This window comes from Nocardiopsis sp. ATB16-24 (assembly GCF_030271535.1).
GTDB lineage: Bacteria > Actinomycetota > Actinomycetes > Streptosporangiales > Streptosporangiaceae > Nocardiopsis.
On the sequence record NZ_JASCXJ010000002.1, the window covers coordinates 112756 to 169971 of the forward strand.

Sequence of the window (57216 nt, forward strand, 5' to 3'; positions counted from 1 at the left end):
CCCGAATTCGCGACGGCGCTGAGGCGCATCCGCAGAGCGGCCGAACCCGAGTTCTGCGTGTGCCCCATCCTCTTCCATGGCACCGCGGGGCAGATGGCCTTCCTCGCCCATCTGCGCGATCCGAACACGCCCGATCCCTCCCTCGACCGTGCTGTGGAGGCCCAGCGGGACCATCTGAGGCGCCACATGGTCGGGCTACGGGGGAACATCGCCTTCCCCGGAGACCAGCTGATGAGACTTTCCATGGACTTGGGCACCGGCGGCGCGGGGATTCTTCTCGCCCTCTCGGCCGTGAAGGACGACAGCCGGCCGATGCTGCCCTTCCTGACCCGGCATCGACGCTCCGTCTGACCTCTCTTCCGAGGGAGTGACGGAAAGAAGCGACGAGTCCGGTCACGGACGGCCTCGACGAGGCCGTACACACCACGACACGAAGAAAGGAGAAGAACAGTGTCCTTCGTTCTCGATCTGCAGAGCGTACGCGTCGACGCTCAAGGCGACGTGCAACCCATGGGGCCCAGCACGGTCAGTCCCGTGTTCTGCATCAGCGGCGCGTCGGTCGTCTTCTGCTGACACGAGCGATGCCCTGGAGCGCGACGACGTCCACGACTCACAGGGTTCGTTCGGGCCTGGACGAGTCCACCTCCTCCAGGAGAACGGCTCTGTAACCCCCGAAACCTGACACCTCTGAGGGAGACACCCATGTCCTTCGTCCTCGACCTGCAGGCGATGCCCGATCGCGGTGGCCACGAGCTCCAGCTCAAGCCCAGCACGTGGAGCTGGTTCGGCTGCTTCAGCAACGCCAGCGTCGCCGCCTGCTGAGCGGGACCACGACCTGAGGAGAGAACACATGTCTTTCGTGCTGGATCTGCAGAACCTCGACCATGCCGCACCCGGTGAGGAGGCCCTCGGCCCACTGAGCACCGAGAGCGTCTTCGCCTGCGCCAGTGGCACCAGCTTCTTCTGGTGCTGACCCGTCCCGGGGCGGTATCCGGATCTTCAGAGCCCGCCCCGGACGATCGACGGCTTGAACCGCCTCTGAAAGGACACACATGTCTTACGTCCTCGACCTACAGGCCATGGACTCGATGGCCGCTGACAACTCCCCTGCGACGTGGAGCCCCGGAAGCACCATCAGCAGCTTCGGGTGTCTGTCGACCCTCAGCGTCGCCGTTTGTTGAGACGACCACCGAAGCCTCCACGCTCTGACACATCTTTTGCTCTCCTGGAAAGGAAGAACCATGGGATTCGTCCTTGACCTGCAAGGACAGGTCGGAATCAACGATCAGGCCCAGGCGGGTGCGGACAGCACCGTCATCAGCACGGCGAGCCTCAGCGTGTGCATCACGAGTACCGCGAGCGTCGCCGGCTGCGCCACGGGCAGCACGGTCAGCGCCGTCATCTGCATGTGATTCGCGGTGGCCCGCGCTCCTCGAGCGCGGGCCACCGTTCTTCCCTCGTTTTCCTCAGACCCCCAGGGAGACGTTCCTTGACCGACCGACCAGCCGACCGTCTGCTCGTGAGAACGGTGCGGACCCATCTGGGACGTAACATCCTGCTCACAGCGCTCTGCCTCGTCGGAGCGGGGGCGGCTCTCCTCGTTCCCGCCGCGGTCGCGGCCGCGGTCGACGACCGTCTCGGCGAGCAAGGAAGCGGCGCCGTATGGTGGCTCGGCGGTGTGGTCGTCTTCGTCGCACTCGCCAACGTGGGCACCCAGATGATGACGGCCCTCTGCGTGGCGGATGCCACGGTAGAACTGCGGCGTCGGTTTCTCGACCGCCTCCTTCGCCTCGGCACCGTCGAGAGGGAACGGTTCACCACAGGGGACCTGACCATGAGGATCACGTCCGCCACCGGTGTAGCTGCCTCGGTGGTGACATTGCCTGGACGCTTTTTGGCGTCGGTCACGGTATCCGGAGGCGCGCTCGTCGCACTGTGGTGGGTCGATCCGAGGATCGCCTGTACCTTCCTGGCGGGTGTGCCCGCGGCCTTCCTGCTCATGAAGGCCTTCGTGGGCAGGGCCACTCCCGTCCTCGATCGTCAGCTCGCCGTACAGGGAAAGATCTCCGGTCTCCTGCTCGAAGTCCTGGCCGGTCGCAGGTCGGTGCGCTCGGCGGGAAGCGAGCATCGGGAGGCCGCACGTGTCCTGAGCCTCCTGCCCGAACTCCGCTCCGTGGGTAGGGCCATGTGGGACATGCAGGCCAAGGTGAGCTGGCAAGCGGGGCTTCTCGCTCCAGCCATGCAGGTGCTCGTTCTCGCGACGGCGGGGTACGCCCTCACCACAGGCGGTATCAGCCCGGGGAGTCTGCTCGCGGCCTCCGGCTACACCCTGCTCGCCCTCGGCCTCTTCGAGCAGGTCGCGGTCTTCATGGGGCTGGCTCAGGCACGGGCGGGCGCACACCGGCTCACGGAGATCGAGGACACGCCCGTGATGAGGTACGGGAACCGAGACCTTCCTCCCGGGCCGGGGTCTGTGAGGTTTCGTGGAGTCGGGGTCCACGGTCCGAACGGGTCCTTGCTGTCAAGGGTGGACCTGTGCGTTCCCGGCGGCACCGTGGTGGCGGTGGTGGGGCGGTCGGGGGCGGGTAAGACCCTCCTGGCGGCGCTGGCCGGCCGGTTGCGAGATCCGGACGAGGGTGTCGTGGAGATCGACGGCGTCCCTGTACACGAGCTCTCCGCCGAGGCTCTGGGGGAGGCGGTGGGATGGGCCTTCGAGCGTCCTGCCCATCTGGGTTCCTCTCTCGCCGACACCATCCGTTTCGGCAATGGGGAACTCGACCTTCCGACAGTGGTCGAAGCGGCACGCCGGGCCCGCGCCGACGCCTTCGTACGCCGATTGCCCCAGGGCTATGACACCCCTCCGTCAGAGGCGCCCATGTCCGGCGGTGAACTGCAAAGACTCGGTCTCGCGCGAGCGATGGCACACCGGGGACGCCTGCTGATCCTGGACGAGGCGATGTCCAGTCTGGACAGCGTCACGGAGCATGAGATCTCCGAGGTGCTGGACACGGCCCTGTCCGACCGGACGCAGATCGTTCTGGCCCACCGCATGTCCAGGGCGGCCCGCGCCGATCTGGTGCTGTGGCTGGACGGCGGCCGGGTACGCGGATTCGCTCCCCACAGTGAGCTTCTCGGCCGACCGGGTTACCGAGAGCTCTTCGGGAGTGAGGAACAGAATGCCCGACACGCTCCTCGGGCCACCGAGGCGCCCGACACGGAAGGGTACTCCCATGCCGTCCAGGCGGAATGACGACTCCTGTTCCGAGTACCCACGACCAGGCTGGCCGCTCGTGGCACGGTCGTTGACGCGGCGATGGAGAGCGCTGGTACGGCTGGGAACATGGTCCTTGGTGGAGGCCCTGCCCGCCACCCTGTCAGGCCTGCTCATCGCCCAGGCGATCGACGGAGGTTTCCTCGCCGGGAGTTTCCGTACAGGCCTGATGTGGTTGGGGCTGTTGTTCACCGTTCACGTCATCGGCGCTCTGGCCGCACGTTTCACCCTCTCCGCCACGGGAGCCGTGGTCGAACCCCTCCGTGACGACCTGCTCGGCGCGGTGGTGACTTCCGCTGTGCACGGCGAAGACCGCCTCCACGGAGTCCCTGACAGTGCGAAGGTGGCACGCATCACCGAACAGGTGGAGGAGGTCAGGCGTACGGCTGGAACCCTGCTCAGCGGCGCGCGCCGCTTCGTTTTCACCCTCGTCGCCACCACAGTGGGACTTTTGGCGTTGGCCCCGGCCGTACTGGCCCTGGCCCTGCCTCCGGTGCTGTTGGCCACCGTGCTCTTCGCGGTCCTACTGGGCACCCTGGTGCGTCGCCGGTACGCGGCGGTCGTGGCCAACGAGACCGTCGCGCGCTCGGTCGGGGAGACGCTGGCGGGAAGCCGCGACATCACCGCGGCCCGTTCCTGGGGCCCTGTCCATGCCGAGGTGCTCCACGACGTCCGCGCAGAGAGGGACGCCGATCTGGCGCTCGCCAGAGCGGTCGCGCTGCGCGGTGTTCTCACATCCTTCGGATCCTACGCCCCCGTCCTGTGCGTGCTGGTGGCGGCACCGCTGCTCATCGGTGGCTCGGACGGCCTGACGGTGGGAATGGTGGTGGGAGCGATCAGTTACCTGGCCGCCAACATCGAACCGGTGATGCGCCTCCTCACCGAGGTGCTCGGAGGAGCGGGACTGGCCCTGTTCGTCTCACTTCGCCGACTGCGTGACACCTCTCCCGCTGTTTCGGGACGTCTTGTCGAAGGCGCTCGGAGGATGACGCACACTGACGCCTCCGTGGCCGTCAAAGACGTCTCCTTCGCCTACGAGGGGGGCGCCCACCCCGTTCTCGACGGGGTGGACCTGGATCTGCCCCATGGCGGCCACCTCGCCGTGGTCGGTCCCAGCGGCATCGGCAAGTCGACCCTGTCCCTCCTGCTGGCGGGGCTGGTCCGACCGGGTGAGGGGACGGTCCGAGTGGGGGGTGTGGACCCCGCGGGACGAGGTGTCCGCCGTACGGATCTGGTGTGTCTCCTTCCCCAAGAGGCCTACGTGTTCACGGGAACCCTGCGTGACAACGTCGGGTACCTGTGCGAGAAGGCTCCGGACGAGCACCTGTGGAGAGCACTGGCGGCTGTGAGAGCCGAAGGACTAGCCGCACGGCTGGGAGGGTTGGACGCCGCGGTCGACCCGGAGGCGCTTTCCAACGGTGAAAAGCAACTCCTCGCGCTTGCCCGTGCCTACGCCTCGCCGGCCCCGCTGGTCATTCTGGACGAGGCGACCTGCCACCTCGCCCTCTCCGACGAAAGGCACGTGGAAGAGGCATTCCGTGCCCGGAGGGGGACCCTCGTCGTCATAGCCCACCGCATCGACTCGGCGCGTCGCGCGGACATCGTCCTTCTTCTGGACGGCTCACGGCCTCTGGTGGGTACCCACGAGGAGTTGCTGCTCGCCTCAGACCTGTACGCGGACCTGGTGGGTCATTGGAAGAGCGGAGTCAGGCGTCCCGTTCTCTGACCCACAGCGCGAGCTGGATACGGTCGCGCATGTTCAGCTTGCGCAGGATGTTCGTGACGTGGTTCCTGGCCGTACCCTCCGAGATGAACAGCTTGCGGGCGATCTCGCGGTTGCTCGCCCCGACACCCACCAGTCGGGCCACCTCCTCCTCCCTCTGGGACAGCACGCTTTCCCCCGAGGCGGCGGGGGCCGACGGGACTCCGTTCTCCGCTTGGGCCGGGTCTGTACCCGGGTGCTTCAACAGGACGTTGAGCAGGAGCTCCGTGGCCGAGCTCCCCAGTACGGTCTCTCCGCTCGCCGCCCTGTGCACCGCGTCCACGAGGCGTTCGGGCATGGTGTCCTTGAGCAGGTAGCCTTTCGCCCCCGCCCGCAGTGCGCTGAGGACCAACTCGTCCTCGTCGAAGGTGGTCAGGACCACCACCGGGATCTCCGGACGCGTCTGGCGTAGGCGTCTGATCAGCGTCACCCCGTCCATGACGGGCATCCGCGCGTCGGCCAGCACAAGGTCCACGGTCAAGGGCTCGGGGCCCGTGAGGAGTCCGAGCGCCTCCTCACCGTCGGCGGCGGTACCTGAGACCTTGATCCCCGGTTCGATCTCCAGCAGTTTGCGCAGGCCCTCCCTCATGAGGACCTGGTCGTCGACGATCAGAACCCTGGTCGGAGACGCTTCACCCACCAACACGGACCTCGTTCACGGTGAGTACGGACATTGCAGGACGAGGGAAAGACGCTCCGAAAGAAGGCATCCCTTTTTCGAGCATCCTATAGGCTCCCTCCCACCCCCGTCTCCCAGGTGTTCTCATGGGTATGAGTGCGTGCCTCCCCTCATGATTTCGGTTCCTCTGTGCTGAATGCACATGACATGAACGTGCCTGCCCGCAGATGGTGCGTGTTCATCTGTGGGGATAATCTGAAATCCAACTGGCTTGTTTCTGAATTATTTATGTGATCGGAGTTCTCTCCATGGAAAAGGAGAGTGGTCGATGACAAAGGCGGAAGAGGAGATGTCGGGCGCTGCCGTCGTCGCGAAGGGACTCACCCGTGACTATGGGAATGGCGCGGGGGTGTTCGATGTGGGGCTTCGTGTGGACGCGGGCACGGTGTTCGGTCTGGTCGGTCCCAACGGGGCCGGCAAGACCACACTCATCTCCCTGCTCTGTGGTCTGCGCAGAGCTGACAGGGGGAGCGTCTCCGTGCGTGCGGAGCGTCTCGCGCTGTGCCCGGACGTGCCCGACTTCGAGCCTTGGCTGACCGCCGCGGAGGTGGTCTCCTTCGGAGCGAGGCTGCGCGGTGAGGACGTCACGAGGGCGAAGGTGGAGCAGGCCTTGGCACGGGTGGGGCTCGCCGGTAGTGCCCACAGGCGTCATCGTTCCTTCTCACGAGGGATGCGTCAACGCCTTGGTCTGGCGGCCGCATTGGTGTGCGAACCGGACCTGATCGTCATGGACGAACCCGTATCCGGGCTGGATCCGCAGGGCAGGGCCGAACTGCTGGACCTGATCTCCGGCATGAGAGGTCGGCACACGGTCCTGTTCTCCAGCCACCTCCTCGACGACGTCCAACGTGTGTGCGACGACGTTGCGGTGCTCAAATCCGGAAATGTCGTGTACCAGGGATCGGTGGGAGAATTGATAAACCGGTATCTGCGTCCTGCCTGGCACCTGTGGATCCGTGGTCAGGTCGACCAGGTGGTCGCTGTTTTCGCACGACAGGAGTGGGCGACACGGGTCGAGCCCGTGGATCACCATTGCCTCTATGTGGAGGCCTCCTCGATCGAGGTGGGGGAGGCGGGCATCCCTCGGGTACTGGCCGAAGCCGGGATCGGCCTGGTCGGTATGTCCGCCCACGAGGCCGGACTCGAATCGGCCTTCGTCTCACTGACGAGGGAGGGGAGGTGAACTCCGCACTGTGGCACCTGGAGCTTCTGCGCACGCTCAGGACTCCCGGTCTGCTGATCGCGACGGCACTCATGGTCCTTTTCGGCGTGACCTCTCCGATCATGGCCCTGTACGCGAACGAGATCATCGCAGCGCTCGACCCCACCGGGACGGCTCCGGCCATGCCCGCCCCGACACCTCAGAGCAGTATCGCCACGTTTCTGAGCAACGCCTCGGGTCCGTTGCTGCTGGCGAACGTGCTCATCGCGGCCATGGCGCTGGCTTTTGACAGTCGTTCGTCGAGGGCCTTGTTCTACCGCACCCGGGTGCATCGCACGGCGGCTCTCATCCTGCCCCGCTGGGCGGTCGCCTCATCAGTCGTCGTCCTTGCCCACATCCTCGGGTCCCTGTGCGCATGGGCGAGTACGAGCCTGCTCTTGGGGGCGGTGCCTTTCTGGCGCTACCTCCTGGGAACGCTGCTGAGCTGCGTCTACTTCACATTCGTGACGGCGGTGGTCGCACTCGCGGCCGGACTGGTGCGCAACGTTCTCGCCGTTCTGGGTGTCACGGCCGGCATCCTGGCCGCGATGGCCATCCTCGCTCAGGTGCCCGTGATCTCCGAATGGACCCCGTCCGCGCTCACGGGTGCACAGGCTGTCCTGGTGGACTCGGGAGGGGCCGCTTTCTTCGTTCGGGCCCTCGTGGTCACCGCAGCGCTCAACACGACATGTCTCTCCCTGAGCGTGTGGCTGTGCTCTCGAAGGGAGTTCTAGCGATGTCCTCGAACCGGTGAGGTCCGGGGCCGGATTCCACCAACACGGTTCCGACCGAGGTTCCGGGCCGCGGGTCGTCCGTGAACCGCGACACCTCTCCGACGGGCTCCGGGGCCTCAGTGCGGGGAAGGGACGAGGGGCCCGTCGCGTGTGTGCGAGGGCCCCTCGTGACCGGCGGAGGATCGGGGATTTGAACCCCGGATGGGTTTGCACCCAAACCGCATTAGCAGTGCGGCGCCATAGACCAGACTAGGCGAATCCTCCTCGGTGAGGACAGCCTACAGACACTCAGGACGGTTGTGCAAAACGAAGTCCCGTTACCGGATGTGACTCCGGAGACCGCGCCTGCGGGCGGCCTCGCGGCCGGGGCCGGAAACGGTGTCATCGCTGGTACGGGGCCCGCCGCCACCCCAGGTGCGCGCCCTGACGCTCCCCCGCCTCCTGCTCCTCGGGGGTGAGCGGCGGGTCCGTTTCTCCGGCCTCGTCCGGCTCGGGGCGGAGGCGGGGGGAGCGACGCCACCACGGGACCGGCCCGCGCCTCAGCCCAGGGTGCGCTCGATGATCAGGTCCGCGTCCAGCCTCAGCTTGTCCACGGCCCGGGACAGCGTGCTCTTGACGGTGCCGATCGTGACCCCCATGCGCTTGGCGATCTGGGCCTCGGTGAGGTCCTCGTAGTAGCGCAGCACCACCGTGGCCCTCTGGCGTTCGGGCAGCCGCGAGACGGCCCGTTCCACCACGTCGGCGAGGTCGGTGCGCCAGGTGGGGTCCTCCACGCGTTGTTCGGGGATCTCGTCGGTGGGGAAGACCTCCAACCGCCTGCGCCGCCACTCGGAGATCTGGGTGTTCACCATGGCCCGGCGTACGTATCCGTCACGTGTCTTGGGGTTGGCGATCCGGTCCCAGGCCAGGAACGTCTTCACCAGCGCCGCCTGCAACAGGTCCTCGGCGTCGGCGTGGCTGTTGGTCAGGGAGCGGGCCATCCGCATCAGGGCGGGCCCGCGCTCGGCCACGTAGCTGCTGAACTCGTCGTACCTGGGGGTCTGGGCAGTTCCCGTCACGCCGACCACCGACCTTCACGGGCGCTACGTTGGCTTTCGTCTCGCTTCCTCCCTCTCAACTCTCACACAGGGGAAGCAAATATCCAGGCATCCATGCGTCATGTGCTGATAAACGGCACAACCTTCTGCTTTGGCGTCTCGTCTCGGGCGGGAGGTGGTGGAGGCGGCGGAAGGAGGGATATCAGGCGTTTTCCATGTGTCCTTGTGTGGATTTATGAATCTTTCGCGCTTTCTGGGTTCTATGCGTAGCTTTGTGACGACAGGCTGTGGTGGGGCGACTCCGAGCGCCCCAAGCCGTGTGAGCAGTGAGCAGGATGCTTCCCTGATGGCATGAGGTCTCCCCAGGAGACGGGTGACGCGGGGAAGAGCACGGAAGAGGGTCGTGTGGCAGGGGGTCCGTTCGACATGTCGGAGACAGCCGAAAGACGGGACCGCAGAAGGCTCACCTCTGTGGTGCTCGGTCCCGGAAGCGTCCCGGATCCCACGCCTCTGGGAGCCCGGGTCACACGCGGTGTGGTCGTCAGCGCGAACACCCGCATGCTCTGCATGGCCGTCCCCGAGGGGGAGGAGCGCTTCCTGTACGACCACGACACCACGTTCTGGCGCGGCGGCGAGGTCGGGCCGGGCGACCTTCGCCCGGGGGACGACGCCGTGGTGCTGCGCATGGCCGGCGGCCATCCCGTGGCCGAACGCGTGTGGGCACAGGCGGCCCGAGCCACCGGCGTCATCGTCGCCCGTGACGGTGACACCTTGGAGGTCGACCCCGGTCACGGGCGTCCCCGTCTGACCGTCGTCATCCCCTACCGCAACTCGGGCCGGATCACCGTCCGCCACCCGCGACTGGAACCGGGCTACGTCTTCGACGCGGTCGGCGTCTGGCGGGAGGGCGCCGTGTGGGCGACGCGTCCCGCCACCACCCAGCCGCCCTATCCCCTCCGAGCCACACCGCACAGACCTCCCACGCACCGGTACGGCGGCACGCTGAACGGCATCGCCACCTGGTACGACCCCGCCTGGGGCCGCTCCACCCACCTGGACCCCCGCGCCCACCTCGACGCCGTCGCCTACCCCGCGCTCGACATCGTCGGCCACGACCCCGCGTGCGACCGGCGCACTCCCTGCGCCCCCCTGCCCCTGCTGTCCGTCGGAGCCACGCTGAGCCTGCGCAACGACTGTACGAAGGACAGCGCCGTGTTCCCCGTCGTCGCCTGCGCGGCCGCCGACAGTTGGCTGTGCGATCTGTGCCCCGCCTGCGGTGGCCAGGGCGCGGGGAGGATCGCCTCACTCACCATGACCGGGTTCGTCGCCCTTGGAGGGCGTCTGGAGGACGGTTGCTTCAACGCGACGGTGACCGTCCACGACGGGGAGGGATGAGAACATGTCGTCGGAGATCTTCGCAGTGGTCCGTGAGGTGCAACTACCGCTCCTGGCGGTGCTGCTCCTGCTCGGTGCCGTGACCAAGATGAGCGGGAGGGCGGCCGACACGGGCGGTCTCGCCGTCCTGGTGTCCGAACGCCTGCGCCGCCCGTCCGCGGTCGCCACAGGCCTGCTGGAGGCCGCACTGGGGGTCGGCCTCCTGGTGTCGAACGGCCTTCCGGGCGAGGCGGCGCGGGCACTGACGGCGATCGTGTTCGCCGTCTCCGTGGTGGTCCTGTTCCTGGTCCGCAGACGAGACCCCGAGGCGGGCTGCGGATGCTTCGGTGGGTTGAGCCGCGCCCCGGTCGGCCGGCGCACGCTGACCCGGGCCGGTCTGTTGTCGGCCGCGGCCCTGACCACGCTCGGACTGGAACCCGCCGGGTGGCAGGTGCTCGCCTCGCCCACACCGTCGCATGCCTGGGTGCTGGGCGCCGAACTGCTGATCCTGGCGCTGCTCAGTCCCGAACTCCGGGACATGGTGACGCGCTCCACGCACAAGGAGCCGTGCGAGCTGCGGGAGGTTCCGCTGAACCACACCATGCGGGTGCTTCAGCGCAGTGAGGTGTGGCGTACCAACGAACCGGTCATGATCAAGCCCGAGCCCACGGACGTGTGGCGCAAGGGCTGCTGGCGACTCCTGCGCTACGACGGGATCCGGCACGGGCGCCGCGTGGACGTGGTGTACGCGGTCAGGATCGGGGGCAGGCGCGACACGGCCGTGCGTGCGGTCGTGGTCGACCGCGCCAGTGGGGCGGTGCTCGCCTCCTACGGGGCCGTCTCCCAGGCCGAGCTGATCGGCCCTCCGCGCAAACTGCCCCGTCCGAGCGTCGCGGCCAGGCTGCACGAGCGGCGTCAGGACCCCGACAGGGCGGCACAGAGCCTGCGGGCCGCCAGAGGACTCTCCATCCTGGGCGAGCCCGCGGAGCGGGCGCCGCGGGGACACGACCACGGCGACCCGGACGAGCGCAGACCGGCGCCGACCGGTTAGGGCACCCACGTCCTTGCGGAACGGTCCTGTTCCCGTGGTCGGCGCTCAGCGACTCCGGGCCCGGGAACAGGACCGGCGGCCGGTGAGGGTAGGTCCGTCCCGGCACGCGGCGCACACTCAACCCAGCATCTGTCGCTGCCTTTCGACGGCGGCCTCGCTGAACTCCACGAGCATCTCCTCGTAGTCCGCCGGTTCGCCGGTGCCGAGGATGGACGTGGTGCCGACGAGGTCGCCGTTGCGGTACATGAGGCTGACCATGCGGCTCCGCTCTCCCGCGGACTCCACCTCGATGGCGAGGGCACGGGACCGGTCTCCGATCTGTGGCACGCCGTCCAGGGTGCTCACCCCATAGGCGGAGGAGGAACCGTCCTCATGGATGGCGGTGTACTCGGTGCAGTTCTCCGGCGGCTCGGTGGACAGCACCTCCTCCGCCGTCGCCTCGTCCACCCGCACCAGCATGTGCGTCACCGCACCCTGACTCCATTCGTAGGCGGCCACGGACGCGGGGGCCTCCCGCACCCCCTCCAGGTCGCCCCACTGGTTCGCCGCGTCCAGGCACTCGGGTTTGTCGAGTTCGGTGGAGGCCCGCACCTCGTCGCTGTACCGCACCGTGACAAGCTCGGAGTAGGTGCCGCTCTCGCTTCCATCGGAGATGAGCGTGACGTCGCGCACGTGCAGGGGTTGTGCCTCGTGCAGTGCGGTGGCCGCCTCGGCGGTGGACAGGACGGGTCGTTCGTCGGTCTGCCCGGCCTCGTCGCCACCGCACGCGCCCAGCAGTACCGTCAAAGGCAGGGTCATCGGTAGGGCCAATGATCGGACGAAGTTCCGACCTGTCCTCCGTTGTGGGCCCTGGCCTGCGGAGTTTCGTGTGGAAGTGGTGGAGCGGAGGCGCAAGCGCATGGTGGTATCTCCTCTTTTGTGCGATATTTCCGCTGGGAGCGGTGGCCGACCCGGACGCGATATCGCTGAGCGTGTCGCGGGGTTAGCACAAAGTATTGAGGAAGGACAATGGTGTCGGAGTCGAAATCGTCATATCTGAGGTCGGTACTGGAAAGTATTCCGGCCTACAAGCCCGGCCAGAAGGTCGTGGGGCCCCACGGGCGCTCGATCAAGCTGTCCTCCAACGAGAGTCCTCTGGGACCGCTCCCCTCGGTGCGTGAGGCCATCACCCGGGCCGCGGCCGACCTGAACCGCTATCCGGACCCGGGGGCCTCCGAACTCACCTCCGCGCTCGCCCGACGCCTGGACGTCCCCGAGGAGCACATCGGTCTGGGCGCCGGTTCGGTGGGGCTGCTACAGCAGTTGCTCGAAGCGGTCGGCGAACCCGGAGCCGAGATCGTCTACGCGTGGCGTTCCTTCGAGGCCTATCCCCTGCTCGTGGGACTGTCGGGGGCCACCTCCGTCCAGGTGCCCCTCAAGGACGAGACGCACGACCTCGACGCGATCGCGGAGGCGATCACCGAAAGCACCCGCATGGTGCTCGTGTGCAACCCCAACAACCCGACCGGCACCTCGCTGCGCGAGGAGGAACTGGTCGCGTTCCTGGACCGCGTGCCGGAGGACGTCCTGGTGATCCTGGACGAGGCCTACCGCGAGTACGTGCGCGACCCCGAGGTGCCCGACGGGATCTCCCTGTACAGGGACCGGCCCAACGTCGCGGTGCTGCGCACCTTCTCCAAGGCCTACGGGCTCGCCGCCGTACGCCTGGGCTTCCTCGTGGGGCATCCGCACGTGACCGGGGCCGTGCGCAAGACCCTCGTGCCGTTCGCGGTGAACCACCTCGCCCAGGCGGCGGGGATCGCCTCCCTCCAGGCGGAGGAGGAGCTCCTGGAGCGTGTGGAGGACACCGTCAAGGAGCGCGGGCGCGTCCGCGAGGCGCTCATCGCCTCGGGTTGGACGGTGCCGCCGACCGAGGCCAACTTCGTGTGGCTGCGTGCGGGCGAGGACACTCTCGACTTCGCCGACGCGTGCGCCAAGGAGGGGGTCTCGGTGCGTCCGTTCCCCGGTGAGGGCGCCCGGGTGAGCCTGGGCACCCCGGAGGAGAACGACGTCTTCCTCTCCGTCGCCACCTCCTACGACAAGCGACGCTGACGGCGACGCCGGGCCCCGGTCCTTCGTCCACAGCCTGTGGGAGAAGGACCGGGGCTCACCATCCGGTCGCGGCCACGACCCTCGTGGCGACCTCCTCGACGGTGGTCTCGTGATCAATGGCCCAGCCGGCGGAGTCCGTTCTCCACGTCGTGGACGAACGCCTGCCAGGACGGAAGCTTCGCGACCGGCCCGCCGGCGTCCAGGCGTTGCAGAAGTTGTCGTCGGTTCTCTGAGAACCGACGGTTGAACCTTTCGAGTCTTCTCCCCGAGAGTTCCGAGGCCGTGGCCAGGAGCCGCTTCAGTTCGCTTTTGGGGTCGGCGACCGACTCCACCCGCTTCAGCGGTGGGAGGGTGAGCCTGCACCGGCCATTGGGGTTGCCCGCCACTCTTCGGATCGCTTCCTCGTCCACCAGAAGCCATGCTTCGGTCATCCGTACGGGGATCACCGGTACATGAACGACCTGGGGCATGTGTTCGCGGATGGCCGCCTCGATCTCCTTTAGACGTAGGTCACGGCCCACCGCGTCGGCGTCCCGGTGGACGGCGACCAGTTCGTACTGTCCGCCCAGCTCCCTGATCTTGGCGAGCTTGTCCGAGAGCGCGTGGCCGACGTCTTTGATCCGGTCCAGCTCAGGGCTGGTGACGGCGGCTTCCACACCCCGGTCAGCGGCGATGGCGGAGATGTGATCGGCTATGCCACTGTCACTGGTGCCCTCTCCGAGGAAGAGGACGCGCACCGTCACATTCCCTCCAGCGAGAGTTGGGCACCCGAAGGGGCGGTGAGGTAGGGAAGGATGTCCGGAAGCGTCACGGAGACGCTCCCGGGGATCTCCGCTCTCCACGTTCCCTGGATGGGACGTAGTCTGAGGGCGTTGGTGAGTTCTCCGTCCGCGCTTTTGCGCTGCACGGTGTCGGCGAACAGCAGGTCGGCGGGTGCCACGGTCTGGACCACCCCTGGCGAATGGGTGTTCACGAGCACCTGTCTGAAAGGGTTGTCCTCACCAGGGGTTCGTCCGGGGTCCACAGCGAGGTCGCGGACGAGGTCCACCATCGCCGGCAGGTTTCCCGGATGGATACCGTTCTCGGGTTCCTCCATGCAGAGCACGCCCTGAACAGACGCGTCCTCCAGGAGGACGCACAGAGCCAGGAACCTCAAGGTCCCCTCCGAGAGACTGCGAGCCGGGAGTCGCAGACCGCTCGCCTCCTTCAGTTGGACGGTGAGCAGTTCCCGCACCTCGTCCTCGACGACGTATAGTTCGTCGACCGAAACTCCGGCCAGGTCTGTGAGCCTGCCCGCCACGCGTGCGTACACCCGGTCGGGATCACCGTGGGGCTCCTGCTGCGCGATACGGAAGAGCGTGCCGGGCAGATGGGTTCCGTTGGCGCCCATGGTCTGCGGGTCGGTGTAACGGTCCGCTGTGCGGAGCGCGGTCGGTTCCAGCGCCAAACGCTGCCAGGACTGCATCTCCCTGCGTGCGGCGAGGATCGTGGGGTCGTCGCTGCTCGTCACGGTGCCCACCACGGTCGCCGGAGCACGCGAGGCCGCGGCGGGTTTGGGCTGACCGCGGCTTCCACCGTCCTGGTGGATGCTGACGATGGGTTGTCCGTCTTGGGTGGTGGTGGAGATGAAGGCCTGACCGCTACGCCTGTTCTTCAGAACGGTGTCCCGGAACTCCTTCTTACTGTGGGGGAAGCGCAACCGTCGCGGTGCCTCGCTGAGGTTGATATGGCGCAGGTTCTCCTCAAGGAGGACCACACGGCCGACCTTGTCCGAGCCTCGGGGAGGCTGGAAGCCCAGAGCGAGCTCGTAACGCAGATAGGTGCTGGTCGCCTCGGCTTCGCGCCCGAAATCGTCCTCCACTCTCCGGGGGACGATCATCTCCGCGGCGAAGCGCATACGCCGGGTCTGCGAACCATAGCCGTTCCAGAACAGTTCACGGGGATCCCCCGACCGCTCGCCGCCCGATCCCCGTACCTCGTGCGCGGCTTCGATGAGCGAGTGACTGGACAACAGGCTCAGGAACTGGATCGCGTCGAACACGTTCGACTTGCCCGCGCCGTTCTCTCCGGCGATACAGGTGAAGGGGCCGAAGTCCACCGCGAGGCCCAACAGGTTCTTGAACCCATCGACCTCCAGTCGAGTGAGCACTCCATCCCCCATCCAACGGTTGTGAAGCCGACCTTCCGGTAAAAGGAAACACCTCCGACCGGGAACGAGGCAAGCTCTGTCGAGTCCGCGAAGCAACGGCGCACCGGCGGCTCACCATCCGGTCGCGGCCACGACCCTCGTGGCGACCTCCTCGACCGTGAGACCGTCCGTGGCCACGCGCACGGTCCCCGCCGGGGCCTCGGCCTCCAGCAGTGCGGCCGCGCGCAGACTGCGTTCGATGTGGGAGAACAGCTGTGAGCCGGTCTCCCGTACGGCCAGGCGCTCGCGCACGGTGGGCTCGTTCGCGGTGAGCAGTACCCGGGTGACCGCGATGTCCCCGCCTCCCATGGCTCGGCGGAGCATGTGCTCCTCCAGGACACCGACGGTGTTGGTGTGGACGAGACGACGATGGCCGAGCGCCGCATAGTTGCTCCAGACCGCCGCGACGTTGCGCTCGGTGATCCCGGACCGGTCGGGATCACCGGGCGGGGCGGGATGGACCTGGTCCATGAAGTCGCCTTCCAGCACGCAGTGCGCGAGCGTACGCCGCTTGAGGACCTCGGAGACCTCCCAACCGACCGTGGTCTTCCCCGTCCCCGAACCTCCTCCGATGAGGAGCAACTTGAGCCGTGGGCCGGAGGCTTCGCCGTCGTTGGTGTCCCCACCGTCGTCGTGCATGAGCGCGAGTCCGGCAGGGCAGGGGTGTGGGCGGCCACCGCATTGTCCACAGGCTGTGGACGGTGATCGTTCCCTCCCCCTCCCGTCCGCCGCCCTTCCGGCCCGCCGCCTTGCGGCGCAACGGTCCCGCACGGCGCCCCAGCGCCCGCACGCGAGAGGGGGCGCTCCCGCACGGGAGCACCCCCTCTCGCGACGTCCGCGTGGTCCTGGCGGCCGTTCAGGCGCGCTCGGGGACCACGGTGGTCACTTGCCCGCGGAGTCCTTGTCCAACTTCTCCACGATCAGTCGGTACAGCTGGCGGGGACGGCCCGGCTGAAGGGTGCGGTTGGGCGGCAACGGCCACGCCAACCCCTCCTCCACCAAGGTGCGCAGCAGCCGGCGGGCGGTCCGGGAGGTGACACCGAGCATCCGTCCGGCGTTCTCCGCGTCCACCACCAGCGGCCCGTCCTCCTCGGCGATCTTCTCCGAGAGCCGGACCAGCGTCTCGCGACCCTTGGTCCGCAGCGGCTCCGAGGCCTGGCGGGCCGGCGCGCGCTGCGCGGGCACCAGGGAACGCCCCTCACGGTCCACCGCGAAACTCTGGCGCGAGGCCTGGGCACGGTTCAGCGCGGCCCGAGCGTGCGCCTCGGCGTCCTGGGTGGTCCGCCCCATGCCGATCCCGACCTCGATCGCGATCCCGAGCTCGGCCTTGATCCGCTCCACGAACGGTGGCTGACGGAAACCCTCGGTCGCGGTCACGAGCGACCCGCGGGTCGCCGTCACCATGAAGGAGTGGTCGTCCAGTCGGTGGGCCGTGGCGTTGATCCGGTGCGCCTCCTGGAGCAGCAACCTGTGCAGCGACAACCGCAGCTCCTCCCGCCAATAGCGGGGGGTGGACCGCCGGGTGGAGTCGCGCAGGGTGGGGACGTCCACCACCACCACGCCCAGTTGCGCCTCCTCCAGTCGGTGGTGCGCACCCAGCAGGACCGCGGTCTGCAAGGAGCTGCGCACGCCCGCGTTGGTGGGCCGTAGCCGCACCACCGGTACACCGATGGCCTCCAGGCGTTCGGCGACCCCGCGCACGCACGTGATCGCCATCTTGGTGGCCTTGCGGCGCCACAGTCCTTCGTGGAACGACGTCAGCTGTGCGGTGTTGGTGAGCTCTTCGTGCACGTGGATACCGTCCACGGGCAGGTCGACCTCGGAGTAGGCCTCCACAACGTCGGAGCGGCTGAGCACGTCCAGACTGGCTCTGGTCGGGTCATAGCGCTCGTCCAGGGTCGCTCGGAGAAGGGCCTCGTGCAGGCTCGCCCCGCCCAGAGGCACGAAGGTGGCGGGCATGGTGAGTACCCCCGCCTTGCGTGCGAACTCGTAGGGGACAGGGCTGGCGAACAGGTAGGCATCGATCGCCGAACCCAGCCTGACGACCTTGTCCGTCGCCTCTTGCTCATCTCGGTACGCGGCGGCGATGAGTCTGGCGTTGAGGGGTCCGGTGGACCCAGGGCCCATGAGCATGACACGTTCGACCACCTCATGCGGCCCTATGACGCCGATCGTCAAATCGCCAGTACGCTGGGCACTCACCTCGGGCTGCTCCCCGCTACCATTCCACGCTCTTCACTATGTGCGCCCACTGGTTCCCCGACCCGATCTCTGTCACGGCATTGCCGAGATCGTACCCATTGTGCGGGGCCAAGAAGATCGTTTTCCATATCAACGCCGAAAGCCCGGGTGGGAGAGGTAGCCCCCACCCCGGCTTGACCTGTGTATTCGGCTCCCTACGAGGAGATGACGCGTTCCACGTCACCACCGAGCGCGGCGAGCCGAGTCGCGAACTGAGAGTGACCACGGTCCACCAGATAGCCAGGCGCCACGATTGTCTCACCTTCGGCGACCAGTCCGGCGAGGACCAGGGCGGCGCCGGTGCGCAGGTCGTGGGCGATGACCTCGGCGCCGCGCAGGTCGGCGGGTCCGTGCACGATGGCGCGGGTGCCCTCCACCTCGATCTTGGCGCCCATCTTGGTGAGCTCGTCGGCCAGGGCGAACCGGCCGTCGTAGATGGCCTCGTGGATGTAGCTCTCACCCTCGGCGAGGGTGGACAGGGCCATCAACGGGGATTGCAGGTCGGTGGCGAAGCCCGGGAAGGGCGAGGTCACGGCGTTGATGGGCCGCAGGGGCACCGAGGGGTCGCGGTGCACGTGCAGGACCGCTCCCTCCTGGGAGAAGCCCACGCCCATCTGCTCCAGTTTCCAGCGGGCCACGCCCAGGTGGTCCAGCTGGGCGCCCACGAGGCTCACCTCGCCGCCGGTGGCGGCGACGGTCATGGCGAACACACCGGCGTCGATGCGGTCGGTCATGATGGTGTGCTCGACGGCCGTGAGCTCCTCGACACCCTCCACGGTGATGAGGCCGGTGCCGCCGCCGCTGATCTTGGCGCCCATGGCGGACAGGAACGCGATGACGTCGAGGACCTCCGGCTCCAGGGCCGCGTGCTCGATCACGGTGGTGCCGGGAGCCAGCACGGCGGCCATGATGAGGTTCTCGGTTCCCGTGTGGGAGGGCGTGTCCAGGTAGAGGCGGCCACCGCGCAGGTTGCTGGCCTCGACGTTGATGTGGTTGCGCTCGGGGTCCTCGGTGACCTCGGCCCCCAGACGCGCGAAACCGCGGTAGTGGAAGTCCAGGTTGCGACTGCCCAGGTTGCATCCGCCGACGCCCTCGATGCGGGCACGGCCGGTGCGGTGCATCAGCGCGGGAACGAAGAGCACGGAACCGCGGAAGCGGGACGCGATCTCAGCGGGTAGGACGGCGCGTTCGGGGTCGTTGAGGCAGGAGGCGTCGATGACGACGGTCCGCTCGGCCTCGTGGAACTCGACCTTGGCACCTACGTGTTCGGCGAGCTCAAGAGCTCGGTACACGTCCTCGATGACCGGAACGTTTCGCAGCACAGTACGGCCCCTGGCTGCGAGAAGGGCGGCGCCGATCATCGGCAGGACGGCGTTCTTCGCGCCTTGGATGAACGCCGTTCCACTGAGGGGGCGTCCGCCGCGGACGCGGTAACGAACCTCCTGGCCCATGCTCATGTGCTCCTTTGTGAGGCAGATGTGAAAAAAGGTCACCCTCGTCAGGGTTCGCCGGTACGGTGTTGGACGCGGGTTTCCCCTGGAACGTTGCGACCATCGTGCGCGTGACCTGCGCGGCCAGTGAACCGGTGTTCGCGAAGACTCTATAGCACCTGCTCACGTATACCGGTCCGAAACGTGGTATACCCGCGGATCGCGGATGGAGTCCCGTCCAACGGCCAAAGAGGTGTTCGCCTGACGGGAAAGGACGGGGAGGCCGTACACGTGGCCGCCCGCCTGTGCCGATGCCGCGCACAACGTCACCACCATACGCGCTTTTCGACGCCCCTCGGGGCTCACGTGCGTCGGATCACCCTTGCGTGGCGCCTCATGGAACGGTCCTGTCCCCGGTCAAGCGCTCGTAGATCTCGGCGTGGCGGGCGCGAGTGCGTTGCGCCACGTGCCCGGCCGGACCCGGCGGAGGGGCCGGCGAGCGCCGACCCCGACCCGACTCCGGTGAGTACGGCGGGTCACGCGGCCCCGCTCGTCGAAGGAGGGCCGAGGACGTCCCGGAGGCCCCTCCGCCGGGTCCGGGGTCGACGACGAAGCCGCTCGTGTCCTGGCTTCTTCCTAGGCGAGCTCGGCCACGGCCCGCTCGGCGATGTCGGTGCGGTGGAACGAGCCGCGCAACTCGATCAGGGAGGCCGCCTGGTAGGCCCGCTCCCGGGCCTGGCGCAGGTCGGCACCGGTGCCCACCACGTTGAGCACCCGACCGCCGTTGGACCTGACGGCGGACGTGCCCTCCCAGGCGGTGCCGGCGTGCAGCACGTACGCGCCCTCCATCGCGTTGGCCGCGTCCAGTCCCCCGATGAGGTCGCCCTTGACCGGGTCGCCGGGGTAGTTCTCGGCGGCGACCACCACGGTGACCGCGGCGCCCTTCTTCCACTGGAGGGAACCGATGCCCTTCAGGCCGCTGGTGTCGGTGGCCTGGAGGACCGCGCCGATCGGAGTCGCCAGTCGGTCCAGGATCACCTGGGTCTCGGGGTCGCCGAAGCGGGCGTTGAACTCCACCACACGCGGTCCTTGGGAGGTGAGCGCCAGCCCCACGTAGAGCAGCCCCTGGTAGCGCTTGCCGCGCCGGTTCATCTCCCTCAGGGTCGGTCGCACGACCGTCTCCATGACCTCGTCCACCATGCCGGTCGGAGCCCATGGAAGCGGCGCGTAGGCGCCCATACCGCCGGTGTTGGGGCCCTGGTCGCCGTCATAGGCGCGCTTGAAGTCCTGCGCGGGGATCAGCGGAAGCGCGTGCACGCCGTCGCTGAGGACGAACAGGGACACCTCGGGACCGTCGAGGAACTCCTCGATGACCACGCGGCCGCACTCGCGCGCGTGCCGTTCGGCGAGCGCGCGATCGTCGCACACCACCACTCCCTTGCCCGATGCCAGGCCGTCGTTCTTGACGACGTAGGGGGAGCCGAACTCCTTCAGGGCGTCGGACACCTGACCGGCGGTCCTGCACACCCGCGCCCGGGCGGTGGGCACCCCGGCGGCCTCCATGACCTCCTTGGCGAAGGCCTTGGAACCCTCCAGATGGGCGGCCGCCTTGTCCGGACCGAACACCGGGATGCCGCGCTCGCGCAGCGCGTCCGCGACACCGGCGACCAGGGGCGCCTCCGGGCCGATCACGACCAGCTCGGCGCGGATGCGCGCGGCCAGTTCGGTCACCGCCAGACCGTCGGTCACGTTGATGACGTGGTTCTCGGCCAGCTCCGAGATGCCGGGATTGCCGGGTGCGCAGTGGATGCTGGTGACACCCGGGTCCAGGGACAGCGCGCGGACGAGGGCGTGCTCGCGGCCTCCGCCGCCGAGAACGAGGGCTTTCACTACTGGGGGCCTCTTCGTGTGGAAGACGGAACAGAAAGACGGGGGTCAGACCAGGGAACGCAGTTCGAGTGTCTCCTCGCGGCCGGGTCCGACGCCGATGGCGGAGATCGGAGCTCCCGCCATCTCCTCCAGGGTACGCACGTAGGCCTGCGCGTTCTTGGGGAGTTCGTCGAAATCGCGGACGCCGGTGATGTCCTCGGACCAGCCGTCGAGGTACTCGTAGACGGGCTTGGCGTGGTGGAACTCGGTCTGGGTCAGCGGGATCTCGTCGTGGCGGGCCCCGTCGATCTCGTAGGCCACGCACACGGGGATGCGCTCCAGACCGGTGAGCACGTCCAGCTTGGTCAGGAAGAAGTCGGTGATGCCGTTGATCCGGGTGGCGTAGCGCGCGATGGGCGCGTCGAACCAGCCGCAGCGGCGGTTGCGCCCGGTGGTGACGCCGAACTCGCCGCCCTGGGTGCGCAGCCACTCGCCCTGCTCGTCGAGCAGTTCGGTGGGGAAGGGGCCCGAGCCCACGCGGGTGGTGTAGGCCTTGAGGATGCCCACGACCTTGGTGATGCGGGTGGGGCCGATGCCGGACCCGGCCGCCGCGCCGCCCGCGGTGGGGGAGGAGGAGGTCACGAAGGGGTAGGTGCCGTGGTCGATGTCCAGCAGGGTGCCCTGGGAGCCTTCCAGGTACACGGTCTTGCCCTCGTCGAGGGCCTTGTTGAGGATCAGCGAGGTGTCGGCGACGAAGGGGCGCAGCTGTTCTGCGTAGCCCAGGTACTCCTCGATGATCGGGTCGGCGTCCAGGCCCCGTCGGTTGTAGACCTTGGTGAGCAGCTGGTTCTTGTCGTTCAGGGCCAGCTCGATCTTCTTGCGCAGGATCTTGGGGTCGAACATGTCCTGTACGCGCACGCCCTGACGGGAGACCTTGTCCGCGTAGGTCGGTCCGATGCCGCGTCCGGTCGTGCCGATCCTGCCCTTGCCGAGGAAGCGTTCGCTGACCTTGTCCAGGGCCCGGTGGTAGGGCATGATCAGGTGCGCGTTGGCCGAGATGAGAAGGCGCGAGGTGTCCACGCCTCGTTCCTGGAGGCCGCTCAGCTCCTCCAGCAGCACACCGGGGTCGATGACGACGCCGTTGGCGATGACCGGTACCACGTTCGGGGACAGGATGCCCGAGGGGAGCAGGTGGAGGGCGTACTTCTGGTCGCCGATGACCACCGTGTGCCCGGCGTTGTTGCCGCCCTGGTAGCGCACCACGTAGTCCACGCGGTCGCCGACAAGGTCCGTCGCCTTGCCCTTGCCCTCGTCGCCCCATTGGGCACCCACGAGCGTGATCGCCGGCATTGGTCTCTACCTCTTCGCTCGACACCTGACCGGGGCCTTGGCCGCCCCGAACACGGAAAACCCCTGACGCAAGGCTGCGACAGGGGCCGTTGCGTGTAGAGCGTACACGACCTGCGCATCCGGTTTAAGTGGGGCGTTGGGGCATGTGCGCCCCACTGTTCACGCGCCGATGCCCGGGCGCACACCGTCTTCGCCGCGTCTCGCCAGAGCACGGTCCGCCCGTACGGGCGAGGGGCCGTCCCGGACATCGGACGGCCCCTCTGACACCGGAGGGGATCAGCCGTTGAGGGCCTTGTCCGCCTCGGCGCTGGAGTCGCGCAGGAAGGTCGCGCAACGCTCGGCCTCCTCGGTGTCGCCGATCGCGGCGGAGGCCTTGCCCAGCAGGTGCAGCGACCGCAGGAAACCCCGGTTGGGCTCGTGCTCCCAGGGGATGGGGCCGTGGCCCTTCCACCCCGAACGGCGCAGCTGGTCCAGGCCGCGGTGGTAACCGGTGCGGGCATAGGCGTAGGCGGTGACCGGCCGGTCCTCGGCCAGGGCCAGTTCGGCCAGGCGCGCCCAGGCGGCCGAGTACTCGGGGAAACGCCCCGCGACCGGGGTGGGGTCGTCGGCCGCTGCGAGCGCCTCGCGTGCCTCGGGATGGTCGGCCAGGCGCGTCTCGGGCGGCTCGTTCAGCAGGTTCTGGTGCAGGTTCATGCCTCCATCCTGCCACCGGGCCCCGGCTCAACCCGTCTCCTCCCCGCTCAGCCGGGTCCATGGCGTGGCACCGTGCGTCAGCGCGTGCGCTCCCAGCGCCGCCGCCGCCACGATCGCGGCCAGGGCGGTCACCACGCCGGGTCCCAGCAGGTCCGGGGCGATCCACCCGTCGGTTCCGGCGTAGGAGTAGGGCACCACGCGGTTCAGGCCGGTGGCCATGTTGCAGACGGCCGCCCCCAGGAAGATCCCCGCCAGGACGGCGATCCCGCCCGGGATCGCGCCCATGAAGGGCGCCAACAGGTACACGGCCGAGCACGCCAGCACGAGGTTGGTCACCAGCAGCCAGGTGTTCTCCGCCGGCGGTGAGGCGGCCAGCACGACACCTCCCCCCGCCACCGGCAGGGCCACGCCGATCGCGGCGGTCACCGCGGCCCGTATCCGGGTGCGGGTGCCGCCCAAGCGCTCCCACACCCATAGCCGAGGTCGGGTGGACCACGCTCCGACCATGGCCGCGCACACGCACACCAACTCCACGACGGGTACGCGCTGCTCCTCGTGGGGCCAGTCGAACACCGCCACCGGGACCACGGCCCCCCGTGCGGCCAGGCCGAAGGCCGTCGCGGCGACGGCGGCGGCGCAGGCCCCCGCCGTCGGCAGCAGCCAGGGCCGACAGATCACGTTCGCCACGGCAGCTCCTCGGGCTCCACCGCGCAGGCGGCGAGGCGTTCGTGGTCCTCGCGGATCCACGCGCGGACCTCGTCCGGCTCGGCTCCGGAGAACAGGCCGTCACCGTGCTCCTCGCCCCCGTACGCCTGGGAGACCAGCCACGACTCCAGCCCGAGTACGACGGCGGCCCGCCGTTCCCGGGGGTCGGCGTCCCGGCCCAGCCGGGCCGCGCCCTCGGAGCCGCACCGGTGGAAGTCGGGCGCCAACCATGCCGCGGCGGCGGTGGGAACCTCCTGGTGCGGGTCCCAACCGGGATAGACCGAGAACCAGAGCACACCGCGTTCGGGGCCGTCGAGCACCTCCTCGTCGTCGCGGGCCAGGCTCTGGTCCCGAACCTCGACGGGCGCGGCCTCCGCCAGACCGTAGGCGGCGAACACCGGTGCGGACAGACCGGTGATCGTGTCGAGGTCCCGGGCGTGCCCCTCGTGCACGCAGTAGCGCACACCCCCGTGCTCCTCGCAGACCTCGGCCCCGTCCGGGGCGCGGACGACCAGGGGGAACGGGTGCAGGTGGGGCAGGAGCACGGTCACGGCCACGGCGGCGACGGCCGACCCGTGCACGGCCGAGAACCTTCGGGGGGCGCGCAACGACCGGACGGCCGTCAGCCAGAGCGCGACCACCAGTAGGAGGAAGAAGCCCAGGCGGTACGCGCCCAGGGCGGCGGACTCGCGCACGCCCAGGGAGGGGGAGAAGGGCAGCTGGAGGGACAGGGCGGCCCAGGCGTCCATGACCAGGGGCAGGCTGGTGAGAAGGAAGACCGTGCCCACGGCGACGGGAACACCGAGCAGGCCGCGCGTCAGGACACCGCACAGGTAACCCCACAGGGTCAGGGCGACGAATCCGGCCAGGGCGCCCGTCACCGCCACGGGGTCGGGGGAGCCCGCGCCCGCCGCGGCCACGGCGAAGGTCAGGGGCAGCATGCCCGCCAGATAGGCGCCAAGGCACCAGGCCACGACCACCGTGATGTGGCGCAGTGGGAGGTCGCGCTCCACACGGGGTTGCCAGGGCTGGGCGAACACCAGACCGGCACGGGCGAACCGGGCCGCCACCAGGGCGGCCGCCCCCGCCGACACCACGACCGGCATCCGGGCCTGCGCGCCCACCTGCGAGGACAGGTACACCCAGTCCAGGGCGTGCCAGCCGAGCCGGTCCCACGTGGCCGCGAGGGTCGTCACGAGGATGAGCGCGGCCGGGACCAGCACGAGGGTCGGCGGTACCGGCCAGAAGAGGGCCGAGGACCGCGCCCGGGAGGCCAGGGTGTTCACGTGCGATCCCCGATCCGTGCGATCAGTCGGTCATAGGCCCGTTCGAACCCGGAGCCGTGGACGCTCCCGCCGGTGTCGTCCTCGATCAGCGTCTCCAGCTCGGGGAAGGTGCCGTCGAACTCGATCCGCCCGCCGGCGAGGACGCCGATCCTGGAGCACAGGTGCGCCACGTCCTCGATCAGGTGGGTGGAGACGAGGACGGTCCGGTCCCGCCCCAGCCTGGCGATGACCTCCCGCACACGTAGCCGCTGTCCGGGGTCCAGGCCCGCGGTGGGCTCGTCCAGGACCAGCACCCGCGGGCCGTGCGCGAGCGCGGCGGCGATGCCCACCCGCTGGCGTTGGCCTCCCGACAGGGTGCGTGTGCGCCGGTCGGCCAGGTCCTGAAGGTCGACCAGTTCCAGCGCGCGTCGGGCGGCGCCTCCGCATGCGCGGCGGTCCTCGCCGTGTACCCACGCGGCGTAGGCCACCGTGTCCGCGACGGTCAGCTCACCGGCCAGGGTGAAGCGCTGGGGGACGAACCCCAGCGCCCGTCGTGCTCCGGCACGGCCTGCCGTGGTGGACAGGTCGTGGTCCCCCAGGAGCAGGCGCCCCCTCCGGACGGCGAGCAGCGTCACGACCAGTGACAGGAACGTCGTCTTCCCCGCGCCGTTGGGGCCGAGGAGCCCGGTGACCCCGGGCTCCACCGTCCAGGACAACCCGTGCAGCACCTTCCGGCGCCCTCGGTAGGCGAATTCCAGGTGCTCAGCGGTGATGTGCATGCGTCCGTCCGTTTCCACTCTCCGTACGAGGGTGGCCGCCGTCGGGGCGTGCGCGCGTGCGCACACCCCGATAGCGCCTGGTCAGCATCGGTCGACGCGGCCGGAGGAGATCTTGTTACCGCTGGAACTACGCGTCTCGGTGAAATACGTGCCGTTGCCGTCGCACTTTCCCGTGGCTCGGAGGACGCCGTTGGCGAAGTGGGTGCGACCTGCCTCCGCCACGACCTTGTCGGGCCAGGCCACGCGGTGTTTGCGCACCTGGACGGTGAGGGTCACGGTGCCGCCGCAACCGGTGCGCGATCCGGTTCCGGAGATGGAGTTTCCCGATGTGGTGGGGGTGCCGGCGCCCAGACCGCACGCGGCGACCCGGGGGGTCGTGGTCTCGCCCTGGGCCCAGGCCGTGCCGGCGGCCGAGGCCCCGACGAGCACGACGCCTGCGGCGAGCGTCCCGGCCGTGAGAAGGCGGGCGAGACGATTCCTGTCCTTCAATTCTCCTCATTCCACTTCGAGGGAGTGGGGCTTCAGGATAATTCCCGGGGCCCCTTTCATGAAACGGGGCTGTGGAAGAACGAAGGGATATTGATTTGGGGTATTTCGAGATATTTTATTAGAGAAAGTGCATGGGCGGCGCCCGGAGCGGGTCCGTGAAAGAGCGCGGTGCCCGACGGCCGAAGCCGCCGGGCACCGCTCACCGGTCGTGGTGGACCGACGTCACTTCATCTTCTTGCCGGCGGCCTTCAGGTGCTGGGCGGCCTCCACGACGCGGGCGGCCATGCCGGCCTCGGCGGCCTTGCCGTAGGAACGCGGGTCGTAGGCCTTCTTGCTGCCGATCTCGCCGTCGATCTTCAACACACCGTCGTAGTTCTTCATCATGTGGTCGACCACGGGGCGCGTGTAGGCGTACTGCGTGTCGGTGTCGATGTTCATCTTCACCACGCCGTACTCGATGGCCTCGTGGATCTCCTCGATGGAGGATCCCGAACCGCCGTGGAACACGAAGTCGAACGCCTTGGCCTTGCCGTACTTCTCGGCGACGGCGTCCTGGGCGTTCTTGAGCACCGTCGGGCGCAGCTTCACGAAGCCCGGCTTGTAGGAGCCGTGCACGTTGCCGAAGGTCAGGGCCGTCATGTAGTAGCCCTTCTCTCCCAGACCGAGCACCTCGGCGGTGCGCAGCGCGTCCTCCGGCGTGGAGTACAGCTTCTCGTTGATCTCCCCGACGATGCCGTCCTCCTCACCGCCGACGACGCCGACCTCGATCTCCAGGATCGTGCGGGCGGCCTTGGAGTCGGCGAGAAGCTCCTCCGCGATCTGGAGGTTCTCCTCCAGCTCGACGGCCGAGCCGTCCCACATGTGGGACTGGAACAGGGGCTCCTGACCCTTGGCCACGCGCTCCTTGGAGATCTCCAGCAGCGGGCGGACGAAGCCGTCGAGCTTGTTCTTCGGGCAGTGGTCGGTGTGGAGGGCGATGTTCACCGGGTACTTGTCGGCCACGACACGGGCGAACTCGGCGAAGGCGACCGAGCCGGTGACCATGTCCTTGACCGTGGCGCCGGACAGGAACTCCGCGCCGCCGGTGGAAATCTGGATGATGCCGTCGCTTTCGGCCTCGGCGAAGCCGCGCAGGGCAGCGTGCAGCGTCTGGCTGGAGGTCACGTTGATCGCCGGGTAGGCGAAGCCCTCGGACTTCGCGCGGCTCAGCATCTCGGTGTAGACCTCGGGACTGGCGATAGGCATGCTTGTCTCTCCCTGAATCGGCCTGGAGCGAGCGGCCGCCGGTCTGGACCGGCGGCACACCACGTGCGTTGCCCGGTGGCGGTCCGGAGGCCGGGGGGTGACCCCCGAGATCGGGGCCGTGCGTCCGGGCGCGTCCACCGGGTGTCCTACAAGTATCCCGAATACCCCGAGCCCTTGGAAAGGTCTAGACCAGACTGTCCGCGGAGGCCCGGTGCGGACGGGGGATCGGAGTGTCCGCCACGACACCGCGAACCCTTGTGGGGACGGAGATACCGAGCTTCCTTTGTGACCGAATTTGTGGTGTCCAAGGAGCTTCCAGGCGACTGCTGTCGCTTTTTCCCGTGATACGCGCTACATTCAACGCCGTGGGAAGGCATAGGAATGATCCTCGCGGCGTTGGCCAGGTACTGGCCATCGTCGGGGCTGTCCTGCTCTTGATCACGCTTTTGGCCCTCGGCGGGTTCTTCTTGTACCGCTCGCTTCCGGGGACCAACGTGAGCGCCAACGCCTCCGGGGCGGGCACCGAGAGCGAGGACCCGACGAACATGGGTGTGCTGTACATCCGTGTCATCGGCGAGTCCAGCGATGTCTTCGTCCGCATCCCCGGTGGCGACGTCCTGCTCGACCAGGAGATGAGCCAGGGCCAGTCGGTGAACTACGCCAACGCCGACGAGGGCCTGGAGGTCACCATCGGCGAACCCGAGTCCGTCGAGGTCTTCGTCCATGGCGAGCGCCACGACATCTCCGGTGAGGAATCCGGGCACAGTTTCACGGTCGAGTGACCGAGGCGGCCGCCCCGTCCTTGGACGCGGGAACGCCCACCTGGCCACGGGCGCCGGTCACGGAGGCCGACGCCCCCGGTACGTCAGATGTCCAGGTCGGAGACCTCGTACACCGCCCGGTACTCCAACCCCTCCTTGACGATCCTCTCCCGCGCGCCCCGGTCGAGGATCAGCGCGACGGCCACGACCTCGGCGCCCTCCTCCCGCAGCGCCTCGACGGCCGTCATCACCGAGCCTCCCGTGGTCGAGGTGTCCTCCAGGGCCAGCACACGACGCCCCCGCACGTCGGCGCCCTCGATGCGCTTTTGCAGACCGTGGGCCTTGCCCGCCTTGCGGACCACGAAGGCGTCCAGCTTCCGTCCGCGCGCGTGCGCCGCGTGCAGCATGGCGGTGGCCACCGGGTCCGCACCGAGTGTCAGACCGCCCACCGCGTCGAACTCCAGGTCCGCGACATTGTCCAGCATGACCGCGCCGACCAGCGGTGCGGCCTCCCCGTCCAGGGTGACCCGACGCAGGTCGACGTAGTAGTCGGCCTCGACACCGGAGGACAGGGTCACCTTCCCGCGTACGACCGCCTTATCGTTGATGTGACGCAGGAGTTCATCACGTTCGCTCATGAGCACCGAGCCTAGAACACCGGGTGGAACGCACGACACCGCGGAGCCCGGTCGGATGGAGGACCATGACGCAGTCCGAGACCGCCGTTCGGGTCGAGACCACCGTGGACGGCAGGGAGGGCGCCGAACGGGTGGCGAGGTCGGTGGTCGAACACCGCCTGGCCGCGTGCGCCCAGGTGAGCGGTCCGATCACCAGCTTCTACCGATGGCAGGGACGGGTCCAGGCCGACGAGGAGTGGATGGTCGTGATCAAGACCTCCGCCGACCGGTTGGAGGATCTCACGTCGCACATCCGGGAGGTGCACCCCTACGACGTTCCCGAGGTCGTCGCCGTGCCCGTCACCGGAGGGAACCCCGCCTACCTGGAGTGGGTGCGCGACGAGACCAGGGAAGCCACCGCGTGATCGCCGTCCTGTTGCCCCCGACCCTGGGCGCCTCCACACGGCTGCCGGGACTGGCCGACGGTCTGCCCGACCACGGTTTCACCCCCGTGCGGCCCGAGGTGGACGGCGACGACCGGCCCCCGTACGGGACCCGTTACGTCGCACGCGCCAGCCTGGAGATCAACCGTCTGGTCGCCCCCCAGGCTCCGACCGCGCTGGTGGCCGAGGGGGGATCGGGCCCACTGGTGGGCGCGGTCGGGCAGGCCCAAAGGGCCGCCCATCGGCCGGTGTTCGGCTACGTGCTGGTGGACGCGTTCCTGCCCCAACCGGGCACCCCGACCCGGGCGGACATCGTCAGGTCCCAGAGCCCGGAGGGGGTGGAGGCGGGGACGGACGTCGAGGAGGAACCCGACGGGTACCGGACCGAACCGCTGCCGATGCTCTCGGACTGGCCGGACGCACCGTGTGGTTACGTCCTCACCGACCCCGACCTGGCCCACGTGGCGCGTCTGGCGGAGCTGCGTGGCTGGACCGTGCGCAGGACGGCCCCGGAGAAGGCCTCCGAGACCCTGGCCGGGCTGCTGACGGATCTGCGCGGCATGGCCTGAACGGGGTGGAACCCGACCCCGGTGGTCATCTCCACGGTGGAGAACCGGGTGACACGGCGGGAGCGTCGTTCAGCCGCGGACCTGGACGACCACCGTGCCCGCCGCCTTGTCGTGGAGGCACTGCCGGAACGTCTTGTCGCGCAGGGACCACAGGACGTTGGTCAGCGACCAGGGCAGGAGCCAGTTGATCAGGTTGGTGTGGCCGGGCGCGTAGAGCAGTGCCCGCACGAGCGCGCGGCCGGCGGTGACCCTTCCGCCTCCGTCGGCCCGCACCACCCACAGGTTGAGGATCAACTTGCCCAGCGACCGCCCCCAGAGGGTGACCTGCGACCACTCCAGCAGGAGGGGGAGCAGGAAGAAGTTGAAGACGTAGAAGACCGTGAAGACGTTCGAGGCGGTCCCCTCGATCTCGCCCCCGCCCACGGCCGCGCTGATGCCGGTTCCGGCCAGCATCATGAGGAACCAGAGCATGAAGAACAAGAGCGTGTCGATGAGCCGTGCCGCGAAGCGCAGGCTCGGTTCGGCCATCCCGATTCCGGGAGCGGCGGGGTTCCACTGCTCCGGGGCCGTGAGCATCGGGGCGGCCGGAGCCTGGTAGGGGGGAGCGTACCCCTGAGGGGCGGGCGCGGCGTGACCGGGATACGGGTACTGATGGTGGCCGGGGTGAGGGTGAGGGTGAGGGTGAGGGGGTGGCGGCCCCGCCCCCTGTCGCCACCCGGGTGGGGCGGCCGGAGGTGCGAGGTCCGGTCGGTCGCCCTGCTCGAAGGGCTGACGCTGGGGCTGCATGACACTCCCGCTTCTGTTCGGAGGATCGGCGCACCGACGGCCCGGGGGACGGACGGAGTCGGTGCCGCTCGTCGTGGGGTTGGCGCAGGGCGGTCCGGGCGGCCGTACGGCGCCGCCGCGGGCCGTTCACGCGCCGCGTCCGGCGTGCCGCTCGGCCGCGTACACCCCGAGCGGGGTCCGCCCTTCGTCACGACCACCGGACACCATCGGCGCGCTCGTGCCGATCTCACGCATGGCCTGGACCGATGGTTCGTGCCCACCGCGTCCTTCGGTGCCGGCGACCCGGCGCACCACCAGGCCCACGCCGATGGTCAGGACATCGGGCACGAGGGGAACGAAGGAGGCCGGCGGTCTCCGGCCCGCCGTGGTGAGCACATCGTAGTCGTCGGCCATCACCGCGACGCGCGGGCCCTTGCCCGATCCCCGCCCCTCGGATCCACGCCTCCGCCCTCGGGCGGACGCCCCTCCACCCTCCCGGCCACCGACCCGGCGCGCACACGGGCCGCCCGCGCACCCGCCCATGCGCCCCAGGGCACCACGTCGTGCGGGGTCCGACGCGGGTCCATGACCGCGAACACGGCTTCGTCGGAAGGAGCGGCGTTCCGCGAGATCCCTGATGACCGGCCGCAACAGGTCGGTCCCGCCGCACTCTCCGTCCTTTCCGGACCGGCGGACCCCGGTCCCGGACGGCCGGGTACGGAGAGCGCCACGCCGCCTGGGGCGAAAGTGGTCCCAGAGGCACCTGTGGGAACAGGGCCTCGGCGCACAACGATGTGTCCACGAATGGCGTCGGAGTGGTCCGACCCGCTCGACGTGTCGCCATGGACACGGGCGCCCGCGCCCGTCGCCCTCCGGTGAGCCGTGGCCATGGGGCCGCGCCCTCCACCACCCCTGACACGGCTCGGCTCCGCGGTCGGACCCCTCCTTTCCCGAACGGCCCACCGACGAGGGCGAGACGGAACCTCGCCCCCTGTCACGCTGTAGCGAGAAGGTGGCTCTCCGTGTGCGGAAGGGGAGCGCGAAACCACACGGACATTGGCTAGGCTGTGCCGGGTCATGGAAATGGCCCAGAGGACGACAGGGAAGGGGGGCGGTGTCAGTGGACCGTTGCGCGTTGTTCGTTGACGCGGGATATCTTCTCGCGGACGGCGCGATGGCCGTGCACGGAACCCGCAACCGGGACTCTGTCTCCTGGGACTACACCGGACTCGTCCAGTTCCTCAACGAGGTCGCGCGTGACCGTACAGGTCTGCCGCTCCTGCGTTGTTACTGGTACGAGGCCGTCGCCGATGATCGGCGAACCCAGGAGCAGGACGGCATCGCCGATATCCCCGGCATCAAGTTCCGCGCCGCGCGCATCAGGCCCGGCCGCCGGGAGGGCGTGGAGAGCTACGTCCAACGGGACCTCACCACGCTGGCCCGCACCGGTGTCCTGTGCGACGCCGTCCTGGTCAGTGGTGACGAGGACATGGCCCCCGTCGTCGCCGACGTGCAGGACATGGGCGTACGCGTCACCGTCGTGCACATCTCGGTCGAGGGGAACTGGACCATCTCCCGCTCCCTGCGCAGGGAGTGCGACGACCTCATCGAGATCGGCGCGGGACATCTGCGTCCGCACGTCACCCTGCTCTCCAGCGGCGGCTCCGCCCAGGAGACCGCGGCCAAGACCACCACGCCGTTCTCCAACGGCCGGGCCCGCTCGAGCCCTGAGACCCCCAGACAGCCCGTCACGGCCCAGCCCGGGGGCGGCCGTGTCGAGCCGGCCGCGTCCTCCTCCGCGGATCTGGAGGCGATGTTCGCCGGCACCGGTGGGCAGCCCGTCCCGCAGGGCAGCGCGATGGAGCAGTTGCGCGCCATGCGTCGGAGCCTCGCCCAGCAGCGCGGAGGCGGCGACCACCTGGCCGGATCGGCCGCGGAGGCCCAACAGTCCGGTGGTGTCGACGCCAACGGCTTCCCCTCCGGGGGGCAAAGACCACCGAACGTGGGGGGCAACGGCTCCTACCCCGGTGCCTCCATGGCCGGAGGACACCCGGGCCAGGGCGGGCAGGGGGGTGGCTACCCCGTCACCGGAGGCCATCAGTCGCTTCGCGGCGCCGACCAGTCGGGCTACGGGTTGCCCTCTCGGCAGGCGTCCGGTCCGGCGCAGTCCATGACCGGGCCCCAGCAGTCCTTCGCCGGCGGGACGGGCCCCCAACAGTCCTTCGCGGGCGGCAGCGGACCACAGCCCTCGTTCGCTCCGGACGCACAGCACGGCCAGCAGGGGCACGCGCCACCACAAAGAGGCGTCCCACCTCAGGACCCACGGTTCGGTGCGGGGGACAATCCCGGATTCGGTGGTGCAAACGACGCAAACCCTACCTATGGGACCAGTACGGAAACTGACACCGCCCACCGCGGTGGGGCAGCCTCCTCCTACGGGGGGCCGCCGCCTACTGGTCCCGAACACGCCGGCCGGTCCAGCACCGGCCACTACCAGGAACCGCGTCCCAGTCCTGGATATCCCCAGCGGACACGCTCCGCCGCGCATACCGTTGACGAAGCGGTGCATGTCGCGCACAAGGAAGGGAACGACTTCGCGGAGACGATCGCTCGCGAGGCGCCCGCCCTGTGGGTCGAGGCGGTCCTCGCCCGCAGACCGCGGATGCCCTCCGACCTGGAGGCCCGTCTGCTTCAGGGCTCCTCCCTGCCGATCGACTACCTGCTGCGCGACGAGGTCCGGGACGGGTTGCGCCAAGGGTTCTGGCAGGCGTTGGAGCGCGCCAGACCCTGACCTGAGCATGGGAGTGCGAGTGGGGGATGGGGGCGATGCGGTTGACCCACGTGACGACGGCGGAACTCGACCGCCTGGAATTTCACGCGGTCCGATCCGGTGAACACGAAGGCGTCGCCGCGGAGCTTTTGGACCTGGCCAACCGGGTCGACGCCGGAAGCGAGATCTCCCGCGCGGAACTGTTCGTGCGCGCGGGCGAACAGTGGGAGATGGCCCAGGAGTTCGAGAGGGCCTGCGCGGCCTACCAGCGGGCGATCGACGACGGCGGTCCCACGGTGATCGACGCCCACGCCCTCAGCGCCGGAGCGCTACTGCAACTGAACGAGGTCGAACGCGCCTACACCCACCTCAGGCGCCTTGAGTCGGAGGACCCCCCGGGATTGCAGACCTACATCCACGTCGCCGAGGCACTGTACGCCCATGACGACCTGGAGGGCGCCGAACGCTGGGCCACGCGCGGCGCGCGGCGCTTTTTGCGAATGGATCCCTCTCCCTACGTCCACGACCTGTTGTCGGAGTTACTGCGGATCCGCTTTCGCATCCGCGTCGACCTCGGTCTGGACGAGGACGCCCTGGACCGGCGGCTCGACGCGCAGTGACACCCCGTCGAGGCGGAACGGGGACGTGAGGTTTCCAACGTCCGTCCAGGGTGTGCGACACGCCCGGCCCCTTGCCTTCGCGAACCCGTGCGCGGGGCTTCTCCAAGGGGCCTCAGACGTGCGGACACCGGTCGTTCGGCAGACGTGTGCGGGCCTTCCCATACCACGCCCCGGGTGTGCTCCGACACCCGACTCACCCCTGACGATGCCCGCGACACGCCATTATCTTGCGGTGTACCGGGGTGCCATCCCCTAGATGTAGTATCTCTCCCGCTGGTGGTTCACCCCTCGGGGTGAGGCGAGAGGGAACCCGGTGCGAAACCGGGACTGCCCCGCAGCGGTGAGTGGAAGACCGCCACAGGTTCCGGACCGACCCCCAAGGAGACCTCCGGAACGGTGACCGTCCACAAGTCCGAATACCTGCCACCGGTGCGCACCGGAGCGTGCGCTGACGACGGGGGCTTCGAGGGTGAGCCGCCGCGCCCCGCCGGTTCCACGACCGTACGCACCCGGTGCGTCGGTCCACCGGCGTGCGACGCGCGCCTTGCTTTCTCGTGTCCCCTCCCCGCCGGGACTCTTCTATCGAGGTTGGAGCCGCTGTATGACCCTTGACGTCGAGGCCGTGCCCGCATCCGTCCGGACCGCCGGCGACGGTAATCCCCCCTCCGCCGTCGACAGGATCGAGCACGTCGTGACCGAGGCCTGTGAAAGGCTCACCGGTGTTTCGGCGGAGAAGGTCCTCACCGAGGCCCGTCGTGGCTTCTATCCGGGTATCTCCGACTCCGAGGTGGAGTTGGCCCTGATCATGGCCGCCCGCAGCTTCGTGGAGGTGGACCCCGACTACTCCTACGTGGCCGCCCGCCTGCTGCTGGACAAGCTGCGCCGCGAGGCCCTCACCTTCATCAGCGGTGCCCCCGACACCGCCGGACAGGCCGAGATGGGCGAGCGCTACGCCGCCTACCTGACCGCCTACGTCGGCCGTGGTGTCGAACTCGGCCAGCTCGACCCCGCGCTGGCCGGGTTCGACCTGGCCCGCCTGGGCGCCGCCCTGCGCCCCGAGCGCGACGAGCGGTTCACCTTCCTGGGTCTCCAGACCCTCTACGACCGCTACTTCCTGCACAACGACGAGGTGCGCTACGAGCTGCCGCAGGCGTTCTTCATGCGTGTGGCCATGGGCCTGGCCCTCAACGAGGACGACCGCGAGGCTCGCGCCATCGAGTTCTACGAGCTGCTGTCCTCGTTCGACTTCATGGCCTCCACACCCACCCTGTTCAACGCGGGCACCGTGCGGGCGCAGCTGTCCTCCTGCTTCCTCACCACCATCGGCGACGACCTCCAGGCGATCTTCCACGGCATCAGCAACAACGCGATGCTGTCCAAGTACTCCGGTGGTCTCGGTAACGACTGGACCCCGGTGCGCGGGCTGGGCGCGCACATCAAGGGCACCAACGGCAAGAGCCAGGGCGTCGTCCCGTTCCTGAAGATCGCCAACGACACCGCCGTGGCGGTCAACCAGGGCGGCCGTCGCAAGGGCGCGGTCTGCGCCTACCTGGAGACCTGGCACATCGACATCGAGGAGTTCCTCGACCTTCGCAAGAACACCGGTGACGAGCGCCGCCGCACCCACGACATGAACACCGCGAACTGGGTTCCGGACCTGTTCATGCAGCGTGTGGAGCAGGGCGGCACCTGGACCCTGTTCTCGCCGGACGAGGTCCCCGACCTGCACGACAAGTACGGTGCCGAGTTCGCCGAGGCCTACACCCGCTACGAGGCGGAGGCCGAGGCCGGCCGGATCAAGGTCTTCAAGCGGCTTCCGGCCGTCGACCTGTGGCGGCGCATGCTCACCATGCTGTTCGAGACCGGGCACCCGTGGATCACCTTCAAGGACCCGTCCAACCTGCGCTCGCCGCAGCAGCACGTGGGCGTGGTGCACTCCTCCAACCTGTGCACCGAGATCACGCTGAACACCAGCGCCGACGAGGTCGCCGTATGCAACCTGGGCTCGGTCAACCTGGCCCAGCACGTGGGGCCGGAGGGCCTGGACGCCGAGCGCCTGCGTCGCACCGTCCGCACCGCCGTGCGCATGCTCGACAACGTCATCGACGTGAACTTCTACACCATCCCCGAGGCGCGCCGCGCGAACATGCGCCACCGTCCCGTGGGGCTGGGCCTGATGGGTTTCCAGGACGCCCTGTTCAAGCTGCGCAGGCCCTTCGCCTCCCAGGGCGCGGTGGAGTTCGCCGACCAGAGCATGGAGCTGATCAGCTACCACGCCATCGAGGCCTCCATGGAGCTGGCCGCCGAGCGCGGCTCCTACGAGACCTTCGAGGGCTCCCTGTGGAGCCAGGGCGTCCTGCCGATCGACTCGGTGCGGCTGCTGGCCGAAGCACGCGGTGGCGATCTGGAGATGGACCGGGGACGGACCCTGGACTGGGACTCGCTGCGCGAGCGCGTCAAGACCACCGGCATGCGCAACTCCAACGTGATGGCCATCGCCCCGACCGCGACCATCGCCAACATCACCGGTGTGAGCCAGTCGATCGAACCGGTCTACCGCAACCTGTTCGTCAAGTCGAACATGTCCGGTGACTTCACCGTGGTCAACCCCTACCTGGTGCGGGACCTGAAGGCGCGCGGCCTGTGGGACGAGGACATGGTCTCGCAGCTGAAGATGCACGACGGCAGTCTCGGCGCCATCGACCGTGTGCCCGCCGACCTGAAGGCCCTGTACGCCACGGCGTTCGAGGTCGACCCCGAGTGGTTGGTGGACGCCGGCTCACGTCGTCAGAAGTGGATCGACCAGGCCCAGTCGTTGAACCTGTACATGGCGGCTCCCAGCGGGCGCAAGCTCGACGCCCTGTACCGCCGTGCCTGGCGCTCCGGCCTCAAGACCACCTACTACCTGCGTTCGCAGAGCGCCACGCACGTGGAGAAGAGCACTCTCAAGGGCACCGACGGCCGTCTCAACGCGGTCGCCGCCACCCCCGCGGCCTCTCCCTCGCCGAGCCCCGCCCCGTCCCCGGCTCCGAGCCCCGCCCCCGTGCCCGCCCCCGTGCCCGCCTCCGGTGGCCGGAACGCGGCGGAGGAGGACGAGTTCGAGATCGTCGAGGGTCAGGCCTGCTCGATCGAGGACCCCGAGTGCGAGGCCTGCCAGTAAAGGACCTCCCCGGCGGCCGCACGCGCGGCCGCCGGCGCACGGTTCCAGTCCCTGTCACACCAACGATGTGTCCGGCATGACCGGAGAACGGAAAAACCCCAGTATGACCGCAGTTTCGGAGAACAGCGCGAGCATCACCAGCGGCCTCGGCGAGATCGAGCGCGACGCCGCCCGGGTCAGCGTCGACGACAAGGCGATGATCAACGCCCGCGCCGACGTCAACCAGCTGCTTCCGCTCAAGTACACGTGGGCGTGGGAGAAGTACCTCGCGGGCTGCAACAACCACTGGATGCCCACCGAGGTCGCCATGCAGGCCGACATCGCGCTGTGGAAGTCCCGGGACGGGTTGACCGACGACGAGCGCCTGATGCTCAAGCGCAACCTCGGCTTCTTCGCCACGGCCGAGTCGCTGGTGGCCAACAACATCGTGTTGGCCGTGTACCGGCAGCTGACCAACCCCGAGTGCCGTCAGTACCTGCTGCGCCAGGCGTTCGAGGAGGCGGTGCACACCCACACCTTCCAGTACATCTGTGAGAGCCTCGGCCTGGACGAGGGCGAACTCTTCAACATGTACCGGGAGGTGCCCTCGATCACGGCCAAGGACGCCTGGGCGCTCAAGTACACCCAGAACCTGGAGAACCCGGACTTCCGTACGGGCACCCCGGAGGCGGACCAGGCCTTCCTGCGCGACCTCGTGGCCTTCTACGTGATCTTCGAGGGCATGTGGTTCTACACCGGATTCGCGCAGATCCTCTCGCTGGGCCGGCGCAACAAGATGGTCGGCATCGCCGAGCAGTACCAGTACATCCTGCGGGACGAGTCGATCCACCTGAACTTCGGTATCGACGTGATCAACCAGATCAAGATCGAGAACCCGCACCTGTGGACCGAGGAGTTCCAGGCCGAGATCCGGCAGATGCTCATCGAGGCCTGTGAGCTGGAGGTGGCCTACGGTCGCGAGACCATGCCGCGCGGTGTGCTCGGACTCAACGCCGAGCTGTGCGAGAAGTACATGCACTTCATCACCGACCGCCGTGCCGAACAGATCGGTCTGGCGCCCATCTTCGGCGAGACGGAGAACCCGTTCCCGTGGATGAGCGAGATGATGGACCTCCAGAAGGAGAAGAACTTCTTCGAGACCCGGGTGATCGAGTACCAGACCGGCGGCGGCCTGGACTGGGACTGACCGGCGGAGCAGGATCGGGGTCCCGCTTCGGCGGAGCGGTGGCCCCTGCGGGGAACCGCGGGAGGAGGCTGCTTCTCCCGCGGTGGCGGCCCCGGGACGTGGCGCGTGTCCCGGGGCCGCGCCCTTTCCTCACGGAGACTCCCCTTCGAGTCTTCGTCGGCCCGTCCGCCTTGATACGGAGGTCGTTCTCTCCACTTTCTCGGAAAAAGGACCACGTGGTCTCCTTGTGGTCGCTCATCGCGGCCTCTTTTCCTTGAGAGCCGGGGAATGCCGGAGCGGGCGGGGGTCGCGAGGGGAACGTCCTCCTCGGGTCCCCTGGGTGTTCACCGGGGAGGGCGAGGGGCGACCTCGAACGAGGCAGAAGGGATGACGTGCCGGCCGGAGCCCCGGCCTCCGGTCCGTCGTGCCGCTTCCTTTTACCGGTGTCGCGTGTCCCTCGAACGTGAGAGAGCCTGCACGACTTCTCGGGAACCGGAACGCGAAAGGGACCTCGAAAAAAGAGATCCGCCGCGATTCCCCTCTGGAACGAGCGTGACGGAAGCGCCCTCCGAAGGGCCAGGGCACACCGTCATGGCGCGACAGACGGGTCCGGCCGTCGTCCCCAAAGGACTCGGCGAGGTATCGAAACGGTGTTCGTTCCACGCGTCGAGTTTGTGATCCAGGTAACAGGGGGCAGGGATCCTCCGCCGTATTCGTGAGCCGGCGCGTCGGGACCGACCCGCGCGCGGGGAAAGGAGGAGCCGGTCGTGGACGATTCCGTGGTCTGGTCCATGGTGACCTTCGGCCTGTATCTCGCCGCCATGGTGGCCATCGGGCTCTGGGCCTACAAGAACACCGCCTCGCAGTCGGACTTCGTGCTCGGAGGGCGGCGGCTCAACAGCTGGGTGGCGGCCCTGAGCGCCAACGCCAGCGACTTCAGCGGGTGGCTGCTGCTCGGCCTGCCCGGCGCCATCTACGTCTCCGGACTGGGGGAGGCCTGGATCGCCGTGGGCCTGGCCTGCGGCTTCGCCGGAAGCTGGATCATCCTCGCGCCCCGGCTGCGCGTGTACACCGAACGCGTCACCGACTCCCGGGCCGGAGGCGACTCCGACTCCCTGACCCTCTCCTCCTTCCTGGAGAACCGCTTCAACGACCCCACCCGCCTGCTGCGTGGGGTCTCCGCGGCCCTCATCCTCGTCTTCTACTTCTTCTACGTCGCCTCCGGCCTGGTGGCCGTGGCCGCCCTGTTCGACCAGGTCTTCGGCCTGGACCCCGGGCCCGCCATCGCCATCGGTGTGGGCATCATCGTGCTCTACACCGTGCTGGGCGGTTTTCTCGCCGTGTCGATGACGGACGTGGTGCAGGCGGCCATGATGTGGCTGGCCCTGCTGATCGTCCCGGTCATCGCGCTCACCGCGCTCGGCGGTTTCGGCGGTCTGTCCGAGGGGGTCTCGGAGAGGAGCACAGGACTGTTGTCGGCGGTCGGCGGCACCGCCCTCGACGCGGACCTGGGTCGGTGGGTGAGCACCGAGACCCTCGGCTGGGTCGTCATCGTCTCCGGTCTGGCATGGGGCCTGGGCTACTTCGGCCAACCGCACATCCTCGCCCGTTACATGGGCATCCGCTCGGTTCGGGACATCCCCAAGGCCGCCGTGGTCAGTGTGACCTGGGCGGTCACCGCCATGTTCCTGGCCGTGACGGTCGGCTTCGTCGGCATCGCCCACTTCGACACCCCCCTCGCCGACCCCGAGCAGGTCTTCCCCCGTCTGATCGAGTCCCTGACGCACCCGCTGGTCGCCGGGCTGCTGCTCGCCGCGATCCTCGCCGCGGTCATGAGCACCGCGGACTCACAACTGCTGGTCGCCGCCTCGGCGCTCACCGAGGACGGCTACAAGGCCTTCGTGGACCGGGACGCCCACCCGAGGACGCTGCTGTGGATCAGTCGTCTCACCGTGGTGGCCGTGGCCCTGGCCGCCGCCGCCATCGCCCTGTGGGGAGACCGGTCGGTGATGGACCTGGTCGGTTACGCCTGGGCCGGGTTCGGGGCGGGCTTCGGTCCGGTGCTGGTGCTCTCGGTGTTCTGGAGGCGTATGACCTGGTCCGGCGCGCTCGCGGGCATGGTCGCGGGCGGTACGACCGCGATCCTCTGGGACCTCATCGACGAGCGGTTCCTCGGCCTTGGTCTGTACGCCATGGTCCCCGCGGTCGTCCTGAGCGTCGCCGCCATCCTCGTCTTCAACGGTCTGGCCAGGGTCAGCCCCCGGATGGAGAGCGACTTCGACCGTGTCGAGGCCGAAGTCCGCGGGGTCGGCTCCGGTTCCTCCTCCGGTGAGGGGGCCAGGCTCTGACCCTCCCCACCGAGGCCACGGCCCCGGCAGGACCGTCTGCCGGGGCACGCACGCCCTGGTTCCCGGTTTCGGGTGTCCGTTCGGGTGCCCGATTCCTGGCGCTCTGGCGCGCTCGCCCCTGAAACGGTAGAACGGTGACATGTCGTCACTGACGGAACATCCAGCCGTGTGGACCCGGACCGACGTCCCCGAAGGGCTCGGTCTGGGAACGCTCATCCCCGAGCCCGACGGTTACCGACTGGAGGCCGGGGAGACCGTCGTCATGGGGGAGGAGCGGTTCCTCACCCGCTTCACCGTCCGTACCGACCTGGCGTGGACCACACGCGGGGTGCGCGCCGAGGTCCTGTCCTCCCAAGGGCTGGAGAGCATCGCCCTCCACGTCCAGGGCGGCCACTGGACCGACGCCGAAGGCACGCCCCTGCCCGACCTGGTGGGCTGTCTGGACGTGGACGTGGCGGCCACCCCGCTCACCAACACCCTCCCGATCCGGCGTCTGGGCCTGCGACCGGGCGAGCACCGCGACATCCAGGTGGCCTGGATCGACATCCCCTCCCTCCGGGTGCGCAGAGTCCGCCAGCGTTACATTCGCCACCCCGCGGAGGAGGGCCTGGAACGCTACACCTACCGTGACCCCCTCTACCGCGAGTACCGGCTGTCGGTGGACGGCGACGGCGTGGTCGTCGACTACGAGCGTTTCGCCCGTCGTCTGCGCAGTGGCGTGTGAGGGGCACGGCGCGTCCCTCGCCGTGCCGTCCGTCCCTCGCCGCCGCCCTCCCTCCGGCATGCCCGACCTCCACCCTGATCCCGCTCCGAACCGCCGAAGAGGCGATAATCAGCAGGCACACCACCACATCCACGGGGGACCGCAGTGACCGACAACGAGTTGAGCCATGCCCGTCGCGACATCATCCGAGACCTCGCGGTCTCCGAGCACTTCGACGTGGACGTCGAGATCGAACGGCGCGTGGCCTTCCTCGCCGAGAGGCTGATCTCCACCGGTTCCACCGCACTGGTCCTGGGCGTCAGCGGCGGGGTCGACTCGCTCACCGTGGGTCGACTGTGCCGCATCGCGGTGGACCGTGCCCGGGAGAACGGTCACGAGTGCGAGTACGTCGCCATGCGTCTTCCGTACGGTGAACAGAAGGACGAGGACGACGCGGCCCGCGCGGTGGCCTTCACCGCTCCGGACCGTTGTCTCACCGTCGACGTCAAGCCCGCCACCGACACCATGGCCGAGACCCTGGCCGCCGCCGGTCTGACCTACGACAGCGACTCCTCCGAGGACTTCGTCCTGGGCAACGTCAAGGCCAGGCAGCGCATGATCGCCCAGTACGCGGTCTCCGGCGCCGTACGCGGGCTGGTGGTCGGCACTGACCACGCGGCCGAGGCGGTCACCGGTTTCTTCACCAAGTACGGCGACGGCGGTGTGGACCTCGTCCCGCTGGCAGGCCTGACCAAGCGTCGGGTGCGCGCGATCGTCGCCGCGCTGGGCGCCCCCGAGGACCTCGTGAACAAGGTGCCCACCGCCGATCTGGAGACGCTCACACCCCAGCGGTCGGACGAGGAGGCGCTCGGTCTGACCTACGAACAGATCGACGACTTCCTGGAGGGGCTTCCGGTACCGGAGCACGTGGAGGAGACCCTGGTGGGCCAGTACCGCAGGACCGCGCACAAGCGGGCCATGCCCACCACTCCCTGAGCCGCTTCGACACACGGACGTGCCCGTACGCGGTACCGTGTGCGAGACCTTCTCGGGAGGGAGGAGGCCGTCCCTGGGACGACCTCCTCCCTCCGTGTTCCACCCCATGGTGGTGCAGACACCACCCTTCGTGGGCGGGTCGGCCGCCGGCCCAAGAGTGGCGCCAGAACCATGGCGACCGCGGTCGGTCCAGGCCTAGGGTCGTCACGACGCGTCATCGGCCCTGGAGTTGGCGCGAACACGCCACCGGACACGTGCGAGAGCGTGCCCCCATCCCCTGACCCGGTGCGGTGGAATCCCTGTGCGCACGCGTGCCCAGGACGTTCCCGCACGGGAAGACCAAGGAGCGGACGATGACCGTGAGCGCAGAACAGGAACCCGGAGGCGCGCCGCCGGCGTACCCCACCGCCACCGTGGCGGCGGCCCCCTCCCGGCCGCCGTCGGACACGGGCAGGGACAGGTTCCTCGACGTCGTCCGGCTCTTCGTCATGGCCCTGGTGGTCCTCCAACACTGGTGGCTGCCCGTCCTGGTGCGGGAGCAGGGCGGCCTCGACGCGGGCAGCGTCCTGACCTCCGAGGGCGGTTTCCTCCTGACCTGGGTCTCCCAGGTCATGCCGCTGATCTTCTTCGTCGGCGGCGCGGCCAACATGATCAGCTGGCGCTCGGCCCGTGGGCGGGGCGTGCCCGCGTCCACCTGGTTCGCCCGGCGGCTGCGCAGGCTCGCCTGGCCGGTGGTGCCGTTGGCGGTGGTGTGGATCGCGGCCTCGCACCTGCTGGTCCTGGGGGGCTCTCCCGTCCAACCGGTGCTCGTGGGCGCCGGGGCGGCGGGCATGGTGCTGTGGTTCCTGGCCGTGTACGTGCTGGTGGTCGTCGCGACCCCCGTGCTGGTCCGGGCGCAGGAGCGGTTCGGTGGATGGGTGCCGGTCGCGTTGTTGGGCGCCGCCGCGGTCGTGGACCTGACCCGGTTCGGAACGGACACGCAGTGGGTCGGCTATCTGAACGTGGCGTTCGTGTGGCTGGGTGTGCACCAGTTCGGTTTCGCCTACGCCCGCGGCACGATCCGCCGCCGTCACGCCGCGATGATGGCGGCGGGAGGCGGCCTGGCCGCGCTCGCCCTGGTGTTCGTCGGCCCGTACTCGCTGAACATGACGGGTGTCTTCGCCGCCGAGGACTCGAACGTGGCCCCGCCCACCCTGGTGCTGGCGGCGGTCGGCGTGCTCCAGGTCGGCGTCGCGGTGCTGTCGCGGGAACGGATCAGCGCGTGGACGCGGCAGCCGGGGCCGGCACGCCTGTTGGACCGTGTGTGCCCGCAACTGATGACGGTCTACCTGTGGCACATGCTGCCGATCAGTGTGGTGGCGGGCGTGGTGGTGTTCGGCCTGGGGATCGACACTCCGGAGCCGATGACGGGCCTGTGGCTGCTGTGGGGGCTGCTGGGCGCGGCGGTGCTGTTGCCGCTGATCGTGCCGCTGGCGCACTGGGCGGTGCGGTTCGAGACCCCGCCCGTGGCGCTGGAGGGCTCCCCCGGCATGGTCCGTGTCCTGATCGCGGCGGCCCTGATCGGCGGCGGGATGTTGACACTGACGGTGTGCGGACTGGGCCTGGGCCTGTCGCCGTTGCTCGGACTGCTGGCCGTGGTGGCGGGTGTGACGCTGACGAGGGACCCCGGCGGCGGTTGACGGACACGGTGCCGCCCGTGGCGGTGAGGGTGTGGTGGTGCGCTTCGTATCGGGTAGGCGAGATCGCATGGACCCGACACGTATCGCCTTCGAGGAACAGGGGAGCGGCAGCCCTCTGGTCCTCCTCCACGGCCTCGGCGACCGACGTCAGAGCTGGACCTCGGTGACGGACCTGCTCGCCGAGCACCACCGCGTCGTCTCCGTGGACCTGCCCGGGTTCGGCGCCACGCCCGCGCCCGCCCAGGACGAGCCCTACGACGTCCTCACCATGGCCGACGACGTCCAGAGGTTCTGTGAACTGCACGGATGGGACCGCCCACACCTGGCGGGCAACTCGCTCGGCGGGTCGATCGCCCTGGAACTGGGTGTGCGGGGCGTGGCCGCCTCGGTGACGGTGTTCTCCCCGGCCGGGTTCTCCGGCGACCTCGCCCGGTTCGGACTGCGTACGGTCGGAGCCCTGTCCCGGCTCGCGACCCATGTCCCGATGCCGGTCAAGGAGCGCCTCGCCGACACCGCCCCGGCCAGGGCCGTCGCGCGGATCGCCCTACGCGGCGACCCTTCCTCCCCCTCGGCCAAGGCCACCCGGTTCAGTGTCAGGGGGTTGCGGAAGGGATCTCCCTACATCCGGCTGGTGCCGCTGATCGCCGAGTACGAGTTCACGGCCCGACCCATCGAGTGTCCCGTCACCATCGCCTGGGGAGACCGGGACCGGACGCTCCTGCCGTCCAGTGCCCTCCAAGCCCACCGACGGGTGCCCAACGCGCGGATGGTCTCGTTGATCGGCAGCGGACACATCCCCATGGCGGATGATCCGGTCACGGTCGTCGAGCACATCCGGTGGACCTGTCGCGCCGCCGAACGCGGCGGAGCCAGGGTCGCCGAGCGCAACGCCGCGGGTAGGGGTGGGGAGGCTAACAGCTGAAACCGCCGTCGGCGCTGATCACCTGTCCGGTGATCCACGCGGCCTCGTCGGTGGCCAACCACGCCATCAGCCTCGCCGGGTCGTCCGGCGTCCCCACCCTTCCCATGGGGAAGCGGGGAAGGAGGCGCCCCATGAGTTCGTCGTCGATGTAACCGGTCTGCACCGGCCCGGGGTCGACGGTGTTCACGGTGATGCCCCGGGGCCCCAGTTCGACGGCCAGGGTGGGCGTGATCTGGGCCAGGACGGCCTTGGCCGACGCGTACGCCACCTCACCCGGCATACCGCCGTGGATCTGCCCGGAGGTCATGAACAGGACCCGGCCCCCGCGACGGCCGTCGTGCCGTGCGGCGAAGGCCTGGGCGAGCAGGAGGGGAGACCGGGCGTCCACCGCCCAGTGTCCGTCGAGCATCTCCGGAGTGACCCCGTCGAGCGGCGCGTCCCCACCGCTGCGGGCGTGATTGGCCACGAGGACGTCGAGGTGACCGAACTCGTCGACGGTCGCCTCGACCACCCGTGCGGACGCCTCGGGGTCCTCCAGGTCCGCAGCGACGTCGGCCACGCGTGCGTGGGGATCGCCGAGCACGGCGCGCACTCCATCGAGGACGGCGTCGATGTCGTCACCGCCCCAGGGGAGTGCGACGTCGTGCGGCCGGTAGTGGTGCACCATCACCGAGGCGCCGTGGGCGGCCAGACGCCGGGCGATGGCGTAGCCGATACCGCCGCGCCTGCCGGCCCCCGTCACCAGGGCGGTCCGGTCGCGTAGGGGGAGGGGGTCGCGGGCGAGGTCGTCCTCCTGGGAGTGTGCCGGGGAACGCGCATGGGACATGGGAATCCTCCTGAGCAGTCGGGACGGGCGGTCGACGGTGTCGCCCCCAGGGGTGGCGCCACCGCCCGTGGGCGAGGGTGACTCTGTCAGACCGGAGCGCCCCTCGCACGAGGTTTTCCGGAGGCGGCCTGGAGCGGTACACGCCCCTTCCGCCCAGCGCGTGGGAATCCGCCGTGGTGGGGGCGGTGGCGCGCCCTGTCGGCCGAGGTCTTCGGGCTACCGCCGTGCCCGAGACGCGGGATAGCGTGTACTCGCGAACCGAGCCCTTCGAGGAGGCAGTGGAGTGACAGCATCGACACATCCGGTCCCGGGAAGCCCCGGCCGGCTGCGCGAGGAGGAACGGCGTCTGACCGGTTTCGCCGCGGGCTCCGTGGTCCTTGGCGGCTTCGGTCGACTCGACGCCGACGGGCGGGTGGAGGACCGTCCCGTCGCCACCTGGATCACCGCGCGGATGACCCACGTGTTCTCCCTCGCCCACCTCCGTGGCGACGCGGACGCCACGCGGCCGGCCGACCACGGCGTGGCCTCGCTGGCGAACGGCCCCCTGCGTGACGCGGAGTCGGGTGGATGGTTCGACCAGGCCCCGGACACGACCAGCGCGAACGCATTTCGGGAGCGCTCCCACGAGCTTCCTCGCAAGTCCGCCTACGAGCACGCGTTCGTGGTCCTGGCCGCCTCCACCGCCACCGTCGCCGGCCGTCCCGGCGCCCGAGAACTGCTCGACGAGGCCCTGCGCGTGGTGGAGGAACGCTTCTGGGAGGAGTCGGCGGGCGCCGTCCTGGAGAGCTGGGACGGCGGGTGGACCACCACCGAGGAGTATCGGGGGGCCAACAGCAACATGCACATGGTCGAGGCCTTCCTCGCCGCGGCCGACGCCACCGGTGACGTCCTGTGGGTCCGTCGCGCGCTCTCGATCACCGAACGGCTGATCCACGGCGTGGCCGCCGCACACGACTGGCGTCTGCCCGAGCATTTCACCCCGGATTGGAAGCCCGTCCCGGACTACAACCGGGATCGGCCCGACCACCCCTTCCGCCCCTTCGGCAGCACCACCGGTCACCTGCTCGAATGGGCGCGGCTGCTGGTCCACTTGGAGCTCGCGCTCTCCCGGGCCGGCGAGCCCGTCCCCGGCTGGCTGCGCACCGACGCCGAGTCCCTGTTCGACCACGCCGTGCGACGCGGCTGGGCCGTGGACGGCGCCGACGGCTTCGTCTACACCCTCGACTGGCAGGACCGTCCGGTCGTGCGCGAGCGCATGCACTGGGTCGTGGCCGAGGCCGTGATGGCGGCTTGGGCCCTGGCCGAGCACACGGGCGAACCCTCCTACACCGACCTGTACGAGCGCTGGTGGGCCTACGCCGATCGGTACCACGTGGACCGTGCGCGCGGAAGCTGGCACCACGAGTTGGACCCCGACAACCGGCCCGTCTCGGGTGTGTGGTCGGGTAAGCCGGACGTCTATCACGCCTACCAGGCGACACTCCTGCCCCAGATCGGGCTGTCGACCTCCCTCGCGGCCGCGCTCGCGCCCGCCGACGCCCCCGTCCTCGGAGCGGACTCATGAGTACGCGCGAATCCCCGAACGACCGGACCTTCGTGACCGAACGGGCGGATGAGCGCGACGTCAGGCTCGTCGTGGTCGGTGAGAACGTCATGGACCTGCTGCCCACCGCCCACGGCGCGGACGTGTTGAAGGCGGCGCCCGGAGGAGGGCCGGCCAACACCGCGGTCGCGGCCGCACGGCTGGGCACGCCGACCCGGCTGCTCGCCCGGATCGGGTCGGACGGTTTCGGCGCGATGATCCGCGGGCGGTTGCTCTCCGAGGGGTTGGATCCGGCCGGTCTGCTGACCGCCGAGGAGCCGACGGCGTTGGCCCTGGCCACGCTCGCCCCGGACGGATCCGCCCGGTACGACTTCCGCATGGACGACGCCGCCGACTGGCGGTGGCGTCCGGAGGAGCTTCCCCGGCAGCTGGAACCGGGGGTGCGAGCCGTGCACGCCGCCTCGATCGCGCTGTTCCGTGAGCCGGGCGCCTCCCTGATCGAGGCGATGCTGCGTCGGGAGCACGAACGTGGAAGGGTCACGCTCACCCTGGACCCCAACATCCGACGGGACGTCATCGGTGATCACGACGCGGCCCGTGCGCTCGCCCTGCGACACGCGGCGCAGGCGCACCTGGTGAAGGCCAGCGACGAGGACCTGGCCTTCCTCTATCCGGACCTGTCCCCGGTGCGCGCGGCGCACGCCCTGGCCGCGTCGGGTCCGACGCTGGTGGTGGTGACCATGGGAGGCCAGGGCGCTCTCGCCGTCCTCCAGGGCATGGAGGTGTCGGTGGCCGCGCCGAGGGCGGAGGTGGCCGACACCGTGGGCGCGGGCGACTCCTTCATGGGCGCGTTGCTGAACTGGTTGGACCGTCACGACCTCGTGGGGGAGGAGCCGCGGGCCCGCCTGGCGGGGTTGGACCGGGCGGGTCTGACGGCCTTGGTGGAGTTCGCGGTCTCCGTGGCGGCGGTCACGGTGACCAGGGAGGGCGCCGACCCGCCCACCATGGAGGAACTGCTCGGAGAGGGAACACCGGGCCAGGTGTGATCACCTGCGGTGGTCCCGCCCCGGCGTCGCTTGTCCCCGATCACGGTGACGCCGGGGCGCCGTCGTCGTGGAGGAACGAGGGCGAGAGCCCTCCCCTTCTCCCGGTCGGACCTCCTCCAGACTCTTTTGGTGCCAAAAGTGGCAAAAAGTTCATGAAAGCTACTCTCTGACCTGTTTGTCGGAATCGCGGGTGCGTGGTCGCGCGTACGTTACGTCTTGATAACCGCCCCGAAGTCCGCTCCGGGGCTTCGGCGGGTGTTCTTCGTCACTCTCACGACGGCGGAATCGCAGGTGGGGCCGGGGGTTCGGTGTGATGAGCGCCTCGCGAAGACCTCCCGTGAGAGGCCCTCGGAGGCATCCGTACGGGCATCGGTGAAACGACCAGTGTGCCCGCCCGCACCTGCCGGAACGGGGCGCCCTGTGCCAATGTGGGGCACGTGGCTGGCAGGAACACCGAACCCCTCAGCGTCCGCCTCCGAGGTCGTGACACGGAGCAGCGGATCCTCGCCGATGCCCTGAAGCGGGCGAGGTCGCGTCAGGGTGCGTCCCTGCTCCTCTCCGGTGGTCCCGGGCGGGGCAAGACCGCCCTGTTGGAGCACCTGCGCGGCTCCGCAGGTGATTTCACCGTGTTCCACGCGGGTGGGATCACCGACGAGGCGGACCTGCCCTTCGCCGGGCTCCAACGTCTCCTTCGCCCCCTGGGCGAGCGGCTTCCCGACCTCACCGGCGGTACGGTCGCCGGCGCGGACCGCCTCGCCCTCTACACAGGGCTGCTCGAACTGCTCTCCGACACGGCCGCGGAGCGGCCCCTCCTGCTGTGCGTGGACGACGCCGATCGGTTCGACACCCCCTCCCTGGACGCGCTCGCCTTCCTCGCGCGGCGCCTCGTCGGCCTTCCCATCGCCGTCGTGTTCGCCGCGTGGGAGGGCTACGGCAAGCCCGCCGGCCCGCGACTGCCGGCGACGGCCTTCGAACCCACCCCGGACGCGCTCATCCCCGGCGTCGCCGAACACCTCCTGACCCCCCTGGAGGACCGGGCGGTCCACGACATCCTCACCGACAACGCGCCGGTGACCCTGCCCGCCGCCGTACGCTCGGCCCTGGTCCGCGCCTGCCACGGCAACCCCGCCGCCGTCCTCGGCTTCCTGCGCGGACTGTCCCGGGCCCAGCTCCTGGGCGAGGACCCCCTGCCCGAACCGCCGCGCCTGCCCGGCCGCCTGCGCGCCGGCCTCCTCGTCCCCCACCACCAACTGCCCGAACGGACCCGCCGCCTGCTCTTGCTCGCGGCGCTCAGCGACGGGGAGGCCCGCCTCCACCTGCTGCTGGAGGCCTTCGGAGAGTCGGACGTCACCGCCCTGGAACCGGCCGAGGAGCGCGGCCTGGTGCGGGTGGAGGGCGACACCGTCGTCTTCCCCGACCCGCTCGTCCGCGAGGCCATCGCCCAGGACGCGCCCGCGGGCCGTCTGCGCGCGGCCCACCGTGCCCTGGCCGGGGTGTACGACCCCGAGCACTCCCCCGTGGAGTTCGCACGCCACACCGCCGCGGGGACCAGCACCCCCGACGCCGAACTCTCCGACGCGGTCTCCGCCGCGGCCCACCGCGCCAAGCGGCTCGCGGGACGTCTCGCCGCCTCCCACGCCCACGAACGCGCCGCCGAACTGACGCCCGACCCCGACGAGCGTGCCTGTCGTCTGACCACCGCCTCCTACGAGGCCTACGCTGCCGGGGACTCCGACCGGGCCACCCGGCTCCTGGCCCGAGCCCGCCCCCTGGCGGTGTCCGACCGCCGCCGCGTGACCGCCGACTTCATCGACGCCCAGATCGTCATGCGCGGGGGCAACACCATGGACGTGGCCGAACGGCTCCTCACCGTCGGCCGGGAACTCATCGCGCACGACCGCTCGCTGGCCCTGCGCGCCCTGGTGCGTTCGGCCGACTCCGCCTCCCTGGCGGGCGACGTTCGCCTCTACGGCCAGGCCGCCGAACTCGCGCTCCCCCTGGTCGGCCCGGACGACCCCGCGCCCATGCGCCGGATCGCCGCCTATCTGGAGGGAAGCGCCGTCTCCTTCCGGGGCGAGTACGCCAACTCCATCCCCCTGCTGCGCGAGGCCACCGGGTTGGTCGACACCCCCACACCCTCCGAGCTGATCTGGGCGGGCGTCAGCGGCCTGTACCTGGGCGACGCGCCGTTCGTGCGCACGGCGACCTCACGGGCCGTCGAGGTCAGCCATCTGCGGGAGGAGCGGGCCACCATACCCGCGGCGCTCGGCTTCCTGGTCTTCTCCCAGTTCTGGAGCGGGCGTTTCCCCTCCGCCGCCGGGACCGCGCTCACCGGACTACGTGCCTCCCGGGAGAGCGGGCAGACCGTCTGGGCCATCCAGCACCTGGCCTCGTTGGCGATGATCGCCGCCATCCAGGGAGACGTGGACACCTGCCGTATCCGGGCCCGTGCGGTGGCCTCCCAAGCGGGGGAGAACAGCCTCGGCCTGGCCGCCGCCCTGGCGGCGTGGGCACTGGCCGTCCTGGAACTGTCCCGAGGCAACGCCGCCGAGGCGTTCTTCCGGCTGCGCGCCCTGGTGCACGCCGCCCCCGGGTACGGCCACCCCACCATGCGGCTGCTCACCGCTCCGCACTTCGTGGAGGCGGCGACCCGCATGGGCGAGATCGAGTGGGCGCGCACCTCCCTCGCCGGATACCGGCGCTGGGCCGAGTCCGTCGGCAGCCCCAGCACGCTCGCCCTGGCCGCCCGCGGCGCGGGCCTGCTGGCCAAGGGCGAGGAGGCGGCCGACCACTTCGAGACCGCCCTCGCCCTGCACCGGACCTGTGGTGACGACGACGTGGAACACGCCCGTACCCAGCTGTTGTTCGGTGCCCATCTGCGTCGGGCACGCCTCCCGGGGCGGGCCCGCGAACACCTGTACAACGCGCTGGAGTCCTTCGAGCGCTTCGGGGCACGGCTGTGGGCCAGGCAGACCCGCGCCGAGCTACGGGCGATCGGAACCGCCGAACGCGGCCCCGACCCCTCCTCCACCAGCGAGCTGACCGCGCAACAGCAGCAGATCGCCCGGCTGGTCGCCGAAGGGGCGACGAACCGGGAGGTGGCCGCCCACATGTTCATCAGTCCGCGTACGGTCGAGCACCACCTGCGCGGCATCTTCCGAAAGCTCAACATCAGGTCCCGCGTGGACCTGGCCCGCTTGTTCAACTGACCGGAAGAGGCCGAGACCGCGGTGGCGGACCGGCATCCCCTCATACCAACTGGTCGGTACGGATCCGTGAGAAAGGCAGTGATGACTAAGACCGCAACGGAGCACCTCCTGAGAGCGGACGGAGTGACCGTGCGCTTCGGAGGTCTCACCGCGCTCGACGACGTCGGTCTCCAGGTCGCGCCCGGGTCCGTCGTCGGACTCATCGGTCCGAACGGCGCGGGCAAGACCACCCTGTTCAACGTGCTGTCCGGCGTCCTGCGCCCCACCGCGGGCACCATCACCTGGAAGGGCTCGCCCCCGCCCGGTCGCCGCACCCACCATCTCGCCCGTGCCGGCATCGCACGGACCTTCCAGGGCCTCAACCTGTTCCCGATGATGACGGTCCTGGACAACGTCGTCGCCGGAGCCGACCGCCTCGCCAGAGGAGGCGCCCTGTCCCTGATCTCGGGGCTGGGCCGACACCACCGCGACGAACGTGAACTGCGCGACCGGGCCCTGGCCTGTCTGGAACGCTTCGGAGTGGCCGAGTACGCCCACCGCCTGCCGGGAACCCTGCCCTACGGCGTGCAGAAACAGGTCGCCCTCGCCCGCGCCTGCGTCAGCGAACCCGAACTCCTCCTGCTCGACGAACCCGCCAGTGGCCTGTCCGGCAACCAGATCGACGCGCTCGCCGACCAGATCCGCGGCTTCAGCCAGAACATGGCCGTCGTCCTCGTCGAACACCACATGGACCTGGTCATGCGGGTCTGCGACCACATCGTCGTCCTCAACTTCGGCCGGGTCATCTCCACGGGGACCCCCGAAGAGGTCCAGGCCGACCCCGCCGTCACCCAGGCCTACCTCGGAACGTCCGCCGACGCGAACGACGACACGAACGGCGACGCGAACGGAGCCGCCCGATGACCGACCGACCGATCCTGTCCGTCGAGGAGCTCAGCGCCTCCTACGGTGCCGTCCGCGCACTGGACCGCGTGTCCCTGACCGTCCCCGCCGGTGGTCTGTGCGCCGTCCTGGGCGCCAACGGTGCGGGCAAGACCACCCTGTTGCGCACGCTCACCGGACTCCACCCCGCCGCGTCCGGTCGCGTCCTGCTCGAGGGCGAGGACATCACCCGCCTGCCCGCGGAGAAGGTCATCACCAGGGGTCTGGCCCACGTCCCCGAGGGCGGCGGCGTCATCGTCGAGCTGACGGTCGAGGAGAACCTGCGCCTGGGCGGGCTGTGGCGTTCCGACCGCCGTGGCAAGGCGGCCATGGACGAGGTCCTTGAGCTCTTCCCGCCCCTGGTCGAGCGGCGGCGCAAGTCCGCCAGCACCCTCTCCGGCGGTGAACGCCAGATGCTCGCCATCGGTCGCGCCCTGATGGCCAGGCCCAAGGTGCTGCTACTGGACGAGCCCTCCCTCGGACTGGCGCCCCTGATCACCAAGCAGATCTTCGCCCTGTTGAGCGATCTGCGCGAACGCACCGGACTCACCGTCGTCCTGGTCGAGCAGAACGCCGCCGGTGCGCTCTCGGTCAGCGAGACCGGGTTCGTCCTCAACCAGGGCCGGGTCGTAGCGGAGGGCGCCTCCTCCGACCTCCTCGCCGACGACCGCACGCGCCACGCCTACCTGGGCTTTTAGAGGAGTCCCTCCATGACCCACTTCATCAACCTGACCCTCAACGGGTTGTCGACCGGGGCGATCTACGCCGCGCTGGCGCTGTCCCTGGTCATCATCTATCAGGCCACCCGCCTGGTGAACTTCGCCCAGCCCGCGCTCGCCCTGGTGGCGGTCTACACCGCCTACAGCGTCACCCAGTTCACCGGTTCCTACTGGCTCGGTTTCGCCGCCGCCCTCACCGTGGGTCTGGCCATCGGAGCCCTCGTCGAACGGGTCGTCATCAGGCCCATCGCGCGCGTCTCCCAGCTCAACGCCATCATCGTCACCCTGGGCCTCCTGCTGGTCATCCAGGGGCTGGTCGGCGTCGTCTGGGGCAACGGCCAGCATGGTTTCGGATACGCCTTCAGCTACGTCGGTCGCTTCTCGCCGGCCAACGCCTTCGCCCTGATCGCGGTCGCGGTCGTGGCCCTGCTGGTGTTCGCCCTGTACCGGTTCACGCCTTTGGGCCTGCGCATGCGGGCTGCGGCCTTCCACCCCGAGTCGGCCCGGCTCAGCGGTGTGAAGGTCGGTCTGATGCTCACGGCCGGATGGGCGATCGCCTCCTTCATCGGCGCTCTCGCCGGCATGCTCGCCGGACCGCCGTTCATCTCCCCGAACGTCTTCGACGTGGTGTTCGTCTACGGCATCACCGCAGCCGTCATCGGAGGCCTGGACAATCCGTTCGGCGCGGTCCTGGGCGGTCTGCTCATCGGCCTCGGCATGTCCTACGTGTCCGGTTACGCCGGGCCCGAACTGGCGACCCTCGCCGCCCTCGTCATCGTCGTCGTGGTGCTGAGCGTGCGCCCCGACGGCATCCTGTCCCGCCCGACCGCGCGGAAGGTGTAGCCGATGTCCTCACCCACCCAACAGCGCGCGGAGCGCGCCTCCACCCCCGCGGCCACCGGTCCGCGCGTGTCCTCCACCGGCGGACGGCGTTCGCTGCCCCTGCCCCTGCGCCACCTGCTGTTCGCGGGCCTCGGCCTGGCCGTCGTCACCGCGCTGCTGTTCGTCACCGGTGACCTCACCGCGCTGCGCCTGGCGGCCGTCGGCTACACCATGCTGGCCGTGGCGGGGTTGCAACTGCTCGTCGGCGGCAGCGGTCAGGTCTCCCTCGGCCACGGCGCGTTCATGATGATCGGCGCCTACACCATGGCGTTGCTCGTGCTGCACCAGCCGATGTTCCCCCTCGCGGTGAACATGCTGATCATCGTGGCGGTGTCCGTGGTCGCCGGCATCGCCGTCGGCTCCGCCACCGCCCGTCTGCACGGCCCCTACCTCGCGGGCGCCACCCTCATCCTCGCGGTGGGCCTGCCCGGACTGACCCACCGCTACCACGAGTTCCTCGGCGGCAGCAACGGCCTCAACATCCGTACCGCGGGCGCCCCGCCCTTCCTCCAGGGCCTCTTCACCAACAGCGAGTGGAAGGCCCTGGTCGTGTGGACCGCCGTGGTCCTCGGACTCGCCGTGCTGGCCACCATCTCAGCCGGCCGCCTGGGCCGCCGTATGCGGGCCATCCGCGACGACGAGACCGCCGCCGCCATGGCCGGAATCCCGGTCGGCAAGACCAAGGTGGTCGCGTTCGTCATCGCCTCGGCGGCCGGAGGGCTGGCCGGAGGCCTCCAAGCCTACGTGCTCGGCACGGTCACCCCGAGCAGCTTCACGCTCGCCCTGTCCCTGACACTGCTCGCGGCCCTGGTCCTCGGCGGTATCGGCAGCCTGTGGGGCTCGTTGTGGGCCGCCGTCTCGATCGTCTACCTGCAGATCTGGATCTCCGACCTGGCCCGACCCCTGAGCATGAGCCGCGACGCCGAGAACAACCTTCCGATCGTCATCTTCGGCATCGTCCTCATCCTCGTCCTGCGCTTTTGGCCTCTGGGCGTCCACGGTGCGCTACAGCGCCTGGCCGCCCGCGTCAGGTCCGCCAAGTCCCGCTGAACAAAGACCCGCTCACCGCTTCCCCCAACCAAGGAGAGATCACCATGCGAAACCGCAGTGGAACCCGGGCCGCACTGGCGGCGACCCTGGCCCTGACCATGCTGGCCACCGCGTGCGGTGGCGCCGGCGAGGTCACCGAAGGGTCGGCGACCGACCTGGACGTCTCCACCGGGGTCACCGACGACAGCATCGTCATCGGCACCCACCAGCCCCTGACCGGCCCGGCCGCCGCCGGGTACATGGCGGTCTCCCAGGGGGCGAGCGCCGTGTTCGACTACGTCAACGCCCAGGGTGGAATCAACGGGCGCGAGATCGACTACCGGGTGGAGGACGACGGCTACGACCCCTCCAAGACGATCGACGTGACCCGCAAGCTCGTCATCGAGGACGAGATCTTCGCGATGGTGGGCGGCCTGGGCACGCCCACGCACACCGGCGTGCTCGACTACCTCAACGACGAGGGAGTGCCCGACATCTTCCCGTCCTCGGGCGCCCTGGCCTGGAACAACCCCGAGGAACACCCGCTGACCTACGGTTGGCAGACCGACTACACCAAGGAAGCGAAGATCCAGGGCGAGTACATCGCCGAGAACTTCCCCGGACAGGCCGTCGGCTACCTGTACCAGAACGACGACATCGGTGAGGACTCCCAGGCCGGACTCGACCAGTACCTCGCCGAGGAGGTCGTGGCCCGCGAACACTACGAGTCCGAGGTCACCGACCTCAGCGCGCAGATCGCCGAGTTCGAGCGCACCGAGGCCGAGGTCGTCGTGTGCTCCTGCATCCCGGCGTTCGTCGCGCTCGGCATGCTGGAGGCGGCCCGTATCGGCTACGAGCCGCAGTGGGTGGTCTCCAGCATCGGAGGCGACACCGCGACCCTTCGGGCACTGCTTTCCCAGTTCACGGAGGGCACCGACGCCGAGGACGTTCCCGCCGACGCCTTCCTCGAAGGAATGCTCATCACGAGCTACATGCCCCGGGTGGAGGACGAGAACGACGAGTGGGCCCAGCTCTTCGTCGAGATCTACGAGGAGTACGGCGAGGACACTCCCATCACCAACACCCACGTCTTCGGTATGACCCAGGCCGTCATGTTCGCGCAGGCCCTGAAGGCGGCCGGTGAGGACCTCACCCGCCAGGCGCTGATCGACACCATGGAGTCCATGGAGTGGCAGGGCCCCAGCCCCGTCCCCTTCTCCTCCGCGGACGGCGACCACGGCGGCCACCAGGGCGTGTACGTCCTGGAGTACCAGGCGGGCGGCGACATCGAGATCATCCAGGACACGCGGGTGACCGACCGTGAGGGCGGCCCCAACGAGGAGATCGACTTCGAGGCCCTCAGCCCGGACGAGCTGGTCTTCCACGACTGACCTGTCATGATCTTCTGATCACGCACCGACGACCCCGGGGCTTTCCGCCTCGGGGTCGTTTCGTGTGCGAGGGCGCCTTGTCCGTGGAGAGGGCGGTGGTGAGGGTCCCGCCCACGTCGGTCCCGCACGCCAGACCGGTGGTCGACCGGACGAGCGGACCTCAGCCCGCGGTCTTCAGGAGCGGCGCGTCCTGCGTGAACTTCCGGAAACCGACGCCGTAGTACAGACCGCGCGCCTCGGGATGTCCCGGTGCGCCCAAGGAGGCGACCGTCATGTGGGTGGCCCCGGCCGCCCGCGCCAGACGCATCCCGTGCAGGAGCAACGCCCTCGCCAATCCCCGGCGCCGGTGGTCCGGGTGCGTGCCGACCGGTTCGAACTCGGCGGTCCTGTTGACCTCGTCGAGCCACATGATCGCCGAGGACGCCATCGTTCCGTCCGGCGCCTCCACCAGGACGTGCAGGTCGCCGCGGTACCCCGGCGCCCGTCGGACGCCCTGGTAGCCCTCGACCGTGTACGACGAAGGGGACCAGGCGTCCAGGTGGGCCTGGACCACGGCCTCCGGTTCGACCTCGTCGGCGTCGCGGAACCGGAACCCGTCGGGGAGCGACGGCCGTTCCACGTCGATGAGGTCGCGCTCGTTGAGCTGGGTCCAGGACCCGGTGTCGCCGAGCGCGGCCG

At 69.4% G+C, this 57216-nt stretch carries 54 protein-coding genes, 1 tRNA gene and 1 riboswitch (2 of these 56 cut by a window edge); of the genes, 33 read left to right on the forward strand and 22 right to left on the reverse strand.

Annotated elements, in window-relative coordinates; translation table 11 throughout:
- The 8 genes from lanKC to PFX91_RS02600 form a co-directional block, all read left to right on the forward strand.
- Positions 1-351, forward strand: the 3' end of a protein-coding gene (lanKC, locus tag PFX91_RS02570) for a class III lanthionine synthetase LanKC (RefSeq protein WP_285729114.1). It extends 2262 nt beyond the left edge of the window; only the last 351 of its 2613 coding nucleotides appear in the window; its start codon lies beyond the left edge, outside the window; it ends in the stop codon at positions 349-351.
- A 99-nt stretch (positions 352-450) separates the two neighbouring features.
- The gene (locus tag PFX91_RS02575) at positions 451-573 is read left to right on the forward strand and encodes a SapB/AmfS family lanthipeptide (RefSeq protein ID WP_285729115.1); all 123 of its coding nucleotides are present in this window, start codon (positions 451-453) and stop codon (positions 571-573) included.
- 129 nt (positions 574-702) lie between these two features.
- Positions 703-822, forward strand: coding sequence for a SapB/AmfS family lanthipeptide (locus PFX91_RS02580; RefSeq protein ID WP_285729116.1), 120 nt, complete (start codon positions 703-705; stop codon positions 820-822).
- A 28-nt stretch (positions 823-850) separates the two neighbouring features.
- Positions 851-973, forward strand: a complete 123-nt coding sequence (locus tag PFX91_RS02585; RefSeq protein WP_285729118.1) for a SapB/AmfS family lanthipeptide — start codon at positions 851-853, stop codon at positions 971-973.
- Between the two features lie 79 nt (positions 974-1052).
- Entirely contained in the window at positions 1053-1181 is a 129-nt protein-coding gene (locus PFX91_RS23085) for a SapB/AmfS family lanthipeptide (protein ID WP_352231616.1), read from the forward strand.
- Between the two features lie 60 nt (positions 1182-1241).
- Entirely contained in the window at positions 1242-1412 is a 171-nt protein-coding gene (locus tag PFX91_RS02590; protein ID WP_285729119.1) for a hypothetical protein, read from the forward strand.
- Positions 1413-1489: 77 nt separating this feature from the next.
- Complete coding sequence (locus PFX91_RS02595; protein WP_285729121.1) at positions 1490-3250, forward strand: ABC transporter ATP-binding protein; 1761 nt, start codon at positions 1490-1492, stop codon at positions 3248-3250.
- A gap of 100 nt (positions 3251-3350) precedes the next feature.
- Entirely contained in the window at positions 3351-4997 is a 1647-nt protein-coding gene (locus PFX91_RS02600) for an ATP-binding cassette domain-containing protein (protein ID WP_285729534.1), read from the forward strand.
- Here PFX91_RS02600 and PFX91_RS02605 read toward each other — a convergent pair.
- A complete protein-coding gene (locus PFX91_RS02605) occupies positions 4978-5622 on the reverse strand; it encodes a response regulator (RefSeq protein WP_502888246.1) in 645 nt (214 codons plus the stop codon). The genes PFX91_RS02600 and PFX91_RS02605 overlap by 20 nt on opposite strands.
- Positions 5623-5980: 358 nt before the next feature.
- Between PFX91_RS02605 and PFX91_RS02610 the strand changes: the two genes are divergently transcribed.
- Positions 5981-6895: an ABC transporter ATP-binding protein gene (locus tag PFX91_RS02610; RefSeq protein WP_285729124.1), complete on the forward strand. Its 915-nt coding sequence runs from the start codon at positions 5981-5983 to the stop codon at positions 6893-6895.
- Positions 6892-7647, forward strand: coding sequence for a hypothetical protein (locus tag PFX91_RS02615; RefSeq protein ID WP_285729126.1), 756 nt, complete (start codon positions 6892-6894; stop codon positions 7645-7647). The genes PFX91_RS02610 and PFX91_RS02615 overlap by 4 nt, the downstream gene beginning before the upstream one ends.
- 175 nt (positions 7648-7822) lie before the next feature.
- Here the strand turns inward: PFX91_RS02615 and PFX91_RS02620 are convergent.
- Together PFX91_RS02620 and PFX91_RS02625 are read right to left on the reverse strand one after the other, a co-directional pair.
- Positions 7823-7911 (reverse strand) — tRNA-Ser (locus PFX91_RS02620).
- Positions 7912-8186: 275 nt separating this feature from the next.
- Complete coding sequence (locus PFX91_RS02625; RefSeq protein ID WP_285729127.1) at positions 8187-8714, reverse strand: SigE family RNA polymerase sigma factor; 528 nt, start codon at positions 8712-8714, stop codon at positions 8187-8189.
- A gap of 396 nt (positions 8715-9110) precedes the next feature.
- On the opposite strand from PFX91_RS02625, the gene PFX91_RS02630 reads away from it, so the two are divergent.
- Positions 9111-10079, forward strand: coding sequence for a hypothetical protein (locus PFX91_RS02630; RefSeq protein WP_285729128.1), 969 nt, complete (start codon positions 9111-9113; stop codon positions 10077-10079).
- A 4-nt stretch (positions 10080-10083) separates the two neighbouring features.
- On the forward strand, positions 10084-11109 hold the full coding sequence (locus tag PFX91_RS02635) for a MauE/DoxX family redox-associated membrane protein (RefSeq protein ID WP_285729130.1): 1026 nt from the start codon (positions 10084-10086) through the stop codon (positions 11107-11109).
- 117 nt (positions 11110-11226) lie between these two features.
- Here PFX91_RS02635 and PFX91_RS02640 read toward each other — a convergent pair whose 3' ends face one another.
- Positions 11227-11907, reverse strand: a complete 681-nt coding sequence (locus tag PFX91_RS02640; protein ID WP_285729132.1) for a hypothetical protein — start codon at positions 11905-11907, stop codon at positions 11227-11229.
- Positions 11908-12117: 210 nt separating this feature from the next.
- Here PFX91_RS02640 and hisC point away from each other — a divergent pair, with 210 nt between their 5' ends.
- Entirely contained in the window at positions 12118-13200 is a 1083-nt protein-coding gene (gene hisC, locus PFX91_RS02645) for a histidinol-phosphate transaminase (RefSeq protein ID WP_285729133.1), read from the forward strand.
- A gap of 113 nt (positions 13201-13313) precedes the next feature.
- Here the strand turns inward: hisC and PFX91_RS02650 are convergent, their stop codons facing one another.
- From PFX91_RS02650 to fbaA, 13 genes are all read right to left on the reverse strand, one after another.
- Positions 13314-13943 carry a hypothetical protein gene (locus PFX91_RS02650; protein WP_285729134.1) on the reverse strand — a complete coding sequence of 210 codons (630 nt, stop codon included), beginning with the start codon at positions 13941-13943 and terminating at the stop codon, positions 13314-13316.
- The gene (locus PFX91_RS02655; protein ID WP_285729135.1) at positions 13940-15349 is read right to left on the reverse strand and encodes an AAA family ATPase; all 1410 of its coding nucleotides are present in this window, start codon (positions 15347-15349) and stop codon (positions 13940-13942) included. The genes PFX91_RS02650 and PFX91_RS02655 overlap by 4 nt, the downstream gene beginning before the upstream one ends.
- Positions 15350-15460: 111 nt before the next feature.
- The gene (locus PFX91_RS02660; RefSeq protein WP_285729136.1) at positions 15461-16027 is read right to left on the reverse strand and encodes a hypothetical protein; all 567 of its coding nucleotides are present in this window, start codon (positions 16025-16027) and stop codon (positions 15461-15463) included.
- A 243-nt stretch (positions 16028-16270) separates the two neighbouring features.
- On the reverse strand, positions 16271-17536 hold the full coding sequence (locus PFX91_RS02665) for a transcriptional regulator (RefSeq protein WP_285729137.1): 1266 nt from the start codon (positions 17534-17536) through the stop codon (positions 16271-16273).
- 248 nt (positions 17537-17784) lie between these two features.
- Positions 17785-19080 (reverse strand): UDP-N-acetylglucosamine 1-carboxyvinyltransferase, encoded by a 1296-nt coding sequence (murA, locus tag PFX91_RS02670; RefSeq protein WP_285729535.1) that lies wholly within the window; start codon positions 19078-19080, stop codon positions 17785-17787.
- 615 nt (positions 19081-19695) lie between these two features.
- Positions 19696-20949, reverse strand: a complete 1254-nt coding sequence (purD, locus tag PFX91_RS02675; RefSeq protein ID WP_285729138.1) for a phosphoribosylamine--glycine ligase — start codon at positions 20947-20949, stop codon at positions 19696-19698.
- A gap of 45 nt (positions 20950-20994) precedes the next feature.
- Positions 20995-22278 carry an adenylosuccinate synthase gene (locus PFX91_RS02680; protein WP_285729139.1) on the reverse strand — a complete coding sequence of 428 codons (1284 nt, stop codon included), beginning with the start codon at positions 22276-22278 and terminating at the stop codon, positions 20995-20997.
- A 276-nt stretch (positions 22279-22554) separates the two neighbouring features.
- On the reverse strand, positions 22555-22971 hold the full coding sequence (locus tag PFX91_RS02685) for a DUF3151 domain-containing protein (RefSeq protein WP_285729140.1): 417 nt from the start codon (positions 22969-22971) through the stop codon (positions 22555-22557).
- Between the two features lie 27 nt (positions 22972-22998).
- The gene (locus PFX91_RS02690; RefSeq protein WP_285729141.1) at positions 22999-23658 is read right to left on the reverse strand and encodes a hypothetical protein; all 660 of its coding nucleotides are present in this window, start codon (positions 23656-23658) and stop codon (positions 22999-23001) included.
- The gene (locus tag PFX91_RS02695; RefSeq protein ID WP_285729142.1) at positions 23646-24962 is read right to left on the reverse strand and encodes an ABC transporter permease; all 1317 of its coding nucleotides are present in this window, start codon (positions 24960-24962) and stop codon (positions 23646-23648) included. The genes PFX91_RS02690 and PFX91_RS02695 overlap by 13 nt, the downstream gene beginning before the upstream one ends.
- Positions 24959-25720 carry an ABC transporter ATP-binding protein gene (locus PFX91_RS02700; RefSeq protein WP_285729143.1) on the reverse strand — a complete coding sequence of 254 codons (762 nt, stop codon included), beginning with the start codon at positions 25718-25720 and terminating at the stop codon, positions 24959-24961. The genes PFX91_RS02695 and PFX91_RS02700 overlap by 4 nt, the downstream gene beginning before the upstream one ends.
- An 81-nt stretch (positions 25721-25801) precedes the next feature.
- Positions 25802-26209, reverse strand: a complete 408-nt coding sequence (locus PFX91_RS02705) for a hypothetical protein (RefSeq protein WP_285729144.1) — start codon at positions 26207-26209, stop codon at positions 25802-25804.
- A 222-nt stretch (positions 26210-26431) separates the two neighbouring features.
- Positions 26432-27454 (reverse strand): class II fructose-bisphosphate aldolase, encoded by a 1023-nt coding sequence (gene fbaA / locus PFX91_RS02710; RefSeq protein ID WP_285729146.1) that lies wholly within the window; start codon positions 27452-27454, stop codon positions 26432-26434.
- Between the two features lie 407 nt (positions 27455-27861).
- Here fbaA and PFX91_RS02715 point away from each other — a divergent pair, with 407 nt between their 5' ends.
- Positions 27862-28236 carry a RodZ domain-containing protein gene (locus PFX91_RS02715; protein ID WP_285729536.1) on the forward strand — a complete coding sequence of 125 codons (375 nt, stop codon included), beginning with the start codon at positions 27862-27864 and terminating at the stop codon, positions 28234-28236.
- 83 nt (positions 28237-28319) lie between these two features.
- Here PFX91_RS02715 and pyrE read toward each other — a convergent pair whose 3' ends face one another.
- Entirely contained in the window at positions 28320-28853 is a 534-nt protein-coding gene (gene pyrE, locus PFX91_RS02720; protein ID WP_285729147.1) for an orotate phosphoribosyltransferase, read from the reverse strand.
- A 65-nt stretch (positions 28854-28918) separates the two neighbouring features.
- Here pyrE and cutA point away from each other — a divergent pair, with 65 nt between their 5' ends.
- Complete coding sequence (cutA, locus tag PFX91_RS02725; RefSeq protein ID WP_285729149.1) at positions 28919-29257, forward strand: divalent-cation tolerance protein CutA; 339 nt, start codon at positions 28919-28921, stop codon at positions 29255-29257.
- Positions 29254-29844: a hypothetical protein gene (locus tag PFX91_RS02730; RefSeq protein ID WP_285729150.1), complete on the forward strand. Its 591-nt coding sequence runs from the start codon at positions 29254-29256 to the stop codon at positions 29842-29844. The genes cutA and PFX91_RS02730 overlap by 4 nt, the downstream gene beginning before the upstream one ends.
- Before the next feature lie 69 nt (positions 29845-29913).
- On the opposite strand, the gene PFX91_RS02735 is transcribed toward PFX91_RS02730, so the two are convergent.
- Together PFX91_RS02735 and PFX91_RS02740 are read right to left on the reverse strand one after the other, a co-directional pair.
- Positions 29914-30372 carry an RDD family protein gene (locus tag PFX91_RS02735; RefSeq protein ID WP_285729151.1) on the reverse strand — a complete coding sequence of 153 codons (459 nt, stop codon included), beginning with the start codon at positions 30370-30372 and terminating at the stop codon, positions 29914-29916.
- Positions 30373-30756: 384 nt separating this feature from the next.
- Entirely contained in the window at positions 30757-31023 is a 267-nt protein-coding gene (locus PFX91_RS02740; protein ID WP_285729152.1) for a hypothetical protein, read from the reverse strand.
- A gap of 706 nt (positions 31024-31729) precedes the next feature.
- Between PFX91_RS02740 and PFX91_RS02745 the strand changes: the two genes are divergently transcribed.
- The 9 genes from PFX91_RS02745 (at position 31730) to PFX91_RS02785 (ending at position 44972) form a co-directional block, all read left to right on the forward strand.
- A complete protein-coding gene (locus tag PFX91_RS02745) occupies positions 31730-33400 on the forward strand; it encodes an NYN domain-containing protein (RefSeq protein WP_285729537.1) in 1671 nt (556 codons plus the stop codon).
- A gap of 26 nt (positions 33401-33426) precedes the next feature.
- Positions 33427-33999: a tetratricopeptide repeat protein gene (locus PFX91_RS02750; protein WP_285729153.1), complete on the forward strand. Its 573-nt coding sequence runs from the start codon at positions 33427-33429 to the stop codon at positions 33997-33999.
- A gap of 260 nt (positions 34000-34259) precedes the next feature.
- Positions 34260-34441: riboswitch (cobalamin riboswitch) on the forward strand.
- A gap of 159 nt (positions 34442-34600) precedes the next feature.
- Entirely contained in the window at positions 34601-37159 is a 2559-nt protein-coding gene (locus tag PFX91_RS02755; RefSeq protein ID WP_285729154.1) for a ribonucleoside-diphosphate reductase subunit alpha, read from the forward strand.
- 103 nt (positions 37160-37262) lie between these two features.
- A complete protein-coding gene (locus tag PFX91_RS02760; RefSeq protein ID WP_285729155.1) occupies positions 37263-38345 on the forward strand; it encodes a ribonucleotide-diphosphate reductase subunit beta in 1083 nt (360 codons plus the stop codon).
- 770 nt (positions 38346-39115) lie between these two features.
- A complete protein-coding gene (gene putP / locus PFX91_RS02765) occupies positions 39116-40672 on the forward strand; it encodes a sodium/proline symporter PutP (protein WP_502888247.1) in 1557 nt (518 codons plus the stop codon).
- Positions 40673-40811: 139 nt separating this feature from the next.
- On the forward strand, positions 40812-41396 hold the full coding sequence (locus tag PFX91_RS02770) for a putative glycolipid-binding domain-containing protein (RefSeq protein ID WP_285729157.1): 585 nt from the start codon (positions 40812-40814) through the stop codon (positions 41394-41396).
- A 144-nt stretch (positions 41397-41540) separates the two neighbouring features.
- Positions 41541-42371 (forward strand): NAD(+) synthase, encoded by an 831-nt coding sequence (gene nadE, locus PFX91_RS02775; protein ID WP_285729158.1) that lies wholly within the window; start codon positions 41541-41543, stop codon positions 42369-42371.
- A gap of 353 nt (positions 42372-42724) precedes the next feature.
- Entirely contained in the window at positions 42725-44050 is a 1326-nt protein-coding gene (locus tag PFX91_RS02780) for an acyltransferase family protein (protein WP_285729159.1), read from the forward strand.
- Positions 44051-44117: 67 nt separating this feature from the next.
- Positions 44118-44972, forward strand: coding sequence for an alpha/beta fold hydrolase (locus tag PFX91_RS02785; protein WP_285729161.1), 855 nt, complete (start codon positions 44118-44120; stop codon positions 44970-44972).
- On the opposite strand, the gene PFX91_RS02790 is transcribed toward PFX91_RS02785, so the two are convergent.
- Positions 44962-45798: an SDR family oxidoreductase gene (locus tag PFX91_RS02790; protein WP_285729162.1), complete on the reverse strand. Its 837-nt coding sequence runs from the start codon at positions 45796-45798 to the stop codon at positions 44962-44964. The two genes, PFX91_RS02785 and PFX91_RS02790, sit on opposite strands and share 11 nt — an antisense overlap.
- Before the next feature lie 283 nt (positions 45799-46081).
- Between PFX91_RS02790 and PFX91_RS02795 the strand changes: the two genes are divergently transcribed.
- The 8 genes from PFX91_RS02795 (at position 46082) to PFX91_RS02830 (ending at position 56538) form a co-directional block, all read left to right on the forward strand.
- Positions 46082-47362 (forward strand): AGE family epimerase/isomerase, encoded by a 1281-nt coding sequence (locus PFX91_RS02795; protein ID WP_285729164.1) that lies wholly within the window; start codon positions 46082-46084, stop codon positions 47360-47362.
- Entirely contained in the window at positions 47359-48387 is a 1029-nt protein-coding gene (locus PFX91_RS02800) for a carbohydrate kinase family protein (RefSeq protein WP_285729165.1), read from the forward strand. The genes PFX91_RS02795 and PFX91_RS02800 overlap by 4 nt, the downstream gene beginning before the upstream one ends.
- A gap of 386 nt (positions 48388-48773) precedes the next feature.
- Positions 48774-51596, forward strand: coding sequence for a helix-turn-helix transcriptional regulator (locus tag PFX91_RS02805; RefSeq protein WP_502888237.1), 2823 nt, complete (start codon positions 48774-48776; stop codon positions 51594-51596).
- An 81-nt stretch (positions 51597-51677) separates the two neighbouring features.
- The gene (locus PFX91_RS02810) at positions 51678-52499 is read left to right on the forward strand and encodes an ABC transporter ATP-binding protein (protein ID WP_285729169.1); all 822 of its coding nucleotides are present in this window, start codon (positions 51678-51680) and stop codon (positions 52497-52499) included.
- Entirely contained in the window at positions 52496-53215 is a 720-nt protein-coding gene (locus PFX91_RS02815; protein ID WP_285729171.1) for an ABC transporter ATP-binding protein, read from the forward strand. The genes PFX91_RS02810 and PFX91_RS02815 overlap by 4 nt, the downstream gene beginning before the upstream one ends.
- Before the next feature lie 12 nt (positions 53216-53227).
- Positions 53228-54079 (forward strand): branched-chain amino acid ABC transporter permease, encoded by an 852-nt coding sequence (locus PFX91_RS02820; protein ID WP_285729172.1) that lies wholly within the window; start codon positions 53228-53230, stop codon positions 54077-54079.
- Positions 54080-54082: 3 nt separating this feature from the next.
- Complete coding sequence (locus tag PFX91_RS02825; protein WP_285729173.1) at positions 54083-55168, forward strand: branched-chain amino acid ABC transporter permease; 1086 nt, start codon at positions 54083-54085, stop codon at positions 55166-55168.
- Positions 55169-55212: 44 nt separating this feature from the next.
- Entirely contained in the window at positions 55213-56538 is a 1326-nt protein-coding gene (locus tag PFX91_RS02830) for an ABC transporter substrate-binding protein (protein ID WP_285729174.1), read from the forward strand.
- Between the two features lie 160 nt (positions 56539-56698).
- Here the strand turns inward: PFX91_RS02830 and PFX91_RS02835 are convergent, their stop codons facing one another.
- Positions 56699-57216: the 3' portion of a GNAT family N-acetyltransferase gene (locus PFX91_RS02835; protein WP_285729175.1), read on the reverse strand. 430 nt of this gene lie beyond the right edge of the window; only the last 518 of its 948 coding nucleotides appear in the window; the start codon falls outside the window, past its right edge; it ends in the stop codon at positions 56699-56701.

Coding starts and splice junctions, on each gene's coding strand:
- PFX91_RS02640 (WP_285729132.1), bottom strand. CDS start 11,907: ATGACCCTGCCTTTGACGGTACTGCTGGGCGCGTGCGGTGGCGACGAG.
- PFX91_RS02760 (WP_285729155.1), top strand. CDS start 37,263: ATGACCGCAGTTTCGGAGAACAGCGCGAGCATCACCAGCGGCCTCGGC.
- PFX91_RS02735 (WP_285729151.1), bottom strand. CDS start 30,372: ATGGCCGAACCGAGCCTGCGCTTCGCGGCACGGCTCATCGACACGCTC.
- PFX91_RS02830 (WP_285729174.1), top strand. CDS start 55,213: ATGCGAAACCGCAGTGGAACCCGGGCCGCACTGGCGGCGACCCTGGCC.
- PFX91_RS02790 (WP_285729162.1), bottom strand. CDS start 45,798: ATGTCCCATGCGCGTTCCCCGGCACACTCCCAGGAGGACGACCTCGCC.
- PFX91_RS02810 (WP_285729169.1), top strand. CDS start 51,678: ATGACTAAGACCGCAACGGAGCACCTCCTGAGAGCGGACGGAGTGACC.
- hisC (WP_285729133.1), top strand. CDS start 12,118: ATGGTGTCGGAGTCGAAATCGTCATATCTGAGGTCGGTACTGGAAAGT.
- PFX91_RS02770 (WP_285729157.1), top strand. CDS start 40,812: ATGTCGTCACTGACGGAACATCCAGCCGTGTGGACCCGGACCGACGTC.
- PFX91_RS02610 (WP_285729124.1), top strand. CDS start 5,981: ATGACAAAGGCGGAAGAGGAGATGTCGGGCGCTGCCGTCGTCGCGAAG.
- PFX91_RS23085 (WP_352231616.1), top strand. CDS start 1,053: ATGTCTTACGTCCTCGACCTACAGGCCATGGACTCGATGGCCGCTGAC.
- PFX91_RS02820 (WP_285729172.1), top strand. CDS start 53,228: ATGACCCACTTCATCAACCTGACCCTCAACGGGTTGTCGACCGGGGCG.
- PFX91_RS02660 (WP_285729136.1), bottom strand. CDS start 16,027: ATGCACGACGACGGTGGGGACACCAACGACGGCGAAGCCTCCGGCCCA.
- fbaA (WP_285729146.1), bottom strand. CDS start 27,454: ATGCCTATCGCCAGTCCCGAGGTCTACACCGAGATGCTGAGCCGCGCG.
- PFX91_RS02780 (WP_285729159.1), top strand. CDS start 42,725: ATGACCGTGAGCGCAGAACAGGAACCCGGAGGCGCGCCGCCGGCGTAC.
- PFX91_RS02815 (WP_285729171.1), top strand. CDS start 52,496: ATGACCGACCGACCGATCCTGTCCGTCGAGGAGCTCAGCGCCTCCTAC.
- PFX91_RS02680 (WP_285729139.1), bottom strand. CDS start 22,278: ATGCCGGCGATCACGCTCGTGGGTGCCCAATGGGGCGACGAGGGCAAG.
- PFX91_RS02785 (WP_285729161.1), top strand. CDS start 44,118: ATGGACCCGACACGTATCGCCTTCGAGGAACAGGGGAGCGGCAGCCCT.
- PFX91_RS02580 (WP_285729116.1), top strand. CDS start 703: ATGTCCTTCGTCCTCGACCTGCAGGCGATGCCCGATCGCGGTGGCCAC.
- pyrE (WP_285729147.1), bottom strand. CDS start 28,853: ATGAGCGAACGTGATGAACTCCTGCGTCACATCAACGATAAGGCGGTC.
- PFX91_RS02685 (WP_285729140.1), bottom strand. CDS start 22,971: ATGAACCTGCACCAGAACCTGCTGAACGAGCCGCCCGAGACGCGCCTG.
- PFX91_RS02700 (WP_285729143.1), bottom strand. CDS start 25,720: ATGCACATCACCGCTGAGCACCTGGAATTCGCCTACCGAGGGCGCCGG.
- putP (WP_502888247.1), top strand. CDS start 39,116: ATGGTGACCTTCGGCCTGTATCTCGCCGCCATGGTGGCCATCGGGCTC.
- PFX91_RS02635 (WP_285729130.1), top strand. CDS start 10,084: ATGTCGTCGGAGATCTTCGCAGTGGTCCGTGAGGTGCAACTACCGCTC.
- PFX91_RS02630 (WP_285729128.1), top strand. CDS start 9,111: ATGTCGGAGACAGCCGAAAGACGGGACCGCAGAAGGCTCACCTCTGTG.
- PFX91_RS02590 (WP_285729119.1), top strand. CDS start 1,242: ATGGGATTCGTCCTTGACCTGCAAGGACAGGTCGGAATCAACGATCAG.
- PFX91_RS02755 (WP_285729154.1), top strand. CDS start 34,601: ATGACCCTTGACGTCGAGGCCGTGCCCGCATCCGTCCGGACCGCCGGC.
- PFX91_RS02740 (WP_285729152.1), bottom strand. CDS start 31,023: ATGGCCGACGACTACGATGTGCTCACCACGGCGGGCCGGAGACCGCCG.
- PFX91_RS02585 (WP_285729118.1), top strand. CDS start 851: ATGTCTTTCGTGCTGGATCTGCAGAACCTCGACCATGCCGCACCCGGT.
- PFX91_RS02800 (WP_285729165.1), top strand. CDS start 47,359: ATGAGTACGCGCGAATCCCCGAACGACCGGACCTTCGTGACCGAACGG.
- PFX91_RS02825 (WP_285729173.1), top strand. CDS start 54,083: ATGTCCTCACCCACCCAACAGCGCGCGGAGCGCGCCTCCACCCCCGCG.
- PFX91_RS02605 (WP_502888246.1), bottom strand. CDS start 5,622: ATGAGGGAGGGCCTGCGCAAACTGCTGGAGATCGAACCGGGGATCAAG.
- PFX91_RS02750 (WP_285729153.1), top strand. CDS start 33,427: ATGGGGGCGATGCGGTTGACCCACGTGACGACGGCGGAACTCGACCGC.
- cutA (WP_285729149.1), top strand. CDS start 28,919: ATGACGCAGTCCGAGACCGCCGTTCGGGTCGAGACCACCGTGGACGGC.
- murA (WP_285729535.1), bottom strand. CDS start 19,080: ATGGGCCAGGAGGTTCGTTACCGCGTCCGCGGCGGACGCCCCCTCAGT.